We start from the raw sequence: 57,671 nt of genomic DNA on the forward strand, positions 1-57,671 counted from the left end.
AAGCGCCTAGTCGTCCTGGGAGCAGAAAGCCGTTCACGTTCGAATCTGGTACCTGTTCCCGAGTTTCTTGAAAGTGGTAGGCCCGCGCGGACTCGAACCGCTGACCTCTACGATGTCAACGTAGCGCTCTAACCAGCTGAGCTACGGGCCTAAGAACCCCCGTCGATGCCAGAAACATTAGCCCCGAGCGCGCATCGACCACCACCCGAGCCAGGAGAACTTACAACCGCACTCGTCCACTGTCAATTGGCCGCCGGCCCGTAGGAACATCCCAGCCGCCGACAACGCGCCCGGTGCTGGCAATCCGGCAAGTATTTGCTGTGCTAAGCTCCCGCCGTTCGCATGGAACCCGACTCCGACCCCCCTGATCCCAGTCCAACGCCAGACACGGTGAACAGCCGGTCACTCGGTAGCCGGTGAGCTCGGTCTTGCTCGTCGCCAGCGGGCTGCCCGGCTCGCTTGAACTGAATCCCTGGCTGGGCCTGACACTCGGGCTCTTTCTGGTCCTGCTCAACGGCTTCTTCGTCGCCGCCGAATTCGCGCTGGTCAAGCTCAGGCCGACCCAGCTGGCGCCGGACGTTCGCAGAGGCGAGCGCCGCGCGAAAGTGGCCAAGCACATGCTCGGCCACCTCGACGCTTACCTTTCGGCGACTCAACTCGGCATTACCCTGGCAAGCCTGGCGCTAGGCTGGATCGGCGAGCCGGCGTTCGTATGGCTGCTCGAGCCGGTGGTGACCAAGCTCCCCGGCGCCACACCGGCGCTGGTCCATTCGGTGAGCCTCGGGGCCGCGTTTCTGGTTATCACCGTCCTTCACATCGTCCTGGGCGAGGTGGCGCCCAAGTCGCTCGCCATCAGAAAGCCCAAACCTACCGGCCTTTGGATCGCGGTTCCGCTGTTCCTGTTCTACAAGGCGACCTACCCGGCGATCTGGATTCTGAACCACGCGGCCAACTGGATCTTGAGGCTCTTCGGCGTCGAACCGCTGCACGGCGAGGAGATCAGCCACGACGAAGAGGAGCTCCGACTGCTGCTGGCATCGACGGCGAACGACCGTCTCACTCGCCAGAAGCGGCGTATTCTGGACAACGTCTTCACGTTCTCGGCCATGCCGGCGCGCAAGATCATGGTGCCGCGCAGGGATGTCGCCTACATGTCCACCCAGCGCTCGGTCGCAGAGAACATCGAGCTCGCGAGAAGAACCGGCCACACCCGATTCCCCCTCTGCGACGGCGACCTGGATCACATCCTTGGCCTGATCCACATCAAGGACGTCTTTCGGGCCGTCCCGACGCCGAGCTCCCTGACCGAGGTCCAGCGCGAGATCCTCTTCGTGCCCGAGACTTTTCCGCTCGATCGTCTTCTGCGACGCATGCGCACCAAGAAGGTCCATCTCGCCGCCGTCCTCGACGAGTACGGCGGCGTGAGTGGCATCGTCAGCCTCGAGAACGTGATCGAGGAGATTGTCGGCGAGATCCAGGACGAGTTCGATCTCGAAACACCCGAGATCGTAGAGATTCCCGGCGGCGGCTACGCGGTCGCGGGATCGACGCTGGTCGAAGACCTGGAACAGGCTCTCGACGTCGAGTTCAGTGAGCGGGACGAAGACACCGTGGCCGGCGTCGTACTATCCGAACTGGGGCGCCGCCCAGAGTCCGGCGACACGGTGCGATTGGGTCCGCTCGAGCTGAGAGTTGCCGAGGTTCGAGGCAACCGCATCCATGCCCTCGAGGTGAGTCGCGCCGACGTCACCACGGCTGCCGGCGAAACCAAGTGAGGCTTCAGGAGGGCGACTCGCTCAGAATCGCGTCGAGAACCGCGTCCACGGCGCTCGCCAGCGCCACCAGCTTCTTCTCGCCGTCTCGTCTCAGTGAAACCTCGCACTGGTCATTGGCCAGCGACTTGGAGCCCACCACGACGCGAATCGGCACGCCGATCAAATCGGCATCGTTGAACTTGACACCGGGCCGCTCCTGGCGATCGTCGAGCAGGGCGTCTACCCCCTTTTCGAGCAAGGCCTCGTAGATTCTTCCCGCGGTCTGAACGACCTCATCGTCGTTCATGTTGAGCGGCACCACCAGTGCCTCGAACGGGGCCAGCGGAAGGGGCCAGATGATGCCCCTGTCATCGTGGTTCTGCTCGATGGCCGCCGCCACGGTCCGTCCGATGCCCAGCCCGTAGCACCCCATGACCATCGGATGGCTCTCGCCCTGATCGTCGAGGTAAGTGCAACCCATCGGCTCGGAGTATTTCGTGCCCAGCTTGAAAATATGCCCGACTTCTATGCCGTGAGAGATCAGGAGATCTCGATCGCAGTTGGGACAGGGGTCGCCGCCCTCGACCAGCAGCAGATCGTGGAACTCGTCGAGGCGCACGTCCTTGCCAAAGTTGGCGCCCACCCAATGGGCGTCGGCCTGATTTGCCCCGCACACGAAGTTGCCGATGCCCTCGACCGACTTGTCGGCGACCAATCGCGCTCTCTCCAAGCCGATGGGACCGGCGAAGCCCACCGGCGCGCCGCTGACCTCTTCAACCATGGCCTCGTCCGCCAGCTCCAGCTCCTGCACGTCCAGTAGATTCTTGAGCTTGATCGAGTTGACTTCCCGGTCTCCGCGAACCAACGCCGCGACCGGACCTTCTTCGGTGCGATAGATGATCGTCTTGACGATTCGCTCGGGCTCCACGCCAAGGAAGGCGGCGACTTCCTCGACCGTGGTTTTTCCGGGGGTTTCCTCCACACGGGCCTCCTCGGCCGGTTCTTCCTTCGGGGATCTCACCAGACCCGCCGTCTCCGCCTTCTCCTGGTTGGCGGCGTAGCCGCACTCGGCGCATCGCAGAACCAGGCTCTCACCGGTGTCGGCCACGACCATGAACTCGTGCGAAGCGGAACCACCGATCGTTCCCGAATCCGCCTCGACCCTGATGAAGTCGAGCCCGCACGCCCGAAAGATACGCTCGTAGGCACCGCCCATGGCCTCATAGGCTTCTTCCAGGCTCGCCGGAGTCGTGTGAAACGAATAGGCGTCCTTCATCAGGAACTCGCGGCCCCGCATCAAACCGAAGCGCGGCCGGATCTCGTCGCGAAACTTGACCTGAATCTGATAGAGATTCACCGGCAGCTGACGATAGCTGGTCACGTCTTTGCGCACGATGTCGGTGATGATCTCTTCATGAGTCGGCCCGAAACAAAACTCGCGGGCGTGGCGGTCGTCCATCCGCAGCAGCTCTCTACCGTACTGCACCCAGCGTCCCGACTCCCGCCAGAGCTCGGCCGGCTGGATGGCGGGCATTGTCAGCTCCACGCTGCCAGCGGCGTTGAGCTCCCGACGAACAATGGCCATCAGCTTGGAGAGACTTCTCCAACCCAGGGGCAGGTAGCTATAGATCCCGGCGGCCGCCCTGCGAATCATGCCGGCGCGCACCATCATCTGATGGCTCACCACTTCGGCGTCCTTGGGAACCTCGCGGGTCGTAAACAGATAGAACTGACTCCAGCGCATGACTATTGGCGTTCTTTTTCTTGCACCCGCTCGAGAACGCGATTCGTGTCCTTCATGCACTCCATCATCTTCTGCTGCACCGACATCCCCCTTCCCTCTGCCTCGCGGGCTCGCGCCAGAACCTGCTTCGCCTCTTCCTCGTCACCCGCCGCCAGTAACGCCATTCCCAGATGGGTCAAGGTCGGCGCCGACGGGTCCAGCTCACTCGATCGCGTCAAGAAGTCCACAGCCTCCTCGAACTCGTCGCGCTTGTAGTGCACCCAACCGAGCGCCGCCAGCGGGAACTGGCGCAGCTCTTCCGGTGAAGAGTCGAGCGAACGGCGAGCAAGCTCCAGGGCCTCATCGAGATCTTCCTCCATCTCGGCCAGCGAGAACGCCATTTCGTAGTATGCAATGGCTCGGGCAAAGCTCGACGAACCCTCTTCGAGCAAACGGTTTCCGACCCTGAAGCCCTCGCGAAAGCGACCTTCGGCCCGAAGCGCCTCGATCAGGGTCGCGCAGGCGGTCGCCTTGAGCATCTCGTTCGGCTCGAGCTCGAGCAGACGCCGAGTCGCCAGCTCGCTGTCCTTCGAGCGCTTGTGCTCCAGGCAAACCAGGGCAAAATTGATCAGCAGCGTCGGATTGTCGGGCTCTACGTCCAGCGCCCGGCGATAGCAGGACAGAACACGATCGGGCCGCGAACGCGCGCTCGCTTGTGCGGCCTTGTCGAGCCAACCGCGCGCCTTCTCGGAGATCTCCGGCAGGGGCGACTCCCGGTGGCCAGAGAGATAACGAATCAAATCTTCATAGCGGAGCTTCTTGGGGTTGAGTCTCTGAGCGCGCCGAAAGGAATCGAGTGCCTTCTGGTGCCAGCCTCGATCCAAATAGGCCAGACCGAGCAGGTGATGAGCCTCTTCGTGAGCCGGATCCCGCCTGACGGTCTCCTCCAGCGATCGCGCCGCTCGAGTCAGTTTCCCCATCTCGTAGTAGCAACTGCCCAGTAGGAACAGCGCCTCCGGTACCGGATCGAGAGCCACGGCTCGTTCGAGAAGCGTCGCGGCGCTCGCCAGATTGCCGCGCGCGGCAAACACCGCCCCGAGACTGAAGGACGGCAGAAACGAGTCCGGATGGAGTGCCAGTGCGCGTTGCAGCAAGGTCTCGGCGCTTTCGGCGTCGCCTCGCTCATGCTGGATCACGCCGGTGTAGACAAGACCTTCATAGTGGTCGGGAGCGGCGGTCAGGACCTGTTTGAAGTAGGCCAGGGCCCGCTCGGTCTCGCCGTCGTTGAAGTAGGTCTCACCGATGAAATAACCAAGCTCGTAGTTCTGCTTGTCCAACCGGTACGCGGCCTCCAGAGCCTTGAGCGCGCGATCGACGTCGAACCCGAAGAGAGCGTACTCGGCGTCGTCCAGAAGCTCGACGAACAGCTTGCGGCGCTTACCGGTGAAAAGGGCCGCCATCCGACCCTTGACCTCGACGAAGCGCTCGCGCTTTTCGAGGGCGAGCAGCTGGTAGTCCATGCGGGACTGCCAGAGATCGTTCCACTCCTCCGTATCGACGATTCGCTTCTTCTCCAAAAGCTCACGCAGCGCGGATACGCCGGTTTGGTTGACTACGATGCTGCGCTCCTGCTTATTGAGCGCCATCATCAACTCGCGAATCGTCACCGCCGATCGCTTGACCGCCTCTTCGAGGATCGAAATCCGCTCGAGCAGGTGCTCGTCGAAGGAGAAATCCTCCTCCGGTGAAGACTCTTCGAAGTCCGAGGGGACCTCGGCACCCTGCCCCGAAAGCACCAGCAGCTTCTGGTGACAGCGGGCGCAGTACTCCTCTTCTTCGCGATTCAGCGCTCCACAGGCCTGGCAGAACATCAGCTCTCGGTCGGGTTTTCAGCTGGGGAAATGTGTCGAGAAGCGGTTCCCCGGTCGGGTCTTCGACGAAAGAAGCCGTTCTCCAGCAACGCGCCGAGATTACGGCAACGCAGTTGGGGGGTCAAGCCGAGTCCGGCAAGGCTGGATCGAACCAGGGCTCGCGTCGCCCGAACTTGGTACCGATCGCACAGCCTACGCCCAAGAGGGTGACGACGGTCCATGTCCAGGTGCCCAACCAGGGCACGAGCTTGACCGCGCCCAACGTCAGAAGCCCGAGGATAGCCGCGTTGAGCGGATTCCAGCGGCGGTGCAGCCGTCGCGTGATCCATGCTCCCGCCGCGTGGAAGACCGCGACACTCCCCCAGAGCTTGAACAACAGCATCGACATCACAACCAGGAACAGGAGTGGGACCCCCATGATCGACGAGGCCAGCGCGCTGAAGAACAGCGCTGTGAGAAACAAGGTCAAGACGGTGCCCAGTCCGATGAGAAACATTCGCAGAGGCTCGGCAGCCACCGCGGAAGACGCACTCAGAACCTCTCGGCCACTCGAAGCCATGATCAAAACCGCCCATAGGAGCCAGGCGGCGAGCAGCGCCAGTTTGGCCCCCAGAATCACTCTCGAAAACGCCGACAACCCGAGGCTGGGGCCTTCGAGGAGAACCAGCCAGGCGCCGCTAACGGACGGATACGATACCGAGCGCCCGCCGATGATCGAGCCCGCTTCCGCCGTCAACCGGCCGCCGAGAACAAAGATATCGCCATCGACCCGCGCCTGATCGGCAACCGTAACGTCACCTCCGAGCACAATGACGTCACCTCGGGCCGTGCCGTTGACCCGAACCGAGCCATTGACCGCCGCGACATCGTCGAGGGCGTCGCCGTCGATCACGAGATCGCGGCCGACCGCAACCAGCTGCCGGCGAGCCAGGCTCCCCTTCTCGACCACCAAAGCGGACTCCTGAGCCGGTAACAGTCCAGCCTGTAGAAACAGCACCAGAAAACCGACGGCTGTCAGTCTCTTCATTGAACCAAGTCTAACTCGGAACCTGGCCTGATTCCGCCACCGGCGGTCGGCCCGAGACGACCTGTCGCGTCAGGATCGGCCGCGCCGCTCCGAGGAGTCGCCCCTGGCCACTGCTTGGCGACGAGACAGGTGCCAAAGGTAGCGCAGGAAAAGGTAGTCGACGCCGAGCACGAAGACTCCGAAGGCAGCGAACCCCACTCGCGAGCGCGACAGAAGCTCACCAAGGGCCAGTCCGATTCCGGACCAGGACGCCGCCAGGAGACCGGCGCCGGCCAACGCGGCCGAACGAAAGAGCTCCGCCATCGCGGCCAAGGTGCCGATCCACGGTAGCGCTTCCCCCAGGGGCTCGCCCTGGAATGTGAGGGCGTAGGCCGTCGCGAGCAGAGCGACGAAGACCACCGCCGCGACGCGCCAGCTGGCGGGTCGGCGCATTTCCCACGGTGCCGGCGGCATGTTCTCCAGCACCCGTCGGGCGAGGTCCGGATCGGCTTCGATCTTGGCTTCGTCGAGCAGGGAATCCAGAGAGATCATCTCTTCGCGTACTGTCCGGCACTCCGGACAGCGAGACGCGTGCTCCTCCAGCTCCCGCGCCTCGCTTCGCGTCAGGCCTCCATCAAGCTCGAGGTAGGCGAGCTCGAGGTATTCGGAGTGTTGCTTCTGTTGACGGTTTCGCATCGGTTCGGTGCACCCAGTCTCTCGTTAGTCGACGAGATAGTCCGCCAGGCTCTCCTTGAGGATCTGCCGGGCTCTAAAGAGCTTGTTCTTGACGGTTCCCAGAGGCAGCTCCTTCAACTCCGCAATCTCGGCGTAGGACAGCTCACCGTAGTGCCGCATCACGATCAACTCCCGATACTCCCACGGCAGAGCCTTGATGGCCTCGGTGATCGCGTCGCCACGCTCTTGATTTCGCAGCTCGCCGTAGGGCCCGCGCTCCTCGGACGGGAACTCCCAGGTCGAGTCGGTGTCCTGGTTCTTTGACGGCCGGTCCATCGACACCAGCTTGAGGCGTCGCTTGCGCAGCCGATCGATCGCGGCATTCTGTCCGACCCGAAAGAGCCAAGTAGAGAATTTGTACCGCGAGTCGTACCGATCAAGAGCCTGAAAGGTCTTGAAAAAGACCTCCTGAGCCAGGTCGTGGGCCTCGGCCTGGTCGTAAAGAAGGCGATAGAGAAAGTTGACCAACCTTCCCTGGTAGCGCTTGACGATCTCACCGAACTGCTCCTTGTCGCCTTTCAGGACCGCCGCGATGATCTCCGCGTCCGAGTCTTCCGGCGGCTCCTTTGTCATAAGTGTTACGACGCCTCTCGGGAAAGGTTGCAGATTACGGAAGTTGTGTCGGCCCGCCCGCGGCTAGCCTTTATTGAGCTTCCTGCCCACCAGAAACATCAGCCCTCCCATGGCCAACAGCCCGATTTCGGCGCGCAGTGCTTCGTAGAAGAGCCCCACCAGTAGCGCCGTGCCGACGACCACCAGGGCGAAGAACTGAAGCAGCCAGCCGAGCGTGCGCATCTAGCAATCGGTGATGGAGGTCGGGTCGCTCTGCGTCATGGCGTGGCGGCGGCACCGGAGCCATCGAGGTCGTCGCGGCCCGACAGCCATCCGTCCGCCTCGCCGGTGAGGAGTGCCACGAGATCCTTCTCGATGGCCTCCGGGGCGCTTTCCACGATTCGCCCCGACTCGATTCCGCTCTTGACTACGATCAGCGTCGGGACATAGAGGATCTCCTTACCCTCGAGAAGGTCTTCGGGCTCGCTCTTGGTTCGGTCCACGCCGACATATCGGATCGGAAACCCGAGATCTCCGCCAGCCATTTCCACCGCCCGCCAGAGCCGGGTCAGCTCGCGGCGACTGTCCGAGCACCAGGTCCCGAAGAAGACGACGACCTCGGCGTCGTCGACCGGCTCAGCCAACCGCCGGGACCAGACCTCATCAGGCTCCGCCCGCACCAGGTCACCGACCCACTCCGGCATCTCGGCCAGAATCTCGGCCTGCGTCGTGGGGCCGACAATGGGCTCCGGCTCCGGGCTCTCGGACCGGCTGGTCTTGCCACCGGAAGCGCACGCGCCGAGCAAGAGACCAGCGACTACAGCGCCGGCTACAACCGGCGCAAACTCACCCATGCGAGGTTCTTCGACGCCCCAATTCACGCCGCGAGTCTACCGTAGGGGTCCGGCGTCACGAGCCAGCTCGCGGACTCTCAGGATCGTGTCTCCCTGCTCTATCGTGTTCAGCCATTGCTCACCGGCCACGACGCGTCCGAAAGCCGTATAACTGCCGTTCAGATGCGGTTGCGAGCTCATCGTCAAGAAGAACTGGCTTCCGGCGGTGTGGGTTCCGGAGCGGGCCATGCCGATCACTCCGCGCTCGAACGGGATCGTGCTGTTCTCGTCTCGCAGTGAGAATCCGGGGCCTCCCCAACCGTCCCCCCGGGGGTCGCCTCCCTGGGCAACGAAATCGGGGATGACCCGGTGAAACTCGAGACCGTCATAGAAACCGGCCTCCGCCAGCTGGATGAAGCTGATGCAGGTCAGAGGCGCCGCCCGCGGATCGAGCTGGATGATGATCTCTCCCCGCTCGGTCACCAACCGGACAAACCGGTCTCCGTTCATTGTGCGGATCATGTTTCGGTAGTCCTGGATCGACCTGGTCGATGAAATCGCGCCCAGAGGCGGTCGCTCGCGGTCGAGCGAGACCAGGGCGTCGCCGGCCGCCCGACGCACGAGGTAGTCCGAGCTCTCCGCCAGCCGCTCCAAAGCCGCTACGCTCGCGCCGCGCTCGAGCGGCTCCGCGGCCGCTCGAGCCGCCAGCGCCGCCGCGCCATTGACCTGGAGATCCGGCATTCGGTTTTTGGCTTTCGTGGTCACCGCCAACATGAGCTCGTCGAGGGGTGCGACCGGGTTGGAGGCAAGCCACTCGAGCGCCAGCGCGCGAATCCCGGGATCGGGGTCGAGTAGTGCTTCGCGTGCCGTCACCTCGACTCTGCGGTCGCCCGGGCGCGCAGCGTCGAAAATCACCGTCCATCCGGCCATTCGGACGGCCGGTACCGGGTCGCGCCTCAAGCGATCGACCACCCCATTCAAGCCGGCAATCGACGCCGCGCGAGCCGCCACTCGGCGCATCGATGGCCATCTCGACTCCGCGGCGCGCAGAATCAACTGCTCGGACTCGACATCTCCGTAGCGAGCCAGAGAGAGGAGCGCCAACTCGGCGGATCGCCCGCGCTCACCGGATGCCAGCTCTCGCAGCCGCGCGCCGAGGCCGTTGCCCGGCGTCCAGCTACCAGCGCTCTCCAGAGCCGCAAGCCGAATCCAAGTGCGCTCGTCTCCGATCAACTCTTCGAGGTCGGCGAGCCAGGCCTCCGGCGGCGCCGCCTTCCCGGCATCGATCAAGCTACTTGCGGCGCGCAGAGCCTGCACCACCACTCCCTGGTCCTCGCTCGCCAGAAGAGCGCGGAGCCGCCCGAGATCGGAGCGATCGCCCAGGCGTCCCAGACCTCGTGCAGCCCATCCGCGCACCCATGGATCCGAGCTGTCGAGGGCCGAGCGCAAGCGCGGCAGTCCCCTGACGTCGCCGCTGCGCGCCAGTGCGTAGAGCAGCCAGCGATAGAGCTCCGGAGCGAGCCCGGTTTCGAGATCCTCGCCGGTGTGCGACTCGCCCGCAGGACCGGCTTCGACGCCATGGATCTCCTCCGGTTTGAGGCGGAAAAGGACCGGAAACAGCCGCTGTCGTCTCTCGGCCTCGGGCAAGACCCCCAGCGCCGCCTCGATCCTCGTCAAGGGCACGCCGATCCGAGCCAGGGCCTCGGCGGCCAGCCGCCCGACCTCGCGGTCGCGATCTCCCAGCGCGCCCAAGAGCGCGGGATAGGCGCTCCGATCGCCCAGCTGACCGAGACCGAACGCCGCGGCCCTTCTGACTTCGACAACCGGATCCACGAGAAGAGACTCCAGATAGGGAAGCCCACGGCTGTCTCCCACGCGCCCCAACGCGATCGCCAGCCGCTCGTGAAGCTCCGGGTGCTGGCGAAAGATCGTGCGAACGGCGAACGGCTCAAAGAACAGCTGATCCGCCATCAGCATGAGCAATGCCGGGCCCTCGAGCTCGTCGAGCACCTCCTCGGTGGCCGGTGCTCCGAGCGGCCCCTGGTCTCTCACGGCGGGGGTCGTGCAGGCCACCGCCAACCAGCCGGCCAGAACCAAGTGCAGGGCTCTCGTTGCCGGCGTCAATCGCTAGATCCCGATCGCCAGCCGATGAGCCAGAACCTCGGGCAGCCCAGCCTTCAGAATCCGCCGTTGCGCATCCTCGATGGCGTAGTCACAGCGACGCCAGTGAATCTGCTCGCTCACCGAATCGTAGATGAAGTACGCGGTCCGTGGGTCTCGATCGCGCGGCTGCCCGACGGAGCCTGGATTCGCCAGGTAGCGCGTACCCGGCTCGAGCTGAATCGTCACACCGTCGCCTTCGAGGGCAAGTGACGCAAGTCGCCCTTCCTCGGCCGAAAAGCAGCTGGGGATATGGGTATGCCCGAAAAACGTGAGCAGGCCGCGATGCGCGGCGAAGATGACCGCGGCGTCCTCGAGGCTGATCACATACTCGTCCTCGTCCAGCGGCGAGCCGTGACAGATGAACAAGCCGGGGGCAATCTCCATCGGTCCGCGCGGTAGCTCTCTGAGGTACTCGAGGTTCTTCTCGGTCAGCTGGTCTGTCGTCCAACGCACCGCCAGGCGAGCCACGACGTTGAAGTGGGTGTCATGAAGCGGCATCGCGACGACTCTGTCGTGATTGCCGCGAATGATCACCGTCGGCTGCGGGAGGCCGAGAAGTCGTTCGATCACCTCGTTGGGCTCCGCGCCGTAGCCAACCAGATCACCGAGCACCAGAACCGATTCGATCGATTGGTCCGCGCTGTCCTCCAAGACGGCTTCGAGAGCTTCCGCGTTGCCGTGGATGTCGGTGAGAATCAGGTAGTTCATTTGCGACCCGTCTGGAACCGGTTCGCGGGCTCGCCCGCCGAGAGAATCCGTTGGAGGCGTTTCGCGGTCTCCTCCGGACTCGCGTCCGCCGCGACGTCGATTCTCAGATCGGCAGCGGCATAGGCGTCACGCCGAGCCTCGTACAACCGTCGAGCCTCTGCCACCGAACCGAAGAGTGGGCGCTGGGTCCTGCCGATCCCATCCAGTCTGTTCAGAATCTCTTCAAAGGGCGCATCGAGCCAGACGCTGGTGCCCGTCGAGCGCATGAGCTCAACGTTCGCAACTCGGGTCGCGGTGCCGCCACCGGTCGCGACCACCAGATCTTGCTCGCGACCCGCGACCGAGCCGAGGGCCGCGGTCTCGAGGCTTCGAAAGGCCTCCTCGCCTCGCTCCGAAAAGATGTCGGCGATCGCCATCTTCGCCTCGGTTTTGACCGTACGATCCAGATCCACAAACTCCCTGTTCATCAGCTTCGCCAAACACGATCCGACCGCCGTCTTGCCGGCGCCCATGAAACCGACCAGGTAGACCTTGCAGACATGGTCGCTTGCTGGGTGCCCTTGCGGGCCGCTCGGCTCGTGCTCTATGACTTCCGACCTTCCCTTCGAATGGCCCGGACCAGCAGGAGCGCGAAACCGCCCCATACGGCGCCACAGACAGCGATCATGAAGAGTAGCGCGGTTCCACTCATATCCCGGCCTACGACCTTTGCGCCTCGACCCGTCGGGCAACCAGCCAACGGTCCAGCAGAATCAGTCCCACCAGAGCGACAGCGAACTGTACCAGCACGGTGCCGACCGTCGCCGCACCGAATGGATTCAGCCACCCCTCGGGATCCCAGCCCTTGGCTTCCCACAGCCACCAGAGCATCAGGAGGACAGCCTCCACCGGAACCACGACCGAAATCAAGAAACTCCACCAACGACCGATGCGCAGGTCGCAACCCTCGGCGTTGACGACCTCGGTTCGCAGCTTCTCGACGCCGAACCTGCGTGCCGCGAAGGCAAAGAGAAACCCCGACACCATGAGGCCGACTCCCCACACCCAGTCCTGATTGTGGAGAAAGTCGAGTGACAGGGCCGAAGGGGCTCCGAACCAGAGCGCCATCAGGCCGACGATGACCAGGGCCTTGCGGCGAGTGAAACCGGCGTCGATAAAGACCCTCGTGATCAGCTCGATCATGGAGATCAGGCTCGTGAGTGCCGCAAACGAAAGCGCCAGGAAGAACAGAACCATGAACAATCCACCGGCGGGCATCTGCCCGAAGAGCTGCGGCATCCAGATGAAGGTCAGGCCCTCATTCCCCGCTCCGACGATCTCATCCCGGGCGCCGGGGTTGAGCGCGAAGACCGTACACAGGACCATGATCCCCGCCAAGAGCGACATGGAGTTGTTGCCGAAACCGATCAGGAAAGCGTTCAACGGAACGTCTTCGCGCGCCCGCATATAGATGGCGTAGGTGAGGATCAAGCCCCAGCCAGCGCCGGTATCCCAAGCGTTCTGGGTCAGGGCCTGGAGCCAGATGTTGACGTCTCCGAGCGCGCTCCAATCGGGTTTGAACAGGAACTCGAGGCCGGCGACGGCGCCGGGCAGAGTGACCGCCCTGACGGCCAGAATGACGACCAGAAGAACCAGCATGGGAATCAGCACCTTCGCCACCCGCTCGATTCCGCGCACCCCGAACCAGACCACGGCGACGGCAAGCGCCAGAGCCAGAGCGTGGGTGACGAACGACTGGCCGGTGCCGGCGTAGGACTGCCAGAACGCCTGAGGATCGGCGCTACCGAGCTCCCCGACGAGTGACGCGAAGAAGTACCGAATGCACCACCCCGCGACTACCGAGTAGTAGAAAGCGATGGCCGCCGCGCAAAGCGCTACCCAGCCTCCCATCCAGCCGGCGCGCTCGCCGGCGAACAGGCGAAAGGCGCCGACGGTGCCCATTCGTCCCTTCTTGCCGAAGGCAAACTCGACGATCATGAGCGGAATCGACCAGACAAGAAGAAACACCAACCAGGCGACCAGGAAGCTGCCGCCACCGTTGGTCGCGACGATCCTTGGAAACCGCCAGATGTTGCCGGTCCCCACGGCCATGCCCAGGGTCGCCAGAATGAGGCCCCAGCGGGTGGCGAACGTCTGGCTCAACTGCTTCCCTCGGCAAGTGCCACGAGTCGGCGGCAGTTGGCGCCGATATCTCCACGACAGACCGCTCCGAGCATCGCCACCGAGTCGGCTCCGGCTGCCAGCACGTCGCCAAGGCGGTGCTCGTTGATTCCCCCGATCGCCACGAGCGGTTTACGGGTCAGGTGCCGCGCCCGACGGACGCCTTCGAGACCTACGACATTCTCCGGGTCCCGTTTTCCGGTGGTGCTGAAGACCGGGCCGATGGCAATGACGTCGACCGCGCCGTCGGCGTCCGCCTCGCTGACCTGGTCCTCGTTGTGGGTCGACCGCCCGATCATCCTCTCCGGACCCACAACCCGGCGCGCGGCCTCTGGCTCGAGGTCGTCCTGGCCGAGGTGGACGCCGTGAACCGGAAAGAGCCGAGCCAGATCGGGTCGGTCGTTGACCCAGAGCTCCACCTCGGAACCTTCGACTGCACGGCAGCACCCTTCCAGATCTGCGGCGAGCTCGTCGTCGAAAGAACGCTTGGCTCGAATCTGGATCCAGCGCACGCCTTCGCCGGTCATGCTCTTCACGGCTTCGACCAAGGTTAGCCCGCCCAGGCTTTCCTGGTCCGCGAGCGCGTAGATCCTCGGAATCCGACGACCTGCGGCTGCCACCGCGCCGGGGTCTTTCAGCAAGCCCCTATGCCCCCACCCCCGTCGGCTTGGGTCTCTGCGGGCGAAAACGCTCCATGAAGCGCGTCGAAACATCGCCCCTCCGGAAGCGGTCGTCTCGGAGAATCTCGCGGTGTAGAGGGATACTCGTGTCTACGCCCTCGATGACGAAGAACTCGAGAGCCCGTTCCATGCGTCGGATGGCCTCGTGCCGATCGGTGCCGTGCACGATCAGCTTCGCCACCAGGGAGTCATAGAACGGCGGAATCACATAGTCCTCATAGACATGGGTATCGACCCGAACCCCAGGGCCACCGGGTGGATGGAAGGTCGTCACCACGCCCGGCGACGGTCTGAACGTCTCGGGATGCTCGGCGTTGATCCGGCACTCGATCGCGTGACCGCGGGCCTGCAGGCCGCTCGGGATACGCAGCTTCTCGCCCCAAGCCAGCCGCAACTGTTCTTTGACCAGATCGACGCCAGTAACCATCTCGGTCACGGGATGCTCGACCTGGATCCGCGTGTTCATCTCCATGAAATAGAAACTTCCGGTGCGGTCGAGCAAGAACTCGATGGTGCCCGCGTTCTCGTAGCCGACGTGCCGAGCCAGCCGCACCGCGGCCTCCGCCATGCTAAGCCGCAGCTCGGGTGTCAGCGCCGGGGACGGAGCTTCCTCGAGAAGCTTCTGGTGACGCCTCTGGATCGAGCATTCGCGCTCGCCAAGCTCGACGGCATTGCCATAACGATCTCCCAGAACCTGGAATTCGATGTGCCGGGGCTCCAGGAGGTACTTCTCGAGGTAGATCGAGCCGTCTCCGAAGGAGACCGCGGCTTCCTCGCTCGCGGTTTGAAGCTGCTGCTCGAGCTCTTCCGGTCCCTGCACGATCCGCATGCCACGTCCGCCGCCACCGGCGGAAGCCTTGAGAATCACCGGATACCCGACCCGGGAAGCAACCGCACGGGCCTCGGCGGCAGTCGACAGGGGCTCTTGGCTGCCCGGGAGTACCGGGATATTGGCTTCGAGGGCCGTCTTTCTGGCTCGGGACTTATCGCCCATCAAGCGAATGCTGTCCGGGCTCGGACCGATCCACTTGATATTGCATTCGCGAAGGGCGTCGGCAAAGCTCGCGTTCTCGGCCAGAAACCCGTAGCCCGGATGCACCGCCTCCGCGCCCGTGATCTCGGCGGCCGAGATAATAGCCGAGATATTCAGATAGCTCTGTGTCGACGCTGCGGGGCCGATGCAGACATCCTCATCGGCATAGGTAACGTGCAGACTGTCGCGGTCGGCGGTGCTGAACACCGCCACCGTGCGAATGCCCAGCTCGCGACAGGCTTGAATGATCCGAAGCGCGATCTCGCCCCGATTGGCGATCAGTATTTTCTTGAACATTCAGCCAGCCGGGAATCACGAACTCACGCGAATCACGAAGAGTGGCTCTCCGAACTCGACCGGTTGCGCGTTCGAGGGAAAGATCTCCAGAATCTCACCGTCGACGTCGGACTCGATCTCGTTCATCAACTTCATGGCTTCCACGATACAGAGCACCTGACCCACCTTGACTCGATCGCCGACTCGAACGTAAGGATCGGATTCCGGGCTCGGGGCCTCGTAGAACGTCCCCACGATCGGCGAGGTGATGCGATGGCCCGATGGCTCTTCCACCCCTGTCGCCGCCACCGGAGCGACGGCTTCGCTCGCCGCGGCGGGCACGGGTGTCGCCTGAAGCTGTGGTGCGGCCGCCGTCACCGATAGCGGAGCACCGGCCGGACGACCGACGATCTTGACCCGAAAGTCTGATCGCTCCACCTCGAGCTCATGCAGTCCCTTCTGGCAGACAATGTCGATTAATGCCTTGATTTGCTCGAACGTCAATTGGTGCCTCCCCCGCGAGCCGGTTGGCTACTACAGCAGATCATCCTCGAATGCCAAAGACGCGCGGCGCAACTCGAATCGAGCCCGCCCGAAGCTGGGGCCTCCGGCCAGCACGAGCATCAAGTAGTAGCCGGGGGCGACTCGGCCGAGCATCACCAAGAAGCGCTTGGTCATCACCGAGTACTCGAATACCTCTCCCAGGCCCAGCTCGCCGTGGTTCTCCGAGATCGCCTTGAGCTGGGTCAGGAGCTCGACGGCGAGGTTGTCGCTGTCGAGCTCGGAAAGCTCATCCTTTGCGGTGTAGCTCTCTACACGGATGCCGTCGGAGGCGACCAACGACACGAAAGCAAGGTTGTCCAGACGCGAAGCGATATCCGCCAGTCGCTGCTCAAACATCAAACGCCTGCTTCAACCGCTTTTCGTAGCTGCGCGCGGTAGGCGATCAGCACCGACCTGAGGCGTTCCAACCTGTCGGCGGTCGATTCTTCTTCCTCGTCGCCGGCGTCACGAGCGGCAGGCGTTTCCCCCTCGAGCGCGGCTTCGAGCCCGCGTTGGGCCACCTCGTTGTAGGGCTCGCGAGCGAGAACATCTTCGAAGACCGCGGCGGCTTCCTGATAATGCCCCTGCTCGAGATAGAGGCTTCCCATCGTCACGGTCGACTCCGCGCCGGCGGCCGGGGACGGCTCCCCGGCTCCCGGCAGATCGTACTCAGAGGGCTCGACCAGCTCACTTTCGAGCTGCCCGGCTGCCTCCAGGGTAAAGATGCCCTCTTCTGCGACCGCCTGCCAGTAGCCCGCTGGACCTCGCGCCGTCCACGCCGTGCCAAAGGGCTCATCGCTCTCGAAATCGTCCGGGGCTGTTTGCGCGCCGATCTCGGTTTCTGAAACCGGTGAAGGCGGTGAAACCGATGAAAGTGGCGAAACCGGCTCGGCGACAGCAAGCTCCTCGCCCTTTCCGAGCCAGTCATCACTCGGCGGAGGCAAGGCGTCCTCCGGCTCGGCGACAGGAAGCTCGTCGCCGCGCTCCGCGGCCTCCAAAAGGGCGCGCAGCCGCTCGATGTCGGCATCCCCCTCGCCCATCATCTCGTAGATGTCCAGCTTGTCGCGCGCCTCGGCGAACCTGCCGATGCCGGTGTAGGCCCCGACCAGGAGCTTGTTGGCAACCAGGTGGGTCGGATCCAGTTTGACGATCCGCTCGAGATGGAGCACGGCGTCGGCGAAGCGCTCGCTGTCGACGAGATAGCGACTCAGGGCGACGCGCGACGCGGTGTGGTCGGGATAGACCTCCAGCCCGGTGGCGAGCACGTCGATCGAAGCCGAGAGATCACCTTTCTTTCGGTGCTCCTCGGCCAGCCGAAGTCCTACCTGCGGTGTCTTGTCGACTTGCCAGCGGCGCTCGAGGTCCTCGAGCGAATGGGAAGTTTCGGCTGTCACGGCGAAGAAGCTCCGTAAAGGCTAGCAGGAACTATATCAGTGACCATCGGGGAAACGATGCCTTCGTGTCCCCTCCCAACCGGTAATCCAAGCCGGACGCTAGCGCCCCCCTCGCACGTTCGACAAGACTTCTCGAAAAGAAGCTAGGGGATCGTGACCGTCACCGTATCCGCCACCTGCGTGGTATCGGGGCTGTCGGCCTGAACGAGGTTCGTGACGTCTTTCGAAGTGACGTCGGCAGTGGTAACCACGTAGTCCTGTTCGCAGACAATCGACTCTGCCGGCTGCAGCAGCATAACGGGAACCGTCGGCAAACAAGTGGGTGCCGGAGTCAGGTTGGATGCCACCGTCACGGCCGAAAGGTCCACGTCGCCGCTGTTGTTCACGACGATATCGAAGCGCAGGGTGTCGCCCGCGGCGATGTCACCTCCAGGATCGGCGATCAGGCTTTCGCTTTCGTCGTACGAAACGGCAATGCTCAGCTGCGGCGTCGGCGCGATGGGATCTTCGACGGTGACCTCCTTGGTGATGCTGTCGTCACCGCCGTCATTGATCGCCGTCAAGGTCACGAAATAAGTCCCTGCGAACTCGTAGGAATGGGACACGGGCGCCGTGGTCGTCGCGGTGGTGGAGTCCCCGTCGCCGAAATCCCACACGAACGTGAACGGGGGGTCGCCCAGAGTCGTGTTGGAGAAGGTGGCCGTGAGGCCAACCGTCGAAACGCCGAAGTCCGCGATCGGCGGATCCGGCTGGATTCGAATCGGCACCGGACCGGAATCGACCAAGACCCCTCCGCCGCCACCCACCTCGGCCGACACGTTGAAGGAAATGGCCGTCGCCGGTAGGGCCGCCAAATCTGCCTGGGTCACTCTGAGGGTATCGGAGGCCTGACCGCCCGCGTCGGTGGTCACGAGTCCTCCGCCCGAGTCCAGGTTCCCTGCCTCGGTGATGAAGTTGACCTGTTCGCCAACGGCGGCTTCAAACTCGTCGTCGCGCACCAAGGCCGAGAGCTGAATCACGCCGCCGGCGGCCGGAATGCTCGTGGGCTGCACCGTGAGCGTGATGTTGAAGGCGAACCCGGTCACCGTGATCTCGACGATCTCACTGATCTCAGAGCCGTCGTCTCCGGCGGCGCGAGCCGTGATCTCGAAAACGCCATCGGTAATACCGGCCACGCTCTTGACGGTCAGGGTGTCTTTCACGACACCGTTGTTGTTGGTGACCGAGCCCCCGGACTCGAGCGTCCCGATGTCGGCCTCAAAAGCCACCGCAATACCGCGAATCACGTTGTTGAGATCGTCGCGGACGATCGCCTTGAGCTTGATCTTCTCGCCCCCGGGCGGCAGGTCCTTGTTGATGGTCTCCGGGGTCGCGGTAAAGTCGATGAAGCTCGCCAATGCGCCGATCTGAATCTCGATGGTCGCGGTTCCCGCCGCGCCGGAATCGGCGGTGACCGTGGCCATGCCGATCCGAAGGTCGCCGCGCAGCGTCGCCTCGGCGATCCCACGGTCGTCGGTCGCCACCACGGTGTCGATCGTGCCCAGGGTCGTCGCGAAGTTGATCTCGGTGCCCGGGTTGACGGCGGTGCCGTCCGATTTTCGGGCCAAGACCGTGATAATCGCCTCGCCGTCGACCGCGATCCGCGTGGGATTCGCGGTGATCGTGAGCGCCGACTCGGCCGGCGCCACCGGCGTCGGCCGGTCGCACGAAGCCCAGCTGGTCAGAAGCAACAGAGCGGCAAGTAGGCGGGTTCCGGTCCTCATGGAATCGCTTCAGTATACGCAGCAGGGCGGCTGCCCGTCTAGGCAGCCGCCCTGTGGTTTGACTGGATTCTCGGCCCGATCTAGTCCCCGTTGCAGGGCGCTCCGATCGGAGCCAAGTAGGTGTAGCCACCGGGTGCCGTATGGCTGGTCCCCGACGCCAACTCGACGACCACGTCGACCAGGGTGTCGGCAACCACCAGGCCCGTCTCTGGGTCCGCGTCGATGTTGCAAGGTACGGTCGCCAGAATCCCTGGAGGCGTGACCACGACAACTCGAGTCGGCGTGACGGATAGGGTCGTCGCGAAACCACCGCCGATGAAGACACGCAGCGAATCGGAGAATCCGGTACCGGTGATCGCTATGCTCTGGCCTCCCGATGCCGGACCGGCGTTCGGCGAGATATCGGTTATGAAAAGGTTCCCGCTTTCTCCGGGCGTCGGGACGCACCCGCTACCCAGAGGAGTAAGAATCGTCAGATCAACGGCCACGGTATCTGACCCAACGTTGCCGGAGACCTCGACGGTGATACTTATCGGAGACGGAATCGGAACTAATTTGAACCCGTCCAAAATTCCGTCCCCATTGGAGTCGCAAGGCTCCTCTGGAAACGCGAAGTTGACCGGTGCATCGATCACGAGGAGTGTCGACGACTTCGAAATGAGCTTCGACAGGAGGCCATTGACCAGAACCCGAATAGCGTTGTCAAAACCCTGGCCGCGGATTTGGAGACGCTCGCCCGGCCTCACCTGTCTCGGGTTCACGTCCGTGATGAAGACGTCCTGGACCGCTCGTACGATCTCGGCGCTCTTGGCAAACTCCTCGCCCCGGAAAATCGTCAGCTCCACCGGGTAGTCCCCCGGCAGGGCGTAGATGTGTGCCGGATGCTCTTCGGTGCTCGTATTACCGTCGCCGAAGTCCCAGAGAAAGCGGTCCGGTCTGCCGCTGGATTCGTTCAGAAACTGAATCGAAAGATTGTCGGTGGTGTTCTGGAACGAGAACGCGGCCACCAGGGCCGGCAGTTCCTCGAGGACCTCGATCGTCGTCTGGCCGGCGGAGGCCTCGAGCTGTGCCGTGATGACCGCTACGCCGGTGACTGCACCGGGAAAGAGCGGCACCTGCGCCCGCCCGTTGACCGTTCCCAAGGCGAGGGACGTGAGGGCGCTCCCGGGCGCGTCAAACTCACCCAGCGAGGTCGACACGACGATCGTCGTTCCGCTCGGAGGTGCCAGGTTGTTGTCGGCACGGCGTACGTCCACGGTCACCGTAGCCGGATTCTGGTCGTTGACTCTCAGAAGGTCGGGCGAAACCGTGACCTTCAGCACCCAATTGGCGCTGGGACCTCCCCCGCCAGTCGTTGGCTGCTGCTGAGGTGCCGTCGGAGAATCCGTCGAGCACGCCATCAACAGGCTCAGCATCAGGACGGGCAAAGCCCAGCCGGCGGTCAGCTTCGTGTTCTTGAAACGGGTCATGACGACTCTCCTAGGGAATTGCGGTGACGGTAAAGTTGGCCGGGGCTGTCTCAACAGCATCGCCCGACAGCGTCCGCCCGAAGAACCGGAGGTGGAAGTTCAGGATGATCTTGTTGTCGCCGGTCTCCTTGTCGAAACCGCCGTTCACGAAGAACAGATCCGAGATCGGCGGTTCATCGAACTGCGCCGGGCCCATCACCGGGAGATTCTCAACGGTGAAAATGCCGCCGACGGGAACCACGCCGAACAGACCCTCGACGTAGATCGGCGGCACCCTCGTCCCGGTATCGCCGCGGGTGTACGTCACCTCGTAGGACTCGATCTCGACGTTCATCAGGTTCGAACCGATGACGTCGGGGTTCTTGATGACGCTTGTGACCTGAATCTCGCCGACCTGCAAGAACCCGTCGGACGAGTTGACGGACAGTGAGATCGGGAGCCCATCAAAATCGGAGATCGACAGAAGCACGCCTCCGCCGTCCGTCCGATCGGTTCGGCTCTCGCAGGCGAGCAGGCTCGCCGCCAGAAATCCGAGTGCGATGAATCTTGTCGCTTTCATGAATCGACCCCTTTGCCAGATCTCTAGAGCTTGACCACGCGTGGCGTGATGAAAATAAGCAGTTCTTCGTTTTCGTCGTTGCGACGCTTGTTCTTGAACAGATGCTTGAGAATCGGAATGTTCGACAATCCAGGCACCCGATCCTCGCCCTGATCGCTGGTCACCTTGTAGATGCCGCCGATCACGGTCGTGCCGCCGTCGCGAACGATGACTCGCGTGGAAGCGTCCTTGGTCGAGATCGGAGCGTTGCTGGCGCCGACGACGGCGAACGCGAGCTGCGGCTCGCGCTTCTGAATGTCGATGTCCATCAGGACGGTGCCCTCGGCGGTCACGTGGGGCGTCACGTCGAGGCGCAGAGTCGCGTTCACGAACTGCACGCTGACCGTGTTGTTGGCAATCGTCTGAATCGGAATCTGAAGACCGCTCTGAATCGACGCCTGCTCATTGTTGAGCGTCGTGATTCGCGGTGCCGAGAGGATGTTGATCAAACCTTCGCTCTCGGCCGCCTGCAGGAAAGCGTCGAGGTTGAAGGTGCCCAGAACGTTGCCCATGGTGATTCCCAAGAAACCGTTGCTGCCACCGGTCAGTAGATTGACGCCGCCATCCGCCGTCCCGGTGTTGGGGAACTGGAGGCCGGTCGTATTGCCGCGCTCGGCACTCGCGACCGCGTCGAAGCCCAGCTGAATGCCGAGGGTCTTGCTGAACCGCTTGGTGGTCTCGATGATCCTCGCCTCGATCATCACCTGCGGCTCGGGAATATCCAGGTTCTCGATTACCGCGATCACGGTGTTGATGTGCGAGGGCAGCTCCTTGATGATCAAGGTGTTGGTGCGTGAATCGACGATCGCCGAACCGCGATCGCTCATGATGCTGCCACCACCGCCGCTGCTCAGAATGGTTGCGATGTCCGTGGCCGTCGCGTAGCTCACGCGACGCATGATGGTCTTGAGCGGAATCGACAGTGCCTTCGCCGCCTCGAGCCGGGCCTGCTCCTCGGCCTCCTGGCGAAGCACGGACACCGGAGCGACACGCATGATGGTGCCCTCCAGCTGATAGTCGAGACCATTGATTCTGAGAATCTGGTCGAGGGCCTGATCCCAAGGTACATCGGTGAACTCGATCGTCACCGATCCGGTGACCCCCGGCTGGACGACCACGTTGAGTCCGCTGATCTGAGCAAACGACCTCAAAACGTCCTTGACGTCCGCGTCCTGGAGGCTGAGTGTCATCGGCTCGCCGGTGTAAACCGTCCCGTCGGCGGCCGTTAGATCACGAGTCTCGAAGCCGGACGGATCCTCGACCTCGGCTTCGGGCGTGAGATCCACAGACACGTTGAACAGGGACTTGGCCGGCTCGGCAGCGGGCTCCGGCTCTTCTTCCCAAGCCGGAGCTTCCTCTTCCTCCCATCCCGCCGCTTCCGAGGGCTCATCCCAGGTCGGAGCGTCCTCTTCGACCTCTTCCCAGGTCGGGGCCGCCGCGGGCTCCTCCATGGTGGCAGCAGCTTCCTCGGCCACTTCCTCGGCCATTTCCTCGGCCGCTTCCTCGACCGGAACCTCCTCGGGCTCCTGCCAGGCCTCGGCCGGCTCCAGCTCCGCCACCGTAGCCGTGGCGGTCGGGTCCTCTTCCCACATCGGCGCCGGCTCGGCTTCAGCTATGGCTTCCTCCGCGGCTTCTTCCATGGCCGGAGTCTCAGCTTCCGTCCAGGTCGGAGTCGGCTCGACTTCCTCGGGCTCGACCGCCATCGTCTCGGCGGCCTCCTCCAAGATCTGCGCGGCTTCCGGCTCTGTCGCTACGGCCGCCATCTCCGCCGGCTCCATCTCGGCCTCCGGCTGCTCGGCCGCCATCGTGTCGGCCACCAGCGTGTCGGTCTCGACGTCTACCGTGGTCATCGGCTCGGAGGGCTCCGCGTCCGGAGTTGGTTCGAGCACCTCGGTCTCGGTCATCGCGACCGTCTCGGCCGCCAGGGGCTCGACCATGGACTCGGCCACTTCCTCGGTAGCCATCTCGCTGGCCGCGAACGTCAGCTTGAGGCCCTCGGGGGTCGCGTCGACGGTCGGGACCGATGGGTGCACGAGGTCGATCACGACCCTGGATACGAGCTCGGGTTGCGGCTTGTACTGAGCCACTCGAATCCCGTCGATCAGCTCCCCTTGCACCACGATCGTCGAAACCGGCGAGGTGTTGACCACGCCGATGAGATCGACGACGAACCGGTGGGGATCGGTGAGCGGAAAATGAGAGTAGTAGAAGGCGCCGTCTCCGGCGACCCAGACCGTGGTCGTGCCATCGTCCGTGGTGACGTCGACACCCTGGAGTTGCGTCGCCGGCACACCACTCGGTGCCGGACCGAACTCGAGAGGCGGCGAACCAGTGTCATCCTGAAAAACCGTCGCTTTCTGGATTTCGAGCTCTCCACTGATAGCACTGGCTGACGAAGTGCTGTAGCTCGGCACCGGCGTCAACTCGACGACTAGCCCGTCGCCAGTCGGCACGACCGCATGGTAGACGTCGGAGGATGTATCCACGACCAGGCGACTCATCGGACGCTGGCCCGCGGCCACTACCTCGAAGGCCGCCGACCGAACCAGATCGTCGCTTAGGTCGAGCGCGAGAACGTCTTTCGCCGGGTTGCTGTTAGGCAACTCCACGACCAAGCGTCCATGACCGTCGCGGAAGCTGGTCCAGATCACAGGTCCGTCAGTGACGACCTCGAAGCTCCTCAGAGCGCCCTGCCGGCGCAGCTCGAGTCCAACGATCCTGCGTACGGCCGACACATCGCTGACCGCGGGTGTCGCCTCGACGGATGAATCTGCCGGCGCGGTATGCGCAGCTCCGGTGATCCCGAAGCTCATCAACAGGACGCAGAGCAGCGCCAAAGGCGCCAACCTACGCTTGGCCGCGCTCGCGTTTTTGTTTCCTATGCCGTGACTAACCATGGCTCTCGCCTCCTGTCGCGAAGCTACGGGTTAAGCTTCTTGACCACCTCTCGAAACGGCTTTACAGCCGTCGGGTCGTCCACTATTTGCTTGAATGTAAGTTCGCTGGCAACGATGCTGACGACGTCTCCATCGTAGAGCTGGTCCCCTTCCCTGAGGAGATAGCTCTTGTCTTCTTCCGTCGACCGCACCTGGGCTACCGGTCCATCCTGAGTTACGAAAATACCGGTCAAGTCGACTTCCTCGATCAACAGTCCGGGGATTCCCTCCGGCCTCGGCCCGCGCATCGCCGCCCGTTCGCGCACGATCAACAGGGATTTGAACGGATCCCGACGCTCGCCGGGCTCGTAGGAATAGCCCTCTCCGAGGAACATCATCTCTTCGTCCGCCAAGAGCTCGTCCGAGCTGACGCCTCCCTCGTCTTCCGCCTCCGCCTGGGTCAACTCTTCCGGCAGCTCTGGCGGCTGCTCGTCCTGCGCGCCCACAATTGCGCTGCCCGCAAGGCACAGCACCAGTACCAGTGCCAGCCCGGTCGTCATCGGGTGCGGCTTCATGGTGCGCTCCCTTCGTCAGCCTCGTCGTCCTCTTCCTTATAGACAAAGGTCTTCGCTCGGAAGCTGGCGGAAATCGTGTGATCGGGATTCGAGGTAAGGGCTCCGACCTGCAAATCCTCGATGTTGATGATCCTCGAAAAGCGGCTGACCCGCTCGAAGAACTGAGCCAGGTTGTGGTAGGTCGCCTCGAGGTTGATGGCGATCGGCCACTCGCTGTAGAAGTCCTGCTCAATGAACGCGCCCGGGGTAAAACGGAGCAGGTTGAAATCACCCTGCTCGGCCAAGGTCCTGATCCGGCGCATGAGCTCCGGGGTGTTGCGACGGGCCGGCAAGATCCTCAAGAGCTTGTCCAACTCGAGCTCGAGCTGCCGAACCTCTTCCCGGAACCGGGGCAGCTGCTGTTGAGCCGCGCGACCTTCCTGAATCTTGGCCTGAAGGCCGGTCAACTGGCTCTCGAGCCCTCCGATCGCGTCCTTCTTGGGTTTCAGCAGCAGCTTGTGCGCGCCGAAGTAGACGACCCCGCCAACGACCAGGCCGGCGATGAGGCCGAAATACCAGGGCTTTCCTTCTAGTCCGGTTTGAAACGCCATTGTTCGATTCCTCAGCCGGCGGCCGTGGCCGGGCTCTGCCCTTCTGCATCGGGAACATGGGTAAAACTGAATCGAATCACGAAGGAGTAGGTCTGCCCCGCTTGTGACGCGTCTTGCAGAACCGGCTCCTGGAACTCCGGCACACGATCGAGGTTCTCCAGGAAGTTAGCCACGGCGTTCGTGTTGAACGCTCGCCCGGACAGCGTGATGGACTGTCCGGAGACCGACATCCGGTCCATCCAGAGCAGCTCCGGCAGGGCGCGTGAGATCTCGTCCATGATCTGAACCGGTCCCTGCTGGTTGGTCTTCAGCTGCGTAATGATGTCGACCTTGTTCTCGAGCTTGGCCTTCTTGGTTTTGAACTGCTCGACCTCCGCGATGATCGGCGCCAACTTGTCGACCTCGGCCTGAGCTTCGTTGACTTCGCCCTGAAGCCTGTTCATGGTGCGACCGAGCAGGAAGTTGTGGCCCAGCGAGACCAAAAGCCCGAGAGCCAGAACGGCCAACATCGTGGCGCTGGCCGCATCGATCCCGCCCAGGTCGAAGCCGCGGCGGGTAGAGACCTTCTTCCTGGCGGTGACGGGCCGGCGCCCTTCGGAGAGGAGATTGATTCTGATCATAGTCTCTAGTCGTCCACTTTCCTGGCAGCCAGACCGACGGCGACCGCCAGCATCGGAGCCACGGAATCAAGCCAGACCCCGTCGAAATCGCTCTCTCGGTAATGGACCCGGCGCAGCGGATCCAGAACTTCGGTTGGAACGTTGAAGCGATCCTGGAGCACTTCGCGCAAATTCGGCGTGAGCGCACACCCGCCCGAGAGCATCAACTGGGTGACCCGGTCGTCGGCCGAGGTAGCGGCGAAGAAGTCGAAGGTCTTCTGGATCTCGGCCGCGAGCTCGGTCGAAACTGCCTCCAAGATCGCTCTCGCCTCTCCCGGCGAGCATCCGGGCACCTGTTCGCCCCGCTTCAGGCGCTCCGCCTGATCGAACGACAGGCTGTACTCACGCTGCAGAGCCTCGGTGAACTGGTTGCCACCGATCGACATGTCGCGCCAGAAGACGGTCGCTCCGCGGGACAGAATATTGATCGTCGTCACACCGGCGCCCATGTTCACCAGGGCAACGACCTGTTGAGGATCGATGTCGTAGTTGATCTCGTACGCGTTCTGCACCGCAAAAGCATCGACGTCGACTATCACCGGGTTCTTGCCGGCCTGGCTGATCACCGAGACGTAATCATTGACCTTGTCCCGCTTGACCGCCACCAGCAGTACCTCTATGGAGTCGCGCGCCACCTCTTCGTCGCTCAACACCATGTAGTCGAGGCGAACGTCGCTGATGTCGAACGGAATGTACTGCTCGGCCTCCCACTGAATCGACTCGGCGATCTCCTCCGGCGACATGGCCGGCATCTGGATCTTTTTGATGATCACCGAGTGGCCGGCGAGCGAGGTCGCGTAGTTGTTGCTCTTGACGCCGCTCTCTTCGGCCAGCTTGTTGACCGCGTCGACGACCAGGGACGAGTCCATGATCGAGCCATCGACGATCGCCTCTGGAGAGAGCGGCTCGAGCCCGACACGTTGCAGATGCAACTCACCCTTACGCTCTTTGAGCTCGACCAACTTGACGGTCGAACTGCCGATGTCTAGCCCGATAACTCCTTTAGCACGCGCAAACAACACTCGCTACACCTCTGATCGGATGATCCAAAAAACTTTAGCTTTGATGCTACTTTAACTAGCCAACCTTAAGCATTTTCTGCAAGCTATACAAGAATCTACACCCTGTCAAGGGAACGGTCCGGTGGCCGCTCGGGGCTCCATTGGCGCCCGAAAAAACCGGCTGGTGGCTTTCGCACGAATCTGCTACCATCCCGGCTTCGATTTGGAGGAATTCTCGAATGTCCAAGCAGTGCTCCATTTGCGGTAAGAAGACAACCATCGGTCGGCAAATCAGTCACGCACATAACGTCTCGGCTCGTACCTGGGAACCCAATCTCAGACGTGTTCGTGCACTCGTTAACGGCTCCGTTCAGCGAATCCTGGTCTGCGCGCGTTGTTTGCGCAGTGGCAAAGTCCACAAGCCCCCGGCAAGAGATTGGCGGCCCGAGACCGTCGAAGCGGAGTAGAGCTAGCTCCTAGTTCTCTTCGCCGAGCGAGCCTTGGCGATCGGGTCTGCTTCCCATCGGGCGGCGAACATCCAGGACCCCGCGCACACCCCGAAGCCCTTGGCGTAGCTTCTCCAACTGCTTCTTGTCCTTGACCTCGACCACCACGGCGATCTGCCCACGCCCGGTCTCGACGGTCTCGGCTTCGAAGTTGCGGATGTTGCCGTCGAACTTCGCTATGGCCTCGGTGAGTCTGGCCAGCATACCGGGCCGGTCCTCGGTCTCGATGACCAGCGGCACCGGAAAGACCTCGTCGCCGACGCGCTCCCACTCGACCTCGATCTCTCGCTCCGGGTTGTACAGCAGATTCGTGACGTTGGCGCAATCGACCGAATGCACCGAGACTCCCCGACCGCGGGTGACGTAGCCGACGATCTCGTCGCCGGGCAGCGGCTTGCAGCACTTCGCCAGATAGGCCAGCAGGTCACTGTCGCCGCGCACCGCAACGGCCGCCGGACCGAACGGCAGAATTCGCTCTACCGCAGAGCGCAGGCGGCTGGGCTTGGCGTTGACCGCGGCGAGTTGTTCGCTCGTCAGCGTTCGGTCGAGCACCTGCCGAACCGTGATCTTGCCGAAACCGATACGGCTCAACAAATCATCGGCATGCGCGATACCGTCCGCCGACAGGAACTTCTGCAGCTCCTTCGACTCCAGGAACCTCTTGGCGGCGATCTTGTGTCGTTTCAGGCCCCGGTCCAGAAGTCGGCGGCCGATCTCGAGCGAACGCTTCTTCTGCTCGGTGTTCAACCACTGCCGGATCTTGCTCTTGGCTCTTGAAGTACCCACGAAGCTCAGCCAATCGCGCGAGGGCTTGCGGTTGGGGTGGGTCATGACCTCGACGATGTCGCCGTTCTGAAGGCGGGTCTTGAGTGGAACCAACCTGCCGTTGACACGCGCTCCCGAACAGTGGTGACCGAGCTCGGTGTGGATCTTGTAGGCGAAATCGAGCGGCGTCGCCCCTCGGGGAAACGAGAAGACATCGCTCTTGGGGGTAAACACGTACACCTCGTCCGGGTAGAGGTCCAGCTTCAGCGTCGCCATGAAGGCCCGCGGATCATCCACGTCCTGCTGCCAGTCGATCAGCTGGCGCAACCAGGCGACCTCGGTCTCCGCTGTGCCTTGATCCGGCTTGCCTTCCTTGTAGAGCCAGTGCGCGGCGATACCCTCTTCGGCCACGAGGTCCATCTCACGGGTTCTGATCTGCACCTCGAAGGGCTGTCCATTCTCGACCACCACCGTGGTGTGCAGAGATCGGTAGAGGTTCGGCTTGGGCATTGCGATGTAGTCCTTGAACCTCCCAGGCACCGGACGCCAGTGCTGATGCACCACGCCCAAGGCCGCGTAGCAGTCTCGGACTTCTTCGCTGATGATTCGAAACGCCAGATAGTCATAGAGCTGAGCAAGCTCGATCCCCTGCCGACTGAGTTTGCGCTGAATCGAGTAGTAGCGCTTCACCCGGTAGCTGATCTCGGCTTCGATCCCGGCCACCGCCAGACTCTCTTCCAGCCTGGATCTGATGTCCGTAATCGCCTTGCGCCCGATCTTGAGCTTCTCGCGCACCTTTGCCTCAAGGGCGGCGAACTTGACCGGATGCAGGTGGTAGAAGGCCAAGTCGGCGAGATCCCCCTGTACCTTTGCCATTCCGAGCCGGTGGGCAATGGGCGCGTAGATCTCGAGCGTCTCTCTCGAGACTCTGCGCTTGACCTCCGGACCCAGGTGCTCGAGCGTCATCATGTTGTGCAGACGGTCCGCGAGCTTGACCAGAATCACCCGGATATCCTTCGCCGAGGCCAGGATGAGCTTGCGGAAGGTCTCCGACTGAGCCTCATCGCGCCGGACGTATTCGTGCTTTCCGATCTTCGTGACTCCATCCACGAGTCCGGTGATCTCGTCGCCGAACTCGGCCGCCAGAGCCTCTCGAGTCGTCAGGGTGTCTTCGAGGACGTCGTGCAACAACCCGACGGCGACCGAGGTCTGGTCCGCCCGGAAGCCCGCCAGGAAGTAGGCCACATACAGCGGATGCGTCAGGAATGGCTCGCCCGACCGGCGTCTCTGGTCTCCGTGCATCTCGGCCGAGAACTCGTACACCCGACGCAGGAATGCTTCGTCCGGCTGTCTGCCGAGCTCTCGCATGTGCTCGAGGAGATCCTCGAAGCTCACGCTCTTGTGAGGCGGCTTGACCGGCGGCGGCACCGGACGTGAAGAGAATCTCTCGCGCAGAGTCGGCATCGTCTTCCGGAGCGCGGTCGGCTCCGACCTGCCGGCCCGGACGATCCGGTCCGGCATCCTCAGATTATAGGTTTATGGCCATCGGGCCCCGCCGAACAACGAGGAGCCTTTTGACGAGCTCTACCTGGAGGCCGCTCGTGCTTCCCGGCGCCGGCCTCTGGCACCACGCCCGAAGAGCGTTTCCCAGAGCAGGGCGAACGGGCTCGCCACGTAGATCGACGAGTACGTACCCACGATGACGCCGATCGTGAGGATGAATGCGAACCCCCTGAGCACGTCGCCACCGAGGAAGAGAATCGAACCCACCACCAGAAGGGTGGTTCCCGAGGTCAGGACCGTTCTCGACAGCGTCTGGTTCAGGCTCCGGTTCATGGTCTCTTCCAATGGTCGGGACCTGGAACGTCGCAGGTTCTCGCGAACGCGGTCGAAAACGACCACCGAATCGTTGACCGAGTAGCCCACGAGCGTCAGAAACGCGGCGATCGTCGTCAGATTGAACTCGAAACCTGCCAGCGCGTAGAGGCCGACGGTAATGAAAACATCGTGCAGCACCGCGACCAGGGCCCCGACTCCGAAGCGCAGCTCGAACCGAAACCATATGTAGATGAGCATGCCGATCATGGAAGAGACGATGGCCAGAAGTCCCTTTCGACGAAGCTCGGATCCGATCTGCGGTCCGACGTTCTCCGCACCCAAAACCGAGAACTTACCAAGCCGCGCACCGCTCTCGAGCGCCTCGGCGGACTCCGGAGTCACTTCGGCCAGCGCCGAGATCGAGGCCCAGTCCGTTATCAACCCCTGCTCGCGCCGAAGCTCGAGAATTGCATCCGCTATCGGTCCGTAGGGTGCCTGATCGACCAGCCCGGTCGAGTCGGCAAGCCCGGGCAAGCGGGCATCGGGATCTCTCGAGGTCAGGAAGCTCTCGACCACCTCTCGACCTACGCGATTGAGGTCCGGCCCCGCGCCGGAGTTGTCGAGCGCCGCGTCGAGTGCCGACACGACCAAGCCCTGACTGCCCTCTTCGGATCCTTCCACGATCGGCGTCTTGATCAGCGCCTCGTTGGCCCCGGCGACGCCGAAACTCTGGATGACCGCGTCGGGCACGCCCGCGTCGGCAACGATGTCGCGCAGCCTGTCAACCTCGATCGGCTCGGAGAACTTCAGCGTCAACTGGGTGCCGCCGGCGAAGTCGATTCCGAGATTGAGCCGCCGGGCGCCGAAGACCACGATCGCCGAAACCAGCAAGAGCACGAGAGACAGGATCATCCAGTACTTCCTGTACTTCATGAACTGGATTTTGCTGTCGCGAAAAAACTCCATGTCTGTGTCCTCTGCTGCGCCGTCAGATCGAAAGACGGTCTACGCGCCGGCGGCGGGAAAGGATCATGTCGAAAAGCCAGCGGCTGACGAAGATCGCGGAGAACAGCGAAGCGAAGATGCCGATCGAGAGAGTCACCGCGAAGCCCCGAATCGGCCCGGTGCCGAACTGGAACAGAAACAGCGCGGCGAGAAGCGTGGTGATGTTCGCGTCCAGCACGGATGAAAGTGCCTTTCCGAAACCCGCATCGATCGCCGACTTGACGGTTCGACCGTGCCGTAGCTCTTCCCGAATGCGTTCGAAAACCAGCACGTTGGCGTCCACCGCCATGCCGATGGTCAAGGCGATGCCGGCGATGCCGGGAAGGGTCAGCGTCGCGCCGAAATAGGCAAGTGCTCCGAAGATCAAGACGATGTTCATCGCGAGAGCGACGACCGCGTTGACTCCGGACAGCTTGTAGACCAGAAACATGGTCAGGACGACCAGCGCCATCCCCAGAAGACCTGCCTTCAAGCCCTGGTCGATCGAGTCTTGGCCCAACGAGGGACCGACGGTCCGTTCCTCGAGGTAGGTAATCGCGGCCGGCAGCGCACCCGATTTGAGTACGGTCGACAGATCCTCGACCTCCTGGCGCGTGAATGAGCCCTCGATGATGCCGCTGTCCCGAATCTGCGCCCGGATCGTGGGCGCGGACCGCACCTTACCGTCGAGCACGATCGCCAGGCCACGACCGATGTTGGCACCGGTCACGTCGCCGAATCGCTGCCCGCCCTCATGGGTGAGAAAGAAGTTCACGATCGGCTGGTTGAAGTCGCCGAGACCTGGGCGCGCGTCCTTGAGATCGCGCCCCGTGATCACGGAGACCTTCTCCACCGCGTAATACTGCTCCGCAACGACGTTGCCTTCGCTGTCGCGAATCGGGCCGGAGACGATCTCGACGTCGTCCGGAAGCCGGCCGCCGTAGTTGCCTAGAATCTCCTCGCGGCTGGGCGCTCCGCGGCCATCCGGAGGATAGGCGACCAGACGGAAATCCAGGAACGCCGTGTTCTTGATCAGCTTCTTGACTCGCTCGGGATCGTCGACGCCGGGCAATTGGACAACGATCCGGTTGCCCTCGAGCCCCTGGCGCTGAATCACCGGCTCCGACACGCCGAAGGCGTCCACCCGGTTTCGAATGGTCTCGAGCGCCTGTTTGACCGACTGATTGGCGATCAGATTGGCGTTCTGTGCCTTCATCTCGAAGGCCACTGCATCGTCCCGCCTCTGGTAATCCCAGCCCGGCAAGAACTCGGCCGCCTCGGTGGACACATCGGCAGCGCGATCGGCGCCGACGCCCAGGATGTCGAACGCCGTCGAAGACGTCCTGGTCCCGCTAGCGGTCTCGAGGCCCTTGTCCTGGAGCTCCTGGACCAGCCGGGCCAGGTCCTTGTCGGTTTCGGCTCGGAGCGCGTCTTCCGTCTCGACCTGGAGCACGAGGTAGGTACCGCCGCGCAGATCCAATCCCAAGCTGATCTTCTCGCCGAGCGGGTAGGCCGACAGAGCGCCGACCAGGACCACCAAACCGATAATCACGCCCTTCCAGAGCAGTCCTCGCTTCATCTTCAGCCGTCACCTTCCGATCCTTGAAGTCCCGCGATCGCGGACTTCGAGACCTTGACTTTCACATTGTCGGCAACCTTGAGCAAAACCGCCTTGTCCAGAACCGCGGTGACCTCGCCGTGCAGGCCGCCCGAGGTCACGATCCGATCGCCCTTCTTGACGTCGCTGATCATCTGTTTGAGAGCCTTCTGACGCTTGCGCATCGGAGCGATCAAAAGGAAATAGAAGATGCCGAAAATGAGGACGATCGGCACCAGCTGCATGAAGGCACTCGGCTGCCCCTGGGCCTGAGCAAAAGCAAGCATCGTGAAACTCAACATGAACCAGGTCTCGTCGGTATTGTGTCGGGATCGGCGGCGGTGTAGGCGGCGGTAAACGAACCGGCCCACTCGGCGATCGCGCCAGACGCGATAGCTTCCCTGAGATCCCGCATAAAGTCAAGAAAGAAGCGGATATTGTGCTGTGTCGAGAGGACGGTTCCGGTGACCTCTCCGGTACGAATCAGATGATGCAGGAACGCCCTGCTGACACTTGCGCAGGTGGGACAGGAGCAGCTCTCATCGACGGGCCCGCGGTCCTCTCGATAGCGGGCATTCTTGATTCTGATCGGCCCACCGCGGGTGAACAGGATGCCGTGGCGCGCGTTGCGCGACGGCAGCACGCAGTCGAACAAGTCGATGCCATGACGGGCCGCGTGCAAGATGTCGAGCGGCGTCCCGACCCCCATCAGGTATCGCGGTTTCGAGGCCGGAAGCAGGGGCGCCGTGAACTCGACCACCCGCTGCCTGTCCTCCAACGGTTCGCCCACGCTGACACCACCGATGGCGTAGCCGGGAAAATCGAGCTCGGCGAGGGTCTCGGCGGCTTCTTGCCGTAACTCCGTAAAGACCCCCCCCTGAGCAATCGCGAAGAGCTTCGTGGCTCCCTCCTTCCAGGCCTCGCGGGCTCTCTTCGCCCAGCGGTTGGTGAGCCTCAGCGAAGCGCCGATCTCCTTTTTGGTCGCCCCGGCCGGAGGGCACTCGTCGAGCATCATGGCGATATCGACGCCCATGCGCTCCTGGAACGAGACCACGGATTCGGGCGAGAACTCGAGTGCCTGGCCGTCTATGTGGCTCCTGAACGATACGCCTTTCTCGGCGATCGTGCGCAGGCGGGCCAGGCTGAAGACTTGGAATCCACCGCTGTCGGTGAGGATCGGGCCGCTCCAACCGGTGAACCGATGGAGCCCGCCCACCGACTCGACGACGTCGATTCCCGGCCTCAGGGCGAGATGGTACAGATTGCACAGCATCATCCCGGCTCCCAGAGCCTTCAATGCCTCGGGCGTCAAGCCCTTGACGGCGCCCAGTGTCCCCACCGGCATGAAAGCGGGCGTCTCGACCGAGCCATGGCGGGTCTTCAAGAGGCCCGACCGGGCCTGACCCTCTGTTCGGACGACCGAGAAGAGTTCAGATCTCATCCTCGGGCGCGATCGTTCGGACGGCTATCGCGGGCCACTGGCGGCCGCCCGACTGTCGAAGTGGACTTCGCGAACCTCGACATCCTGAGGCAGGTCCAGCTCGAAGCGATCCTTCGGGATTCCCTCGTTCCTGCGGAAGTTCCAGAACTCGTACTCGGTCACATCACCGTCGCCTTCCACGTATTTCAGTCTCACCGGCAAGAACAGGGTCGGGTGGAGCCACAAGTCCATACCTTGAATCCGTTTCGCGACGCGCTTGAAGCGCGGCAACAGCTCCAATCGCAGAGGATCGCCGCGATCGGGTGGCAGGTGCATTGCGACGGTAAAGTACTTCATCAGCGTATCGAGCGAGGTTCCCGCGCCGAGATATCTCAGAACCCGATCGGACTGCTCGCCGACCTGAGCCTTCTCCACGCGAGCGATATCGCGGTACCAGGTCGTCATGAGTCGGTCGGCTATCACCAGAGAAATCGGCTCGGGGGCCGAGTACTCCCAGCGCACACGATCGGGCGCGGCATAGGAGAACTCACCTTCCGACCGATCCGGCTCGAGCAAAAGCGCGCTCTCCTTGATCTGGGAGAACTCTGCTTCCAGGGTCACCAGCGCCTCGTGGGCTCGGCGAATCTGCTCGGCAAGCGCCTCGAGCCGTTCGGTCGGGGGCAGTGTCCCGTCAAAAGGACTGGGAACGCCATCCTGCGCTGGCGCACCGGCCGCGAACGACAACACCGCAAGACCGAGAATGAATAGAGTTCGACGCATTGCTTTCTCGGCCGGGGCCAACGACGAGGCACATCCTAACCCCGACCGAGTACCACCGGCAAACAAGAGCGGCCGCAAGATCGCCGCCGCCGGTTCTTTCGGGCCGGCACACCGAAAAAGCGGCGGCCGCCGCTTCTCGCAACCACTTTTGACGATCTCGAAAGAAGCCGTCCTGCAGCCAAAAAGTGTCTTGTCTTTCGCTAATTAGCTCTTGCCGGACGACGCGCATCGGCTCGACTCCGAAGCTGGCACAGACCGTGCTCCATTGGGGTGGCGAAACGACGAAGGTATCGAGAGAGACGCAAAGGAGAAGACCTCATGCTACCGTTCAACCCGCTCTGGTTCCTCAGCTATCTCGAGGGCTTTCTCTGGAACGACTAGGCCACTAGTCTCCTCTGCTGTTCCGGCGCCCCGACTCGGGTCGCCGGCGCCGGCTCGCGGCCCGGAGCGCCGGCATCCTTCTGACCACTCTCACCCTTCGGCCTTTCCTCCCTAAGGGCCTTCAGTCCTTGACACCCCTCGGGGCCGATGCTACGTTCCCGCCCCACGGTCTGCGAGGGGCTATTTCATGACAGGCGAAGTCGAACTGGGAACCAAGCACGAGTGCCCGAGCTGCGGCACCAAATACTACGATCTCGGTAAGGCCGATGCCCCTTGTCCGAAATGCGGATCGCAAGAGGGCAAAGAGGCCGACGCCGAAGACGGGGCCAAGGCTCCCAGCAAGAAAAGCTAGCGGACCGAGCTTCCCACCGCGCTCTGTGCTAGTGCGGCAGTCCGGCGTTTGCAACCCCACGGCGAGTTGCCGTAGGGTCTGACCGCGAATGAGCGAAAAGTCGTGGTATCGGAAGCTGCATTGGCAGATCCTGATAGCAATGGTCGCCGGCGTCATCGCCGGCTTGATCGGGGGGCCCGGCATTGTGCCCAAGGTCGGATGGCTGGGCACGCTCTTCATCTCGCTGCTGCGGATGATCATCGTGCCTCTGATCATCACGTCCATCGTGTCGGGGGTCGCTTCGATCGGCGGCGGTCGCGACCTCGGCAGATTGTTCGGCAAGACACTTGCCTACTACGTGCTGACCAGCGCGCTGGCGATCCTCGCGGGCCTGTTCGCTGTGAACATCATCAAGCCGGGCGTCGGCGCGAACATCGGCGGCGCCCTGAAGGCGGACCTACCCGAGCTCTCGGCCCCCAGTTCCCCGGCCGACGTCCTCCTCGACATCGTTCCCAGGAACTTCTTTGCGGCGGCCTCCAAGCCCGACATGCTCTCGGTCATCTTTTTCTGCATCGTCTTCGGCATGGCACTGGCTCACCTGCCGGAAGAGCCGCGCACCTTTCTGGTGAAGCTTTTCGACGCGGCTTTCCAGGCCATGATGAAACTCACCGCGGGGGTCATCATGTTTCTGCCCCTGGGTGTGTTCGGGCTGATCTCGCGGCTGGTCGGCGAATCCGGTTTCGCTTCCTTCAAGGCGCTCGCCATGTACATGGTTACGATCGCACTGAGTCTGACCGTGCACCTGTTTGTGACTTTGCCGCTGGTACTGATCCTCCTCGGCAGGATCAAGCCACGGATCCACTTTCGCAACATGATGGACGCCCTGTTGATGGCGTTTTCCACGAGCTCCTCGGCGGCCACCTTGCCCGTGACGATCAGCAACGTCGAAAAGAAGGTCGGTGTCTCCAACCGCATCTCATCGTTCGTTCTGCCCATGGGAGCCACGGTCAACATGGATGGAACCGCGCTCTACGAATGCGCGGGCGTTCTCTTCATCGCACAGGTTCTGGGCGTGGATCTGACGCTGGGAGCCCAACTGCTGGTGGTTCTGACCGCGCTGTTGGCTTCGATCGGAGCCGCGGCGGTGCCCTCGGCGGGGCTAGTTGTGATCTTCATTGTCCTCGAGGCCGTCAACCTCAGGGGGCCCGAGGTCGACGTGATCGTCGGAGCCATGCTCGCTGTCGATCGGCCGCTCGACATGTACCGCACGGCAATCAACATCTTCAGCGATTCTTGCGGCGCCGCCATCATCGCCAAGTCGGAAGGTGAAGATGTCGACACCGAGATCAGCGCCTAGGCAGCCGTCGCCGTGGATCTCCAGCGGCAAGCCTCGTATCGAGACCCGATACACGGATTCATCCACGCGGACCCGCTCGAACATGCACTAATCAACAACCGGTCCGTCCAGCGCTTGCGCTGGATTCACCAGCTCGGTTTTGCCTACCTGGTCTTCCCCGGAGCGGAGCACAGCCGGTTCAGCCACGTTCTCGGCGCCATGAACCTGGCCGGGCGGGTCTATGACGCCCTGGCCGCAAAAGCACCCGATTTCCTGATCCCCGACCAGTCAGCGCTCGAGCGCCGGCTGGTTCGCATCGCGGCGCTGCTTCACGACGTCGGGCATGCTCCGTTCAGTCATTCGGCCGAGGATCTCTTCGAAGACAGCATCGACCACGAGGAGATGACACGCAGAATCCTGCTCGTCGGGGATGTCCGCGCGATCTTCGACAAGTTCGGCAACGGCATCGTGCCGGAGGACGTCTGCTCTCTTCTCGGCAAGCCCGAGGATCCGCGCCGCCGCTTGTTGTCGCAGATGATCTCGGGCGAGCTGGACGTCGACAAAATGGACTATCTCTTGCGGGACAGCCTCTTCTGCGGAGTGCGATACGGCAACTACGATCTGGACCGAATCTTGGAGACCATCGAGCCGATCCAAGACCCCGAGACCGGGGAATGGGGAATCGGCGTCGAAGAGGGCGGCGTTCACGCGGTCGAAGCGCTGGTAATGGCTCGCTACTACATGTTCACCCAGGTCTACTTCAATCTGACCGGCAAGGCGCTCGAGCTTCACTTCAACGAGTGGCTCCTCGATCAGAACCTACGCTGGCCGTCGGCACCTCTCGAGTTCCTGCGGCACGACGACATCTCCACGATGGCCCTGATGAGAGATTCGGACAGCCCGCACGCCCGCGCGGTCGTCGGTCGCCTCTACTATCGTTTGGCCTTCGAGACCGGTGAGCATCTGACCAGAGCCGAGCGAGGTGCATTCACCGAGGTACTGGACGAGATGAAGGCCCGTTTCGGAGATCACACCTTGATGGTCTCGAATTCGGCCAAGGACCCTCATCGCCTCGGCCAGGCCCGCGTGCAAGTCCGCCATTCGGACGGTTCGCTGCGCCCGATGGAGGAGTCGAGTCAATTCATCCGGCACCTGGCCCGTATCGAACGCTTTCGCGTCTATACACCTCCGGAAGTGCGCGACGAAGTGGCGGCGGCGTTCGCGGCCGCGTGGCCCGGTTAGCGGGCCGTGGAAGAGCCGCCCACCCTTGGCTCCCCGGAGATCTTCTCCAGTCGCTCGAGCGCCCGAGTCCAGCGCGTCCGTGCGTGCTCCCAAACGGTCAGTCCGGCCGAAAGCGGCAGCTGCTGAAAGCCCTCCTGAAACACCATGACCTCGCAGCCGACCTCTGACGGCGCGAGCTCGACCGTGACGATTGTCGCCGCCTTCCAACCGGCATCCAGCTGCCGCAGTCCGAGCACCAATCGCTGGGGCTCGGCACGCTCGATGACCTCGGCCACCTCGCGAACGGTACCCCCGAGCGGGTCGTCGCTCTCCAGCCAAAAGACCGTCGGGGGACCGTCCTCGATGCGAGCCCGGTCGCAAAGCCAGCGACTTTGCTTCTCCGCTTCGACCCAGAACGCCCACACGTTTTCCGGCGAGCTCTGGGGCACGTTGACCCGGCGCCTGAGCTGGACGCCCGGTATGTCACCCTGCCGGATTCCCTCCATAGGCTGCTAGATGCTAGAGCAGGAGATCCCGCAACGCGCCCTCGACCTCTGGAAACCGAAACTCGTAGCCGCGCTCGAGGAGCCGCTCCGGAACTGCTCGCTGGCCGTCCAGCACTAGGGTCGCCATCTCCCCGAGAATCAACCGCAGTGCGATCCCCGGTGTGGGCACGAAGCTCGGTCGCCTGAGCACCTTCCCGATGGCATGCGCCAGCTGGCGATTCGAAACGGCCCCGGGCGCCGCCAGATTGAAGGCGCCCTCAGCCCCATCGTCCTCCAACAGATGGACTATCGCCTCCACCTCATCCTGGAGATGGATCCATGGCAGTACCTGCCGGCCGCTGCCGACCGCTCCCCCCACCCATAGCTTGAACGGCAAGACTATCCGCGGCAGGGCACCACCCTCGACCGCGAGTACGACCCCGGTGCGGGCAACCACTCGACGCACACCTAGAGGCTCGGCGCTCTCGCCAGCCGCTTCCCAATCCCGGCAGACCAGAGCCAGAAAATCCGTGCCCGGCGCCGTCGTCTCCGGGACGCTCTCGTCGCCCCGTGGTCCGTAGAAGCCGACCGCAGATCCTTGCACGAGAACTCCCGGACGATTGCCGCACCCGGCGAAGGCCGCGGCCAACGCTTCGGTCGATCGCACCCGGCTGTCTCGAATCCGCCGTTTCTTCCTTTCGGTCCAGCGCCCGGACCCGATGTTCTCGCCGGCGAGATGGACGACCCCGTCCACCGCTTCGAGAACCGGGATCAACCGGTCGGCGCTGACCGTGTCCCAGCCCTCGGCGGAAACGCCGGCCGGAAAACCGCGGACGCCGTCCGGCCGTCTGCTCAGAATCACCACCTCATGCCCGGCGTCGGTCAGCACGGCGGCCAGCGCACGGCCGACCAGCCCAGTGCCTCCAGTAATCGCGACCCGCATAGGTGGCTCAAGCCTACCCGAAGCCGACTGGAGCGATCCGATCAGACTGCGGCCAGCTCCTCCTCGAGCTGCTGTCTCCGAGCCAGATCGGCGTAGACGCCGCCCTGGCTGATGAGATCGGCGTGTCGCCCCCGCTCGACGATACTGCCCCGCTCGAGCACGATGATCTCGTCGGCCGCCCGCACCGCCGAGATCCGGTGCGAAACCAGAAGGACGGTCCGGCCAACAAACACCCGGCGCAAATTGCGCAGAATCCTCTCTTCCGTATCGGCATCGACCGCTGACAGACAGTCGTCCAGCAGCAAGATCCGAGGCTCCCTGACGAGCGCACGGGCCAGAGCGACGCGCTGTTTCTGGCCCCCCGACAGCGTGATCCCGCGTTCCCCGACGACGGTCTCGAGACCTCGTGGAAACGATTCGAGATCCGCCGACAAGCCCGCGGTCTCAGCGGCTCGCTCGATTCCGTCGGGCTCGGGATCGGGCGTTCCGAACGCGATGTTCTCGGCAATAGTGGTCGAGAACAGAAACGCCTCTTGCGGGACGACTCCGATCGCCGCGCGCAGGGAGCTGAGCGGCAGGGAGCGGATGTCCAGCCCGTCGATAAACACGCGCTCGGACGGCGGGTCCAGCAAACGGGGTATCAGCGAGAGCAGCGTGCTCTTGCCGCTTCCGGTACGCCCGACGATTCCGAGTGTCTCGCCGGCGGCGAGCGTCAGGCGGATGTCCTCCAGAGCTCGCTCCGCGCTCTCGGGATAGCTGAAGGCCAGGTTTTTCATCGACACTGCGCCGCCGATCTGGGCGGGTTCCACCAGCCAACCGTCGCGGATCTCGGGCTCGGTCCCCGTGATCTCCTCGATCCGGGCCAGAGACGCCGTTCCGCGCTGGACCAGATTGATCACCCAGCCCACCGCGATCATCGGCCAGACCAGCTTGGAGAGAAAGAAATTGAAGCTGACGAATTGGCCGATGCTGATCTCACCCCTCCAGGTCAAGGTCCCGCCGAACCACAGCACCGCGACGAACCCCAGCCCGACCAGCATCTGCAGGAGTGGGTGGAACGCAGCCGACCAGCGGATCAGCTGCTTGCTGCGGCGGACATACTCGGCATTGGTCCGAGCAAAAGCATCGACCTCGGAGTCCTCGCGAGCGTGGGCGCGAACCACGCGCGCCCCGGCGAGGCTCTCCTGGACCCGGGTCGAGAGCGCCGAGAACTGCTCCTGCACTCGCCCAAACAGAACGTGAATCCGGTGACCGAAGATCTGGGTCGCCAGCGCCACAAGCGGCATCGTCGCCAGCGAAAGCAGCGTGAGCTTCAAGTTGATCCGGGCCATGAAGAAGAGGGCTCCGGACGCGGTGAGAAGAGTGCTTACCGAATACATGATTGCCGGACCACAGAGCTGGCGCACGGCCTCGAGATCGTTGGTCGCTCTCGCCATCAGGTCGCCGGTGTAGTTGCGCTGATAGAACGACAGCGGCATCGTCTGAAGGTGCTCGAAGTAGACACCGCGAAGGTCGTACTCGATCTGCCGGCTCAGGGAGACCAGAATCAGCCGCTGGCCAAAGCTGAAGACGCCCTGGACCGTCGTCACTCCTATCAGCAAAAGGCCATAGCGCAGCAAGGTGGCGGAAGAGGCCTGGGCGACGAAGGAGTCGACCGCCCGGCCCACGATCAACGGACCGAAGAGGCCGGCGGCGACCGACGCCGCGATGCATGCCGTGCCCGCGAGGAGCTTCCGCGGATAGCGGCGCAGATAGGGCGCCAGCCGGCGGAGGGCTCTCATTCTTCACGCTCCTCGGCCAGGGCGGCCGGCGAAGCGGTGGCGGCAACCACGCTACGTCCCCCCAAGGGATGAAACAGCTCTCGGCAGGGCTCGAGGCGGGCTTCGACTCGCAGGATGGGGCGGCCTTGCCTTCGGTACTTGTCCTCATAGTGCGTCCGCGGCCGCCCGCCCCAACGGTCGTCGGCGTTCTCGACCGTCAAGGCCGGATGCGCTCGCAAGAGCTCGGTCACCAGATCCCCGTAATCGAGGTAGTCGGTCGCGAAGCTGAGCACGCCCCCGGGCTGAAGGAGACGGAGCAGAAGATCCAGTGACTCGGGATCGAAGAGTCTCCGCCCGTGATGACGGCTTTTAGGCCAGGGGTCCGGAAAGTAGACGTGAACCGAGCGCGCAAAGGAGCCCGGCAGCACCGCCGCCAAGAGATACAGGGCTTCTCCGCGTAGCAGAATGAGGTTCTCAATACGATCGCGCGCCGCTCGATCCCGCACGCGGCGGTAGTACTTGGAAGCCACTTCGATCCCCAGAAAGCCGCAGTCCGGGTCGGCCGCCGCCCGCTCGAGCAGATATCGTCCCTTGCCGAAGCCGATCTCTACCTCCCACGCGCGACCCGGATCCGCAGCCGAAGCCAGCAAGCCGGGCAGATCGAGAGGCAGGTCGAGCTCGGCCAGCTTCTGCTCGCGGCCGGCGACGGCAATTCGAACGGGAAGCACTCGACCGATCCGGCTACAGAAGGTCCGCGAAATCACCGCGGCCGAGAAGATCGACGAGTTCCTTGATTTTTTGAGACTGCTCCTTGGGCACGACGAGAACCGCGTCACCGGCGCGCACCACGACCAGGTTCGAAACTCCGACCGCCGCGATCATCCCGTCGTCCGCGACCAGGAGGTTGTCTCGCGCGTCCAAGGTCACAACCCGGCCACGAGTGGCGTTGCCCCCTGAGTCGGCTTCCAGGATCTCCGCCAGGGCTTCCCAGGAGCCCAGGTCGCTCCATTCACAATCGAGGGGCAAGGTGGCCAGGTCCCGGCACCTTTCCATCACGGCAAAATCGATCGACACCTTCGGCAGCCGGCCATAGTGGCGGTCCAATTCCTCCGGCTGCTCCCGAATCCGCGCCAGCCCTGCGCTTATTCCGGGTTCGTGTTCAGCAATCAACTCGAGGAGGCGGCCGCCGCGAAAGACGAAGATCCCGGCGTTCCAGAGATAATTGCCGTCCGCCAGATAGCGCTCCGCCGTCTCGAGATCGGGCTTCTCCTTGAACGCCACTACCTTTCTCAAGCCCAGCTCCGCGTCCTCGGTCTCGCCCAACTCCAGGTAGCCGAATCCCGGCTCCGCCCAGCGAGGCAGAACCCCCAGCGTCATCACTCGGTCTCGGGCACGCACGAATGCCGCCGCCGAGTCGAGGGCGGCTCGAAACCCGGGTTCGTCCCCGACCCGGTGGTCGGCGGGCAGCACCGCGACCACGTCATCGTGCGCATTCATCCGGTCCAACGACCAGGCGATGGCCGGCGCGGTGTCCCTTCCTTCCGGCTCGACCAGTATCTGCTCGGCCGGCACCTCGGGAAGCTGCTGCCTCACCTGATCGGCAAGGCCCCGGATCGTGCAGACCCAGGCTTCCGTGGGCTCGACCAGTGGCTCGAGGCGCCGGACGGTGCGCGCCAGCAGGCTTTCCTTACCGTCCAGGTCGAGCAGCTGCTTCGGGCGCCGGACGCGGCTCAGCGGCCAGAACCGGGTGCCGCTGCCCCCGGCCAGAATCAGCGCCTTGAAGGCGGGCTCAGTCACCTTCCACGCTCGAGCCGATCAGCTTCCGGTTCGGCGCAGCTCGTCGTCGATCACCTTGGCGATCGCGTCGTAGGGCTGGGCTCCCGACAGGAAGCGGCCGTTGATGAACATCGCGGGCGTACCGGTCACGCCAGCAGCGACGCCGGCCTGGACGTCGGCGGTCACGCGATCGGCGTGCTTACCGCTATCGAGACACTCGTCGAAAGCTGCGGCATCCAGCTCGAGTCTCTGCGCCACCGACTTCAGGTCCGCAACGGCCAGCGCGCTCTGATTCTCGAACATCGCGTCGTGCATCTCCCAGAACTTGCCCTGGTCGTCCGCGCAGAGAGAAGCCTCCGCGGCCTTTTGGGCCTGCGGATGAATGCTATGGAGCGGAAACTGTCGAAACACCAGGCGCACGCTGTCCGCGTACTCCTGCTTGACTCGATCGAACGCGGGAATCACCCGTGAGCAGAACGGACACTGGAAATCGGAGAACTCGATAATGGTCACCGGAGCGGACTCGGGGCCAAACGAGGGAGCTCCCGCGTCTGCGACCTCGATGCGCAACGGATCCAGCAGAATCTCGAGCTCGTGCCCTGCGCGCAGGCTCGAGACCAGCTTGCCAAAGGCCTCCTGCTTCCGGGTCTGCTCGAGGTACTGACGAATCTGGCCGGCAACCGATTCCTTGGGCTGCTTGATCTGCCCCTTGCGCTGCTCGTAGAACTTGTCGATCTCGTCGTCGGTGACCGCCGGAATCTTGGCGTCCACCTCGGCGGTCAGAAAGGCGTCCGCGGTCATCCCCTTGGCTTCCGCGGCTATTTCGACCAGCTTGTCGTTGACGACAGCTTCGAGCCCCTTTTCGAGCAGCTCGTGACGCTGCCGGTTCAGATCGCGCAGCTCTTTCGCCACGGCCTCTTCGACCTCGGAGCGTTGAACTTCGATGTCGCCGATACGGGCGAGTACGTCACCGGTTCCGGCTGCCAGATCGGCGGTGTCGTCATTCTGAGCCGCTGCGGTTGTGGAGAGTAGCCAAATCCCAACGACGCCGATACCGGCAAGGGCAACGATCCACCCGAGCCTCCAGCCTCGCTTGTTGCTTTCGATAGTTTCCATCTCAGGTTCCTTTCTTGGGCGCGCGCGGGTCGTGCACCGGCGCGGACCGCGTCATGATACCCAGGCGTGGGCTCGAGCGCCACACTCGCGCGGCGGCCGCGGGCAGGCTAGCCGCGGCCTTCGAGCCCGGCCAGCCGCCGGCTCACGCAGCCCTCGAGAATCCGATCGGCCGGAATGCCTCTGAGACGCAGCCTGGGAGCCTCCAACAGATCGGCCGCCAGCGCCAGCAGTGCCCGGCGAGCATTCGAGTGCGCCTGACTCTCGGCACAGTCCAGAATCGCGGCGGCCGCGCGCTCCCAAGGTCCTCGCGCCCTCGGATCGTCCCATTTTCCAGATTTCTTGAGAACCGCGGCAGCGGCCAGTAGCTCGCCCGCGTGCCGGCTGCCGAGGTAGCTCTCCAGGACACGGCCGAAATCCGCGGCGGTCTGCAGCAGCTCCTCGCCTCTTGGCCGGGGACCGGTGCCCAGGAAGAGAGCCAACGATCGGCTGCGCAAGGTCGGCAGGAGATCGAACTGCGACGGCGCCAGCATGAGGAAGTGCCGCGGGGTCGTGCCGGGTGGCTCCTCGAGCACCTTGAGCAGAACGTTGGCCGCCTCGCCGCTCAGAGTCTCCGCACTGGCAATCACGAACACCTGGCCCTGGGCCTCGAACGGGGTAACCTGGGCGCCGCGCAGGAACTCCTTGGTGGCATCGACCGAGGTGACCGTCTTCAGATCGCGCTCGAGAACCTGGAAATCAGGATGGAACGCGTTGCTGTCCCGGTCGGGCCAGGTGATCCTCTTGCAATGCCGGCACGCTCCGCAGGGGCGCTGCTCCGAATCGGATGCGCCGTCGCAGAGCAGGCACTTCGCAAGCTGGAGCACCGCCTCGCGCCGGCTGCTCTCGGTTCCGCCGTGCAGGATCAGCGACGGATAAAGACGTCCGGCGCGGGCGAGGTCGAGGGTCGCCTCGAGATTCACCCGTCGGCCCCGAGACGGTCGGCCACGATATCCGCCAATGCGGCGCGGACCTGCTCTTCGGTCTGCTGCCGCGAGCCTGCGGAGTCAATCACCCTGAAACGATCCGGCTCCCGCCGAGCCGCCTCGAGGTAGCCCAGGCGCACTCTCCCGTAGAACTCCAGGTCTTCCGCGTCCAGGCGATCGACGCCACCCGGCTCTGCCTGCCGGCCCTGCCCCTGCCCGCGCTGCCTGGCCATCTCCGCGGGAAGATCGAACAAAAGCGTCCGATCGGGCACTCGCTCACCGGTCGCCAGCGCGTCGGCCCTGTGAAGCAGCTCGAGCGGCACGCCGCGACCGAATCCTTGATACGCGAAGGTCGAATCCGTGAAGCGATCGCAGAGAACCACAGTGCCCCGCGCGATCGCCGGATCGATGACCTCGAGAAGATGTTGCCTGCGGCTGGCGAACACCATCAACGTCTCGACGGTTCCGTCCAGCGCACCCCAACGGGGATCCAGAAACAGCGAGCGAATGGCGTCGCCGAGTGGCGTCCCTCCCGGCTCGTGGGTCACGAGCACCCGGACTCCGGAGTCTTCAAACCAGTCTCGCGCGGTGATCAGGTGGGTCGATTTGCCGCTGCCGTCCAGCCCTTCGAAGGTGATGAAGCTAGGCGTCATGCCGGAAAACATAGCACGCACAACCCACCCTTTGGGTGGGCTGAAACCGCGCTCCTTTGGTGGGTTGACAGAGTGGCCGGCTTTGACCAGGATTCACTTGGAACTCGGCCGACCCAAATCAACCTCTCATCGACCGACCCTCCCAAACAAACAATGAAGTTCTTGATACCTCGCGAGCGTCACGCCGCCGAGCACCGGGTGGCGGCAACCCCCGAAACCATCCAACACCTCCTCGAGCAAGGCCACTCCGTCATCGTCGAATCGGGCGCGGGCCGGGCCGCTTCCTTCCCGGATTCAGAGATGAAGACGGCCGGCGCGGAGATTGTCGAGAAGATCACCTGGTCCGATGTGGAGGCCCTACTCAAGGTTGGACCGCTGTCCACGGACGACGTCGACAAGCTGCCGGAAGGCTGCCTGGTGATCGGCCTCCTGGATCCCTACATGCATCCGGAGACGGTTGCTCGTCTTATCGAGAGGAGAGTCACCTCGTTCGCGCTCGAGCTCGTACCTCGAATCACGCGCGCGCAGACCATGGATGCTCTCTCCTCCCAGGCCTCGATCGGCGGCTACAAGGCCGTGGTTCTCGCAGCCTCGAGGCTGGGGCGCTACTTCCCGCTGCTGATGACCGCCGCCGGCACGGTTCCTCCGGCAAAAGTCGTCATCATCGGTGCCGGCGTTGCCGGCCTGCAGGCGATCGCCACGGCAAAGCGCCTGGGAGCCGTGGTCGAGGTGTCCGACATTCGACCGGCCGTCAAAGAGCAGGTCGAGTCGTTGGGCGGCAGATACATCGAAGCTCCCGAAGCCGAGGGAGCCGAAGACGAGGGCGGATACGCCAAGGAGATGGGCGAGGACTTCCTGGCCCGCCAGCGCGAGCTCCTCGCCAAGCACATCGCGGCCGCCGATGTCGTCATCACCACGGCCCAGGTCCCCGGCAGGGCGGCGCCCCGGATCGTCAGCCGAGAGATGATCGAGGGCATGAAACCCGGATCGGTGGTCATCGATCTGGCGGCCTCCAGCGGCGGCAATTGCGAGCTGACCCAAAGCGGCGAAGAAGTGGTGCACAACGATGTCCTGATCCTCGGGCCGGCCAACCTGCCCGCCACCATGGCTCATGACGCCAGCACCCTCTATGCACGCAACATCCTGGCGCTGATCGAGCACATCACCCCGGAAGGGAATCTGACTATCGACCCGGCCGACGACGTTCAGGTCGGCGCGTTGCTCACACACGACGGCGAGGTGATCAACCAAGCCGTGCGAGAAGCACTCTCAAAAAAGGAAGAGTAGATGGGTGAACTCCTGGTCGGTCTCTACGTGTTCGTGCTCGCCATCTTCGTCGGGTTCGAGATCATCACCAAGATCCCACCGACGCTCCATACGCCGTTGATGTCGGGAGCCAACGCGATCTCCGGAATCACGCTATTGGGAGCCCTGCAGGCCGCTCGCTCGGGATCCACCGAGCTGTCGAGTCTGCTCGCATTCGGCGCCATCATTTTCGCGACCATCAACGTCGTCGGCGGCTTCGTGGTCACCGATCGCATGCTCGCCATGTTCGGCGGGAAGAAGAAGAAGAAGTGAGCACAGCAGTGTCCGCAAACATCATTCCCCTTCTCTACCTACTCTCGGCGATACTCTTCATCTTCGGTCTCAAGGGCCTGACGCGTATTCGCACCGCGCGCCGAGGCAACGCCATGGCCGCCCTGGCGATGCTGCTCGCGGGCATAACCACGCTGGTCGACATGGGCAAGGCGGACTACCGCTGGATCATCGCCGGGCTCGTTGTCGGCGGTGGAATCGGCCTGTACGCGGCGCTCAAGGTCGCGATGACCGCGATGCCGGAGATGGTCGCTCTGTTCAACGGCTTCGGCGGAGGCGCCTCGGCACTGGTGGCGCTCTCGGTGATTGCGCTTTCGCTCCTCGAGGGTGGCGACGCCCTGGGTCTCTCCTCCTCGATCAGCGCTTTCTTCTCGGTCTTGATCGGCGGCGTCACGCTCACCGGCAGCCTGGTTGCCTTCGGCAAGTTGAGTGGCAAGCTCGGCGGCGCACCGGTCGTCCTGCCCGGTCGTCATGTCATCAACGGCGTCTTGGTTCTGATTACGGTAGCCGCCGCAGTTCGCTACTTCCTGGTCTCCGGCGGCGACACGAAGACGTTGATTACCAGCTTCCTGGTGGCAACCGCGTTGAGTCTGATCCTCGGTGTCTTGATGGTGATACCCATCGGCGGCGCCGACATGCCGGTCGTGATCTCTCTGCTCAATTCCCTGTCCGGCCTCGCCGCTGCGTCGACGGGTTTTGTACTCTCGAACAACCTCCTGATCATCGGCGGCGCCCTGGTGGGCGCCTCCGGACTCATCCTGACGCAGATCATGTGCGTCGCGATGAACCGGACGCTGGCAAATGTCCTGTTCTCGGGCTTTGGTGGCGAGTCGGCGGCCGCCGACAGCCGCGACTACCAGAACATCACGTCCTGCGGACCTGAAGAGGCGGCCATGGTTCTCGAGACGGCAAGCTCGGCGATTCTCGTCCCCGGCTACGGCCTTGCCGTCGCCCAGGCCCAGCACGTCGCGCGCGAGCTTGGCGATCTGCTCGAATCTCGCGGCACCAAGGTCTCATACGCCATTCATCCCGTGGCCGGCCGCATGCCGGGTCACATGAACGTTCTGCTGGCCGACGCGGATGTACCCTACGAGAAGCTCTTCGAAATGGACGCGATCAACTCCGACTTCAAGACCACAGATGTGGTCCTGGTCGTCGGCGCCAATGACGTCGTCAACCCGGCGGCCGAAACGGACCCGCAATCACCGATCGCCGGAATGCCGATCCTCAAGTGCTACGAAGCGCAGACGGTGATGATGATCAAACGCAGCCTCAGCCCCGGCTTCGCCGGCATCAAGAACTCGCTCTTCGAAGCCGACAACACCATGATGATCTTCGGCGACGCTAAGGCCGTTCTGCAGGGACTCGTCAAAGAGCTGAAAGAGCTTGGCGCCGCCTAGTCACCGAGCCGGACCGATCTTTCTTGGCGCTGGCTCCGAGCCGGTCTAAGATCGACTCAACAGCAAAGACTCGAGCCGCCTCCCCGAATAGGACGGCTCAAGAATCATGGGCGAGCACAGAATTTCGCGCGGTGCCGGGTCGCAGGAGATCCGCAAGTTCACCAGGAAGGTGCTCGCCGATCTACGCGCGCTCGAACTGATGCTCGACCAGGGCATCGTCGAGTCAAACGTCCGGCGCATAGGCGCCGAGCAGGAGCTCTTCCTGGTCAACAAGAACTGGCGGCCCGCAACCAACAATCTCGAAGTGCTCGAGAAAATAGACGATCCGCGCTTCACCACCGAGCTCGGCAAGTTCAACCTTGAGTTCAATCTCGACCCCTTCGACCTGACCAGCGACTGCCTGAGGAAGATGGAGGGTCAGCTTGAAGAGCTTCTGACCAAGGCACGCATGGCTGCCGAGGATCTGGGCGTCAAGATCCTGCTGACCGGAATCCTGCCGACTCTGGAGAAGTCGGATCTCTCGCTCGACAACATGACGCCGATGCCCCGCTACTTCGAGCTCAACGAGGCTATGACCCGCCTTCGGGGCCAGGACTACGACTTTCGAATCAAGGGCCGAGACGAGCTCGTGCTCCAGCACGACAACGTCATGCTGGAAGCGTGCAACACAAGCTTCCAGGTGCATTTCCAGGTCAGTCCCGAACGCTTCGCCAACCGCTACAACATCGCCCAGGCGGTTGCCGCGCCGGTGCTGGCGGCGGCGACCAACTCACCGCTTCTGTTTGGCCGCCAGCTGTGGCGCGAAACCAGAATCGCCCTGTTCCAGCAGTCGGTCGACACCCGCACGCCCTCGACTCACCTGCGCGAGCTCAGTCCGCGGGTCAGCTTCGGCCGTAGCTGGATCAAAGAGTCGGCCTTGGAGATCTTCCAAGAGGATCTCGCTCGATTTCGGGTGATCATGAGCACGGAAGTGAGCGAGGATCCGTTCGAAGCGCTCGAACGCGGCGAGGCTCCCAGACTCGACGCCCTGAGGCTCCACAACGGCACGATCTACCGCTGGAATAGGCCCTGCTACGGAGTAGCCGGCGGCAAGGCCCATCTCCGAATCGAGAACCGCGTCCTGCCCTCCGGACCGACGCCGCTCGATGAAATGGCGAACGCCGCCTTCTGGTTCGGCCTGATTGCCGGAGTTGGGGAGAAGTACGGCGACATCACAGAGCACATGACCTTCGAAGAAGCTCGCGAGAACTTTGTCAAGGCGGCGAGGCTCGGCCTCGGCGCGCAGTTCGATTGGGTCGAGCGCAAGCAGGTACCCGCGCGCGACTTGATCCTCGAAGATCTGCTGCCCCTGTCTCGTGACGGCCTCACGCACCTCGGGATCGATTCCGTTGACAGCAAACGCTACCTCGACGTGATCGAGCGCCGCGTCAGCTCGGGCCGAACCGCGTCGCAATGGCTCCTTGACTCTTACGTCGCGATGAGCGAGACGGCTGGCCGCGCCGAAAGCCTCGCGGCGCTGACCGCCGCCACCTGCCTTCGGCAAGAAACCGGCGAGCCCGTTCACGAGTGGCAGACGGCCGAGCCCAGCGAAGCCGGGGACAAGAAAAAGCACTACCGCCGCGTGGACCAGGTCATGGTCACCGATCTTTTCACCGTGAATCAAGATGATCTGGTCGACATCGCTGCTTTCGTCATGGACTGGAGGCACATCCGGCACGTGCCGGTCGAAGACGATGACCACCGGCTCGTGGGTCTCGTGACCCATCGCTCTCTTTTGCGCATCCTCGGCGGTAGCGTGCTCAGCGGGATCGGCAGCGCGACCTCCGTAGGTGAGATCATGCAGCGCGACCTGGTGACGGTACGCCCAGAGACCACCACGCTCGAAGCAATCAGCCTGATGCGAGAGCACCGAATCAGCTGCCTACCGGTCGTTGCCGAGAGCAACAGACTCGTGGGAATCATCACCGAGTTTGATTTCATGGGAATCGCCGGCGAGCTACTCGACAAATTCCTGAGCGAATCGGAGCCAAGCGATGAATCGTAGATCCCTCCTCTTCCTTGCCCTCGCCGCCGCCACCCTGCATTGCGCCAAGGCCCCTGAGCCCGAGCTGGCAACGCTCGAGCGGGTCGAGAATGCCGGGTTGGGCGTCGCCATCGCCGAGCTGCCCGAGGCGTTTTCGGTAGTCAACGCAAGCGGGCCGACGATCGAGCTCGTCGCGGCCGGCGAATCGGGCTCCGGCCGGGCGGTCGTCGCCGCCGGCTCCGAGGAGACCTTCGGCATCAACCTGGTCGAAGCGGTCAAGGAGCGCAAGGCCTGGTTCGAGGAAGCGCCTGGCGGCCGGTATTTCGGCAACCGCGAGCTCGGCACTCCGAACGGCACGGCCTTCACGGCTCGCGGTAGCTATGACGGCGAGTCCGGGCCGGTCGAAGAAACCTGGGTCTACACAATCCACCCGGCCGCGAATCGACTCTTGACGATCACCTACACCTACCCGACCGGTGAGTCCGAAGAGCGGGTCAACCAGCTCTTGCTGCTGCTGGGCGAAATCGAGGGGCTGGCGGCAGAAGAGCCGGCGCAACCGGAATAGCCGCTATACAAGCCGACACCGGCGCTCGGTGCGCCGCGCTTCGACGTCGGTCGGCAGAGCATCCGGCCAGGGACGCCTCGGGCTCCGAACCCGGGCCGCCGCACGTCGACGTCGGTCGACAGGCGATTCTCCAGGGGCCGGCTCGAGCTGGGAGGTCTGCGGGAGGTCGGGCTCTCGCCTGCGCGCCGCTACGCGCAAACCACTAGAGAACTCCGGCTCGCTCTGCAGAGCGCTTGCGGCGAGCCCCCTGGGCGAATCGCCTGCCCAACCGCCTTGCCTCTGCGCTTCGGCTGGAGACCCCCAGCCATGGCCAAGGAGTTCCGAGTTCTCGATTCGCCCGTGGGAAACACTCCTGCCGGCCTCCGTCGACGCGCGTCGGAGATGACGGTCGAGACGGAACGAAGCCGCCTAGATCGCGTCGAGTGCCACCAGATGCTAGGCGCGCAAGGGAGGAAACCGGAGGCGTACTTGAAGTACGCCGAGGATTTGCGACCGCAGCGCAACGCCGCAGATGCGGCACTCGACGCGATCTAGGCGGCTTCGGAGCCGTGTTGCAGCAGATGCAGCCGGTAGTAGATTCCGCCCAGCGCCATCAACTCCTCGTGACTTCCCTCCTCGCAGAGATGTCCCTTGTGGAGAACCAGGATTCGATCCGCCTTGCGAATGGTCGAAAGCCGGTGCGCGATGACCAGCGAGGTCCGGTTGGCCAAGAGCCTCTCGAGCCCGAGCTGAATCAGACGTTCGGTCTCGGTGTCGACCGAAGACGTCGCCTCGTCGAGAATCAGGATGCTCGGCTCATAGGCGAGGGCACGAGCAAAGGCGATCAGCTGCTTTTGGCCCACCGACAGGCCGGCCCCCCGCTCGCGCACGATCGCATCGAACCCCGAGGGCAGTCGCTCGATGAAATCGAGGGCATGCACCTCACGCGCCGCCCGACGCAGGGCCTCGTCGTCGATTCGGCGATTCCCGAGCGCGATGTTTCCCGCTACGGTTCCCGAGAAGAGAAAAATGTCCTGAAGCACGACTCCGATGGCGGTCCTCAGCCGGTGCAGATCCCACCGCCTGACATCGACCCCGTCGACCAACACAGCCCCCGAGTCGACGTCGTAGAAGCGTTGCACCAGGCTGGCCAGCGTGCTCTTCCCGGCTCCGGTGTGCCCGACGACGGCAACGGTCTCTCCTTCGCCGAGTCGAAACGACATGTCATGCAGGACCTCGTCGCCGGGGTTGTAGCTAAAGCTGACGTTTCTAAACTCGATGCAGCCCGAAACGGCCTTCGGCTTATGTGCCCCCGGCGGGGACTGGATCTCGGGATCCCGATCGGTCAGCTCGAACGTCCTCTCGGAGGCCGCCATCGCCGCTTGCAGGATGTTGTATTTCTCCGAGAGGTCGGCCAGCGGCTGGTAGAAGCGCTGCGCGTACTGGAGAAAGGCCACCAGTGCACCGAGGGACAGCACGCCCGAGACCACCTGCCCGCCTCCGTACCAGAGCACCAGAGCGATGCCGAGGGCGGTGGTCAGCTCGACCGCGGGAAAATAGACGGCGTAGTAGAAAATCGACCGCACGTGAGCGTCGCGATGCGCTCCACTGATCTCGTTCAGCTCGGTCAGTGCGGCCCGCTCGCGATTGAACAACTGCACGATCGACATACCGCTGATGCTTTCCTGCAGAAAGGAGTTGATCGCCGCGAGCTTGGCGCGAACCTCCCGGTACCACTGCCGAGCCCGACGCTTGAACCAGAATGTGAGCAAGAAAAGCAGGGGCAGAATGGCAAACGTCACCAGAGCGAGTTTCCAGTTGAACCAGAACAAAACGCAGACGATGCCGCCCAGCAGAAACACGTCCCCGAAGATGGAGACCAGGCCCGCCGTGAAGAGCTCGTTGAGGGCATCGATATCATTGGTGACCCGGGTCACCAACCTGCCGACCGGATTGCGATCGAAGAACGCCACCGGCAGACGCTGGAGCTTGGAGAACACCTCTATGCGCAGGTCATACATGATCCGCTGTCCCATGAACTGCATGGTCAGTCCCTGGAGGTAGAGAACACAGAAGGTCACCCCCAGGGCCGCGAGGTAGATGCCGCCCGCCCAGGCCAATCCTTGTTGTGAGGTCAGCTCGATGCCCCGTGACGCCAGCAAATCGGAAACCAGTCGGCTCACGGCCGAAGGCTCCGCGCCTTCGGCCCCGGGACTGATGAAGAGGTCGAGCGCCACGGCGGTTGCCAATGGACCGATCAACTGCAAGAGCGACGACAGCACGATCAGGCCGACCGCGGAAGCCGCCATGCCCTTGTGCGGCCAGACGTAGCTCAGAAGCCGGCTCATCAGACGGGCGTCGTAGCCCCGGCTCTCGGCCGCTAGGAGATCGTCCTCGAGGCTCATGGGTCGCGGCACTCTAGCAGTCTGTGATGGTGGTCCCGACCCCGCAGCGGTCCTCGGGCGCCGCCTCGCTAATTGGCGAATATCGGCACGGCCGGACACCGAACGTCACCTGTGACATTTTGCGCAACGCCGCCCATGGCCGGGTTGCTATACTCTCCGAAATCCGTTGAAAACAACGGACTTTAGGGAGTTTCTCGAATGACAACGACGCTCAACGCCTTGCTCAAGGAGATGGTCAATCAAGGGGCGTCCGACCTCCATATTACGACCAACTCGGCGCCCCAGATACGCATTGACGGCAAGCTCCACGCGCTCAACACGCCCGCCCTCACGCCGACCGAGACAAAGAAGCTCGCGTATTCGATACTGACCGACAAGCAGAAGCAGCGCCTCGAGGAGACCTTGGAGCTCGACCTGTCTTTCGGGATCAAGGGGCTGGCGCGATTTCGCGGCAATATCTTCCATCAACGCGGCGCCGTGGCGGCGGCCTTCCGCCAGATTCCCTACGACATCAAAGGCTTCCGGGAGCTCGGTCTCCCCACGATCGTCGAGAAGCTGTGCGAGAAGCCTCGCGGCCTCGTCCTGGTTACCGGTCCCACCGGCTCGGGTAAGTCCACGACGCTGGCCGCGATGCTCGACAAGGTAAACAGCGAAAGACCCGAGCACATCGTCACGATCGAAGATCCCGTCGAATACCTGCACCACCATAAGAAGTGCATCGTCAACCAGCGCGAACTGAACGCAGATACGCTCAGCTTTGCCAACTCGCTCAAGTCGGTTCTCCGGCAGGACCCGGACGTCGTACTCATCGGCGAGATGCGGGATCATGAAACCGTCGAGGCGGCGCTGCGCATCGCCGAGACCGGGCACTTGACCTTCGCGACGCTCCATACGAACTCGGCCGCCCAGACCATCAACCGAATCATCGACATCTTCCCGGCGCATCAGCAGTCCCAGGTTCGAGTCCAACTCTCGTTCGTCCTCGAAGGCATTCTCTGTCAGTCCCTTCTGCCCCGAGCCAGCGGCACCGGCCGCTGTATGGCGATGGAGGTCTTGATACCCAACGCTGCGATCCGCAACCTCATTCGTGAGGACAAGATCCACCAGATCTACGGCATGATGCAAACGGGGCAGTCCAAGTTCGGCATGCAGACCTTCAATCAAGCTCTGGCCGCGCTCTATGCGCGCCGGATCATCGATCTCAAGACCGCCATGAACCGGTCCTCGAAACCAGACGAGCTGCAAGAAATGATTGCCCGTAACACCGCCATCGGAAGCCCGGGCGCGAGGCCGGCACGAGCGGCCAGGTAGCGCCGGATAAGGAGTAGATTCAATGCCGAGTTTTGTTTGGAAAGGACGGGACCGTCAGGGCGACTTTCAAGAGGGCATTCTTCTGGCCGACTCCAAGGACGCCGCGACGGCGGTGCTGCGTCAGCAGCAGATCCGGGTCAACAGTCTGCGCGAGAAAGGGCGTGAAATCGCCTTCCTTCCCCGAATTCCCCGCAAGATCAATCAACAGAGGGTCGCGCTCTTCACCCGACAGTTCTCGGTAATGCTCGACGCGGGTCTGCCACTCGTGCAATGCCTCGAGATCCTGGGAGAGCAGCAAGAGCATCTGGGTTTCGCCCAGATGTTGACGAAAGTGCGATCGGATGTCGAAGGAGGCGCCGCCCTTGCCGAGGCGATGCGCCGCCAGCCCAAGGCTTTCGATGATCTCTACGTAAACATGGTCGCCGCCGGCGAGGCCGGCGGTATCCTCGACGTCATCCTTCAGAGACTGTCGGTCTACCTGGAGAAAGCAGTCAAGCTCAAGAACCAGGTCAAGTCCGCGATGATGTACCCGGTCACGGTCATCACCATCGCCATCGCGGTGGTCTGGATCATTCTGTGGAAGGTCATCCCGGTCTTCGCCCAGCTCTTCGCCGGTCTTGGCGGCGAGCTTCCGGCATTGACCCGGTGGGTCGTCGCCATGAGCAACTTCCTCGCCAGGTACTCGATCTGGATCATGCTCGCTCTGGTGGCGGCTTTCTTCGCTATCCGGGCTTATCACAGAACCGAGAAGGGGGCTCGCGTTCTGGACGGGCTCTTGCTCAAGATCCCTGTCCTGGGGGAGATTCTGCGCAAGATCGCCGTTGCCCGTTTCTGCCGGACTCTCTCGACGCTGACATCCTCGGGCGTGCCCATTCTCGACGGTCTCGAGATCACCGCCAAGACAGCGGGCAACACGATCATCGAAGACGCAATCATGGTCACTCGCCGGAGTGTCGAGGAAGGTAAGACCCTAAGTGGCCCACTCGGAGAGACCAAGGTGTTTCCACCGATGGTGGTTCAGATGATCAATGTCGGCGAGCAGACCGGTGCTCTGGACCAGATGCTTTCGAAGATCGCCGATTTCTACGAGGACGAGGTCGACACCGCGGTGGCCGGCATGGTCAAGCTCCTGGAGCCGATCATGATCGTGGTCCTGGGTGCCATCATCGGAACTATCGTGGCCGCCATGTACCTGCCTCTCTACACGATCCTCGGCTCCATCCAATAGGCGCCGAATCAGGAGAGTGCCGGTGAGCCCGCAGAGCGTAGGCACCCGGGGAATGGGTCCAGACACGCTGCTGGTGAGGCCCGAGGTGAGGCTGTTCAACCAGCTGCGCTGGATGATCATCCTGAGGCTGGTGGCAATCACCAGCGTCGTACTGCCCTACTTCCTTCTGCAGCTGGCCGACAGCTCGAGGAGCCTGACCTTCGACCTTCTCTTTCGCGGAGCCGGAGTCACCTACGCCGCCAGTCTCGTTTACCTGATCCTCTTGGCGCTGCGCTCGCCAGCGGCCAACGCACAAGCGTACATTCAGTTCGTCGGCGACCTCGTACTGATATCCGCGCTGGTGTTCTACGTCGGAGGCACATCCAGCCCGTTCACGATCCTCTACCTCATCGTCATCACCGAGGCCTCGGTCTTTCTGAGGCGCCGGGCCGGCATTCACGTCGCGAACCTGGCCTGGCTGCTGTACGCGGCCATCGCCCTCGTCACTGCGCAGGGTTGGGTCTCGGCTCCCGGCGGCCAGGTCTTGCCGGAGATTTCGGCGCTACGCCTGGTCTATTACCTGATCATCCACCTGATCGGATTCTACGCGGTCGCCTTCATGACCGCGCATCTGGCCGCCAACGTGGCCCGCGCAGAGCGCGCCCTGGAACGCAAGGGCGAACGTCTGGCGGAGCTGCGGGTAGCCTACAGAGATGTAATCGAGTCCATTCCGAGCGGACTGATGACGACAGACCAGGGCGGGTTGGTCACCAGCGCCAACATCGCCTCGCAGGAGATCCTTCGCAAATCCTCAGAGCACCTGCTCGGCGAGCCGGTGTACGAGATGGGTTTGTTCTCCAAGCAGGCCTGGAACGAGCTCAAGAACGACGCCAATCGGCGACAGCGGACCCGGCTCGACACCAGCTACCAGGTCGGGGACGACGAGATCTCGATCGGATACACGCTGAGCCCCCTGAGTGGCGGTGACGGTCCGCTAGCCGGCTTCATTCTGATTTTCCAGGACCTCTCCGAGTGGCGCCGGCTTCAGGAAGAGATCCGATTGAAGGAGCGGATGGCCGCCGTCGGGCAGATGGCCTCCGGCCTCGCCCACGAGATCGGCAACCCACTCGCAGCGATCTCGGGCTCCGTCCAGATGCTCTCATCCGGAGTTCCGGAGGCGTCCCCGAAACGCAGGCTGCTCGACATCATCCTCAAGGAAAGCCAGCGACTGGATCGGACCATCAAGAACTTCCTCCAGTTCGCGCGCCCCAAGGAAGCCGCCAGTGTCAGATTCGACGTAGCCGCCCTGGTCTCGGAAAACGTCGCCCTGTTGCGCAACAGCGACGAAGTTGACCCGGGGCACGAGATCGAGTTGGCACTCGAACCCGA

At 63.3% G+C, this 57,671-nt stretch carries 52 protein-coding genes and 1 tRNA gene (1 of these 53 running past the window's edge); 13 read left to right on the forward strand and 40 right to left on the reverse strand.

Annotation, left to right across the window (positions count from 1 at the left end; genetic code table 11):
* Nucleotides 1–74 precede the first annotated feature (74 nt).
* Nucleotides 75–151, reverse strand: a tRNA-Val gene (locus GY769_00035).
* 265 nt (nucleotides 152–416) lie between these two features.
* On the opposite strand from GY769_00035, the gene GY769_00040 reads away from it, so the two are divergent.
* Entirely contained in the window at nucleotides 417–1,775 is a 1,359-nt protein-coding gene (locus GY769_00040) for an HlyC/CorC family transporter (GenBank protein ID MCP4200307.1), read from the forward strand.
* Between the two features lie 4 nt (nucleotides 1,776–1,779).
* Here the strand turns inward: GY769_00040 and GY769_00045 are convergent, their stop codons facing one another.
* The 24 genes from GY769_00045 to pilM form a co-directional block, all read right to left on the reverse strand.
* Entirely contained in the window at nucleotides 1,780–3,498 is a 1,719-nt protein-coding gene (locus GY769_00045; GenBank protein ID MCP4200308.1) for a proline--tRNA ligase, read from the reverse strand.
* Nucleotides 3,499–3,500: 2 nt separating this feature from the next.
* On the reverse strand, nucleotides 3,501–5,348 hold the full coding sequence (locus GY769_00050) for a tetratricopeptide repeat protein (protein ID MCP4200309.1): 1,848 nt from the start codon (nucleotides 5,346–5,348) through the stop codon (nucleotides 3,501–3,503).
* 121 nt (nucleotides 5,349–5,469) lie between these two features.
* Nucleotides 5,470–6,375 carry a hypothetical protein gene (locus tag GY769_00055; protein ID MCP4200310.1) on the reverse strand — a complete coding sequence of 302 codons (906 nt, stop codon included), beginning with the start codon at nucleotides 6,373–6,375 and terminating at the stop codon, nucleotides 5,470–5,472.
* Nucleotides 6,376–6,444: 69 nt separating this feature from the next.
* Nucleotides 6,445–7,050 carry a hypothetical protein gene (locus tag GY769_00060; GenBank protein MCP4200311.1) on the reverse strand — a complete coding sequence of 202 codons (606 nt, stop codon included), beginning with the start codon at nucleotides 7,048–7,050 and terminating at the stop codon, nucleotides 6,445–6,447.
* A gap of 24 nt (nucleotides 7,051–7,074) precedes the next feature.
* Nucleotides 7,075–7,662: a sigma-70 family RNA polymerase sigma factor gene (locus tag GY769_00065; protein MCP4200312.1), complete on the reverse strand. Its 588-nt coding sequence runs from the start codon at nucleotides 7,660–7,662 to the stop codon at nucleotides 7,075–7,077.
* A 63-nt stretch (nucleotides 7,663–7,725) separates the two neighbouring features.
* The gene (locus tag GY769_00070; GenBank protein ID MCP4200313.1) at nucleotides 7,726–7,884 is read right to left on the reverse strand and encodes a hypothetical protein; all 159 of its coding nucleotides are present in this window, start codon (nucleotides 7,882–7,884) and stop codon (nucleotides 7,726–7,728) included.
* Nucleotides 7,885–7,919: 35 nt separating this feature from the next.
* Nucleotides 7,920–8,495 carry a thioredoxin family protein gene (locus tag GY769_00075; GenBank protein MCP4200314.1) on the reverse strand — a complete coding sequence of 192 codons (576 nt, stop codon included), beginning with the start codon at nucleotides 8,493–8,495 and terminating at the stop codon, nucleotides 7,920–7,922.
* Nucleotides 8,496–8,531: 36 nt separating this feature from the next.
* Nucleotides 8,532–10,598 carry a hypothetical protein gene (locus tag GY769_00080; GenBank protein ID MCP4200315.1) on the reverse strand — a complete coding sequence of 689 codons (2,067 nt, stop codon included), beginning with the start codon at nucleotides 10,596–10,598 and terminating at the stop codon, nucleotides 8,532–8,534.
* Nucleotides 10,599–10,601: 3 nt separating this feature from the next.
* Nucleotides 10,602–11,345: a metallophosphoesterase family protein gene (locus GY769_00085; protein ID MCP4200316.1), complete on the reverse strand. Its 744-nt coding sequence runs from the start codon at nucleotides 11,343–11,345 to the stop codon at nucleotides 10,602–10,604.
* Nucleotides 11,342–11,824, reverse strand: coding sequence for a shikimate kinase (locus GY769_00090; GenBank protein ID MCP4200317.1), 483 nt, complete (start codon nucleotides 11,822–11,824; stop codon nucleotides 11,342–11,344). The genes GY769_00085 and GY769_00090 overlap by 4 nt, the downstream gene beginning before the upstream one ends.
* A 220-nt stretch (nucleotides 11,825–12,044) precedes the next feature.
* Nucleotides 12,045–13,436 carry a sodium-dependent transporter gene (locus GY769_00095; protein MCP4200318.1) on the reverse strand — a complete coding sequence of 464 codons (1,392 nt, stop codon included), beginning with the start codon at nucleotides 13,434–13,436 and terminating at the stop codon, nucleotides 12,045–12,047.
* Between the two features lie 47 nt (nucleotides 13,437–13,483).
* Nucleotides 13,484–14,146: a thiamine phosphate synthase gene (thiE, locus tag GY769_00100; GenBank protein ID MCP4200319.1), complete on the reverse strand. Its 663-nt coding sequence runs from the start codon at nucleotides 14,144–14,146 to the stop codon at nucleotides 13,484–13,486.
* A 4-nt stretch (nucleotides 14,147–14,150) separates the two neighbouring features.
* Complete coding sequence (gene accC / locus GY769_00105; GenBank protein MCP4200320.1) at nucleotides 14,151–15,515, reverse strand: acetyl-CoA carboxylase biotin carboxylase subunit; 1,365 nt, start codon at nucleotides 15,513–15,515, stop codon at nucleotides 14,151–14,153.
* 15 nt (nucleotides 15,516–15,530) lie between these two features.
* Entirely contained in the window at nucleotides 15,531–15,998 is a 468-nt protein-coding gene (gene accB / locus GY769_00110; protein ID MCP4200321.1) for an acetyl-CoA carboxylase biotin carboxyl carrier protein, read from the reverse strand.
* Between the two features lie 30 nt (nucleotides 15,999–16,028).
* Nucleotides 16,029–16,394, reverse strand: coding sequence for a hypothetical protein (locus GY769_00115; protein ID MCP4200322.1), 366 nt, complete (start codon nucleotides 16,392–16,394; stop codon nucleotides 16,029–16,031).
* Nucleotides 16,394–17,431, reverse strand: a complete 1,038-nt coding sequence (locus GY769_00120; protein MCP4200323.1) for a tetratricopeptide repeat protein — start codon at nucleotides 17,429–17,431, stop codon at nucleotides 16,394–16,396. Before GY769_00120 ends, GY769_00115 begins: the two co-directional genes overlap by 1 nt.
* Before the next feature lie 143 nt (nucleotides 17,432–17,574).
* The gene (locus tag GY769_00125; protein ID MCP4200324.1) at nucleotides 17,575–19,194 is read right to left on the reverse strand and encodes a PKD domain-containing protein; all 1,620 of its coding nucleotides are present in this window, start codon (nucleotides 19,192–19,194) and stop codon (nucleotides 17,575–17,577) included.
* Between the two features lie 80 nt (nucleotides 19,195–19,274).
* A complete protein-coding gene (locus tag GY769_00130) occupies nucleotides 19,275–20,663 on the reverse strand; it encodes a PKD domain-containing protein (protein MCP4200325.1) in 1,389 nt (462 codons plus the stop codon).
* Between the two features lie 10 nt (nucleotides 20,664–20,673).
* Nucleotides 20,674–21,222 carry a hypothetical protein gene (locus GY769_00135; GenBank protein ID MCP4200326.1) on the reverse strand — a complete coding sequence of 183 codons (549 nt, stop codon included), beginning with the start codon at nucleotides 21,220–21,222 and terminating at the stop codon, nucleotides 20,674–20,676.
* Between the two features lie 23 nt (nucleotides 21,223–21,245).
* Entirely contained in the window at nucleotides 21,246–24,158 is a 2,913-nt protein-coding gene (gene pilQ, locus GY769_00140) for a type IV pilus secretin PilQ (GenBank protein MCP4200327.1), read from the reverse strand.
* 23 nt (nucleotides 24,159–24,181) lie between these two features.
* Nucleotides 24,182–24,712 (reverse strand): pilus assembly protein PilP, encoded by a 531-nt coding sequence (locus tag GY769_00145; protein MCP4200328.1) that lies wholly within the window; start codon nucleotides 24,710–24,712, stop codon nucleotides 24,182–24,184.
* Nucleotides 24,709–25,302 carry a type 4a pilus biogenesis protein PilO gene (gene pilO / locus GY769_00150; GenBank protein ID MCP4200329.1) on the reverse strand — a complete coding sequence of 198 codons (594 nt, stop codon included), beginning with the start codon at nucleotides 25,300–25,302 and terminating at the stop codon, nucleotides 24,709–24,711. The genes GY769_00145 and pilO overlap by 4 nt, the downstream gene beginning before the upstream one ends.
* 11 nt (nucleotides 25,303–25,313) lie before the next feature.
* Entirely contained in the window at nucleotides 25,314–25,922 is a 609-nt protein-coding gene (locus GY769_00155) for a PilN domain-containing protein (GenBank protein MCP4200330.1), read from the reverse strand.
* 5 nt (nucleotides 25,923–25,927) lie between these two features.
* Nucleotides 25,928–26,980 (reverse strand): type IV pilus assembly protein PilM, encoded by a 1,053-nt coding sequence (pilM, locus tag GY769_00160; protein ID MCP4200331.1) that lies wholly within the window; start codon nucleotides 26,978–26,980, stop codon nucleotides 25,928–25,930.
* A gap of 221 nt (nucleotides 26,981–27,201) precedes the next feature.
* Between pilM and rpmB the strand changes: the two genes are divergently transcribed.
* On the forward strand, nucleotides 27,202–27,429 hold the full coding sequence (gene rpmB / locus GY769_00165; protein ID MCP4200332.1) for a 50S ribosomal protein L28: 228 nt from the start codon (nucleotides 27,202–27,204) through the stop codon (nucleotides 27,427–27,429).
* Between the two features lie 9 nt (nucleotides 27,430–27,438).
* Here the strand turns inward: rpmB and GY769_00170 are convergent, their stop codons facing one another.
* The 6 genes from GY769_00170 to GY769_00195 form a co-directional block, all read right to left on the reverse strand.
* The gene (locus GY769_00170) at nucleotides 27,439–29,754 is read right to left on the reverse strand and encodes a bifunctional (p)ppGpp synthetase/guanosine-3',5'-bis(diphosphate) 3'-pyrophosphohydrolase (protein MCP4200333.1); all 2,316 of its coding nucleotides are present in this window, start codon (nucleotides 29,752–29,754) and stop codon (nucleotides 27,439–27,441) included.
* A gap of 63 nt (nucleotides 29,755–29,817) precedes the next feature.
* The gene (gene secF, locus GY769_00175; protein ID MCP4200334.1) at nucleotides 29,818–31,017 is read right to left on the reverse strand and encodes a protein translocase subunit SecF; all 1,200 of its coding nucleotides are present in this window, start codon (nucleotides 31,015–31,017) and stop codon (nucleotides 29,818–29,820) included.
* A gap of 22 nt (nucleotides 31,018–31,039) precedes the next feature.
* On the reverse strand, nucleotides 31,040–32,614 hold the full coding sequence (secD, locus tag GY769_00180) for a protein translocase subunit SecD (GenBank protein ID MCP4200335.1): 1,575 nt from the start codon (nucleotides 32,612–32,614) through the stop codon (nucleotides 31,040–31,042).
* A 2-nt stretch (nucleotides 32,615–32,616) separates the two neighbouring features.
* Nucleotides 32,617–32,934, reverse strand: coding sequence for a preprotein translocase subunit YajC (gene yajC / locus GY769_00185; protein ID MCP4200336.1), 318 nt, complete (start codon nucleotides 32,932–32,934; stop codon nucleotides 32,617–32,619).
* Entirely contained in the window at nucleotides 32,928–34,073 is a 1,146-nt protein-coding gene (gene tgt, locus GY769_00190; GenBank protein ID MCP4200337.1) for a tRNA guanosine(34) transglycosylase Tgt, read from the reverse strand. The genes yajC and tgt overlap by 7 nt, the downstream gene beginning before the upstream one ends.
* A 24-nt stretch (nucleotides 34,074–34,097) precedes the next feature.
* Nucleotides 34,098–34,832 (reverse strand): outer membrane lipoprotein carrier protein LolA, encoded by a 735-nt coding sequence (locus GY769_00195; protein ID MCP4200338.1) that lies wholly within the window; start codon nucleotides 34,830–34,832, stop codon nucleotides 34,098–34,100.
* A gap of 568 nt (nucleotides 34,833–35,400) precedes the next feature.
* Here GY769_00195 and GY769_00200 point away from each other — a divergent pair.
* The 3 genes from GY769_00200 to GY769_00210 all read left to right on the forward strand — a co-directional run bounded on the left by GY769_00200 (nucleotide 35,401) and on the right by GY769_00210 (nucleotide 38,122).
* The gene (locus GY769_00200) at nucleotides 35,401–35,565 is read left to right on the forward strand and encodes a hypothetical protein (protein MCP4200339.1); all 165 of its coding nucleotides are present in this window, start codon (nucleotides 35,401–35,403) and stop codon (nucleotides 35,563–35,565) included.
* 88 nt (nucleotides 35,566–35,653) lie between these two features.
* Nucleotides 35,654–36,901: a dicarboxylate/amino acid:cation symporter gene (locus tag GY769_00205; GenBank protein MCP4200340.1), complete on the forward strand. Its 1,248-nt coding sequence runs from the start codon at nucleotides 35,654–35,656 to the stop codon at nucleotides 36,899–36,901.
* Between the two features lie 12 nt (nucleotides 36,902–36,913).
* Nucleotides 36,914–38,122, forward strand: coding sequence for an HD domain-containing protein (locus GY769_00210; protein MCP4200341.1), 1,209 nt, complete (start codon nucleotides 36,914–36,916; stop codon nucleotides 38,120–38,122).
* On the opposite strand, the gene GY769_00215 is transcribed toward GY769_00210, so the two are convergent.
* The 8 genes from GY769_00215 to GY769_00250 form a co-directional block, all read right to left on the reverse strand.
* Nucleotides 38,119–38,607: an SRPBCC domain-containing protein gene (locus GY769_00215; protein ID MCP4200342.1), complete on the reverse strand. Its 489-nt coding sequence runs from the start codon at nucleotides 38,605–38,607 to the stop codon at nucleotides 38,119–38,121. The two genes, GY769_00210 and GY769_00215, sit on opposite strands and share 4 nt — an antisense overlap.
* 13 nt (nucleotides 38,608–38,620) lie before the next feature.
* On the reverse strand, nucleotides 38,621–39,529 hold the full coding sequence (locus GY769_00220; GenBank protein ID MCP4200343.1) for a TIGR01777 family protein: 909 nt from the start codon (nucleotides 39,527–39,529) through the stop codon (nucleotides 38,621–38,623).
* Between the two features lie 41 nt (nucleotides 39,530–39,570).
* The gene (locus tag GY769_00225) at nucleotides 39,571–41,310 is read right to left on the reverse strand and encodes an ABC transporter ATP-binding protein (GenBank protein MCP4200344.1); all 1,740 of its coding nucleotides are present in this window, start codon (nucleotides 41,308–41,310) and stop codon (nucleotides 39,571–39,573) included.
* Nucleotides 41,307–42,017: a hypothetical protein gene (locus GY769_00230; GenBank protein ID MCP4200345.1), complete on the reverse strand. Its 711-nt coding sequence runs from the start codon at nucleotides 42,015–42,017 to the stop codon at nucleotides 41,307–41,309. The genes GY769_00225 and GY769_00230 overlap by 4 nt, the downstream gene beginning before the upstream one ends.
* 13 nt (nucleotides 42,018–42,030) lie before the next feature.
* Complete coding sequence (locus GY769_00235; GenBank protein MCP4200346.1) at nucleotides 42,031–43,086, reverse strand: mannose-1-phosphate guanylyltransferase; 1,056 nt, start codon at nucleotides 43,084–43,086, stop codon at nucleotides 42,031–42,033.
* 18 nt (nucleotides 43,087–43,104) lie between these two features.
* On the reverse strand, nucleotides 43,105–44,181 hold the full coding sequence (locus GY769_00240) for a thioredoxin domain-containing protein (protein MCP4200347.1): 1,077 nt from the start codon (nucleotides 44,179–44,181) through the stop codon (nucleotides 43,105–43,107).
* A gap of 107 nt (nucleotides 44,182–44,288) precedes the next feature.
* Complete coding sequence (locus tag GY769_00245) at nucleotides 44,289–45,140, reverse strand: hypothetical protein (GenBank protein ID MCP4200348.1); 852 nt, start codon at nucleotides 45,138–45,140, stop codon at nucleotides 44,289–44,291.
* Nucleotides 45,137–45,796 carry a dTMP kinase gene (locus GY769_00250; protein MCP4200349.1) on the reverse strand — a complete coding sequence of 220 codons (660 nt, stop codon included), beginning with the start codon at nucleotides 45,794–45,796 and terminating at the stop codon, nucleotides 45,137–45,139. Before GY769_00250 ends, GY769_00245 begins: the two co-directional genes overlap by 4 nt.
* Before the next feature lie 153 nt (nucleotides 45,797–45,949).
* Here GY769_00250 and GY769_00255 point away from each other — a divergent pair, with 153 nt between their 5' ends.
* From GY769_00255 to GY769_00275, 5 genes are all read left to right on the forward strand, one after another.
* Nucleotides 45,950–47,083: a Re/Si-specific NAD(P)(+) transhydrogenase subunit alpha gene (locus GY769_00255; GenBank protein ID MCP4200350.1), complete on the forward strand. Its 1,134-nt coding sequence runs from the start codon at nucleotides 45,950–45,952 to the stop codon at nucleotides 47,081–47,083.
* Entirely contained in the window at nucleotides 47,084–47,374 is a 291-nt protein-coding gene (locus GY769_00260; protein ID MCP4200351.1) for an NAD(P) transhydrogenase subunit alpha, read from the forward strand.
* 8 nt (nucleotides 47,375–47,382) lie between these two features.
* Entirely contained in the window at nucleotides 47,383–48,792 is a 1,410-nt protein-coding gene (locus GY769_00265; protein ID MCP4200352.1) for an NAD(P)(+) transhydrogenase (Re/Si-specific) subunit beta, read from the forward strand.
* Nucleotides 48,793–48,898: 106 nt separating this feature from the next.
* Nucleotides 48,899–50,836, forward strand: coding sequence for a CBS domain-containing protein (locus tag GY769_00270; GenBank protein MCP4200353.1), 1,938 nt, complete (start codon nucleotides 48,899–48,901; stop codon nucleotides 50,834–50,836).
* Nucleotides 50,826–51,380: a hypothetical protein gene (locus GY769_00275; protein ID MCP4200354.1), complete on the forward strand. Its 555-nt coding sequence runs from the start codon at nucleotides 50,826–50,828 to the stop codon at nucleotides 51,378–51,380. Before GY769_00270 ends, GY769_00275 begins: the two co-directional genes overlap by 11 nt.
* A gap of 530 nt (nucleotides 51,381–51,910) precedes the next feature.
* Here the strand turns inward: GY769_00275 and GY769_00280 are convergent.
* Nucleotides 51,911–53,764, reverse strand: a complete 1,854-nt coding sequence (locus GY769_00280) for an ABC transporter ATP-binding protein (GenBank protein ID MCP4200355.1) — start codon at nucleotides 53,762–53,764, stop codon at nucleotides 51,911–51,913.
* A 198-nt stretch (nucleotides 53,765–53,962) separates the two neighbouring features.
* Between GY769_00280 and GY769_00285 the strand changes: the two genes are divergently transcribed.
* The 3 genes in view from GY769_00285 to GY769_00295 are tightly spaced (at most 22 nt apart) and all read left to right on the forward strand, a layout consistent with a single transcriptional unit that may run on beyond the window.
* Nucleotides 53,963–55,075, forward strand: a complete 1,113-nt coding sequence (locus GY769_00285) for a type IV pilus twitching motility protein PilT (GenBank protein MCP4200356.1) — start codon at nucleotides 53,963–53,965, stop codon at nucleotides 55,073–55,075.
* Between the two features lie 22 nt (nucleotides 55,076–55,097).
* Entirely contained in the window at nucleotides 55,098–56,303 is a 1,206-nt protein-coding gene (locus GY769_00290) for a type II secretion system F family protein (GenBank protein MCP4200357.1), read from the forward strand.
* Nucleotides 56,304–56,325: 22 nt separating this feature from the next.
* Nucleotides 56,326–57,671, forward strand: the 5' portion of a protein-coding gene (locus GY769_00295; protein MCP4200358.1) for a PAS domain S-box protein. The gene runs 370 nt beyond the window's last position; the window shows 1,346 of its 1,716 coding nt (coding positions 1–1,346); it begins with the start codon at nucleotides 56,326–56,328; its stop codon lies beyond the right edge, outside the window.

Source organism: bacterium (assembly GCA_024224155.1).
Lineage (GTDB): Bacteria > Acidobacteriota > Thermoanaerobaculia > Multivoradales > JAHEKO01 > CALZIK01.

Bases quoted from the DNA above. Each gene is read 5' to 3' on its own strand.
- GY769_00045 (MCP4200308.1), bottom strand. From the start codon at position 3,498: ATGCGCTGGAGTCAGTTCTATCTGTTTACGACCCGCGAGGTTCCCAAG.
- GY769_00050 (MCP4200309.1), bottom strand. From the start codon at position 5,348: ATGTTCTGCCAGGCCTGTGGAGCGCTGAATCGCGAAGAAGAGGAGTAC.
- GY769_00055 (MCP4200310.1), bottom strand. From the start codon at position 6,375: ATGAAGAGACTGACAGCCGTCGGTTTTCTGGTGCTGTTTCTACAGGCT.
- GY769_00060 (MCP4200311.1), bottom strand. From the start codon at position 7,050: ATGCGAAACCGTCAACAGAAGCAACACTCCGAATACCTCGAGCTCGCC.
- GY769_00065 (MCP4200312.1), bottom strand. From the start codon at position 7,662: ATGACAAAGGAGCCGCCGGAAGACTCGGACGCGGAGATCATCGCGGCG.
- GY769_00070 (MCP4200313.1), bottom strand. From the start codon at position 7,884: ATGCGCACGCTCGGCTGGCTGCTTCAGTTCTTCGCCCTGGTGGTCGTC.
- GY769_00075 (MCP4200314.1), bottom strand. From the start codon at position 8,495: ATGGGTGAGTTTGCGCCGGTTGTAGCCGGCGCTGTAGTCGCTGGTCTC.
- GY769_00085 (MCP4200316.1), bottom strand. From the start codon at position 11,345: ATGAACTACCTGATTCTCACCGACATCCACGGCAACGCGGAAGCTCTC.
- GY769_00095 (MCP4200318.1), bottom strand. From the start codon at position 13,436: ATGGCCGTGGGGACCGGCAACATCTGGCGGTTTCCAAGGATCGTCGCG.
- accC (MCP4200320.1), bottom strand. From the start codon at position 15,515: ATGTTCAAGAAAATACTGATCGCCAATCGGGGCGAGATCGCGCTTCGG.
- GY769_00115 (MCP4200322.1), bottom strand. From the start codon at position 16,394: ATGTTTGAGCAGCGACTGGCGGATATCGCTTCGCGTCTGGACAACCTT.
- GY769_00125 (MCP4200324.1), bottom strand. From the start codon at position 19,194: ATGAGGACCGGAACCCGCCTACTTGCCGCTCTGTTGCTTCTGACCAGC.
- GY769_00130 (MCP4200325.1), bottom strand. From the start codon at position 20,663: ATGACCCGTTTCAAGAACACGAAGCTGACCGCCGGCTGGGCTTTGCCC.
- GY769_00135 (MCP4200326.1), bottom strand. From the start codon at position 21,222: ATGAAAGCGACAAGATTCATCGCACTCGGATTTCTGGCGGCGAGCCTG.
- pilQ (MCP4200327.1), bottom strand. From the start codon at position 24,158: ATGGTTAGTCACGGCATAGGAAACAAAAACGCGAGCGCGGCCAAGCGT.
- GY769_00145 (MCP4200328.1), bottom strand. From the start codon at position 24,712: ATGAAGCCGCACCCGATGACGACCGGGCTGGCACTGGTACTGGTGCTG.
- pilO (MCP4200329.1), bottom strand. From the start codon at position 25,302: ATGGCGTTTCAAACCGGACTAGAAGGAAAGCCCTGGTATTTCGGCCTC.
- GY769_00155 (MCP4200330.1), bottom strand. From the start codon at position 25,922: ATGATCAGAATCAATCTCCTCTCCGAAGGGCGCCGGCCCGTCACCGCC.
- rpmB (MCP4200332.1), top strand. From the start codon at position 27,202: ATGTCCAAGCAGTGCTCCATTTGCGGTAAGAAGACAACCATCGGTCGG.
- GY769_00170 (MCP4200333.1), bottom strand. From the start codon at position 29,754: ATGCCGGACCGGATCGTCCGGGCCGGCAGGTCGGAGCCGACCGCGCTC.
- secF (MCP4200334.1), bottom strand. From the start codon at position 31,017: ATGGAGTTTTTTCGCGACAGCAAAATCCAGTTCATGAAGTACAGGAAG.
- secD (MCP4200335.1), bottom strand. From the start codon at position 32,614: ATGAAGCGAGGACTGCTCTGGAAGGGCGTGATTATCGGTTTGGTGGTC.
- yajC (MCP4200336.1), bottom strand. From the start codon at position 32,934: ATGTTGAGTTTCACGATGCTTGCTTTTGCTCAGGCCCAGGGGCAGCCG.
- tgt (MCP4200337.1), bottom strand. From the start codon at position 34,073: ATGAGATCTGAACTCTTCTCGGTCGTCCGAACAGAGGGTCAGGCCCGG.
- GY769_00195 (MCP4200338.1), bottom strand. From the start codon at position 34,832: ATGCGTCGAACTCTATTCATTCTCGGTCTTGCGGTGTTGTCGTTCGCG.
- GY769_00200 (MCP4200339.1), top strand. From the start codon at position 35,401: ATGACAGGCGAAGTCGAACTGGGAACCAAGCACGAGTGCCCGAGCTGC.
- GY769_00205 (MCP4200340.1), top strand. From the start codon at position 35,654: ATGAGCGAAAAGTCGTGGTATCGGAAGCTGCATTGGCAGATCCTGATA.
- GY769_00215 (MCP4200342.1), bottom strand. From the start codon at position 38,607: ATGGAGGGAATCCGGCAGGGTGACATACCGGGCGTCCAGCTCAGGCGC.
- GY769_00220 (MCP4200343.1), bottom strand. From the start codon at position 39,529: ATGCGGGTCGCGATTACTGGAGGCACTGGGCTGGTCGGCCGTGCGCTG.
- GY769_00225 (MCP4200344.1), bottom strand. From the start codon at position 41,310: ATGAGAGCCCTCCGCCGGCTGGCGCCCTATCTGCGCCGCTATCCGCGG.
- GY769_00240 (MCP4200347.1), bottom strand. From the start codon at position 44,181: ATGGAAACTATCGAAAGCAACAAGCGAGGCTGGAGGCTCGGGTGGATC.
- GY769_00250 (MCP4200349.1), bottom strand. From the start codon at position 45,796: ATGACGCCTAGCTTCATCACCTTCGAAGGGCTGGACGGCAGCGGCAAA.
- GY769_00255 (MCP4200350.1), top strand. From the start codon at position 45,950: ATGAAGTTCTTGATACCTCGCGAGCGTCACGCCGCCGAGCACCGGGTG.
- GY769_00260 (MCP4200351.1), top strand. From the start codon at position 47,084: ATGGGTGAACTCCTGGTCGGTCTCTACGTGTTCGTGCTCGCCATCTTC.
- GY769_00270 (MCP4200353.1), top strand. From the start codon at position 48,899: ATGGGCGAGCACAGAATTTCGCGCGGTGCCGGGTCGCAGGAGATCCGC.
- GY769_00275 (MCP4200354.1), top strand. From the start codon at position 50,826: ATGAATCGTAGATCCCTCCTCTTCCTTGCCCTCGCCGCCGCCACCCTG.
- GY769_00280 (MCP4200355.1), bottom strand. From the start codon at position 53,764: ATGAGCCTCGAGGACGATCTCCTAGCGGCCGAGAGCCGGGGCTACGAC.
- GY769_00285 (MCP4200356.1), top strand. From the start codon at position 53,963: ATGACAACGACGCTCAACGCCTTGCTCAAGGAGATGGTCAATCAAGGG.
- GY769_00290 (MCP4200357.1), top strand. From the start codon at position 55,098: ATGCCGAGTTTTGTTTGGAAAGGACGGGACCGTCAGGGCGACTTTCAA.